Below are 54,553 nucleotides of genomic sequence, written 5' to 3' on the forward strand. Positions count from 1 at the left end.
CTGACCGGCCTCCATGAGGTAGTGGAAGCAGCACGCCTCGCGTCGCCGCGTCCATCCCGTCCTGCCCTGGTCGTCGACCACCGGCCGCAGCGTCGACGCGGACGTCAGCGGCGCGAACCGGTCCGGCAGCAGCAGGTTCGCGTCCAGCACGCCTGCGGTCTCGTCGCCAGCGTACCGGCCGACCAGCCACATCGAGTGATCGAGCGCGTCGGTGGCCGCCGCCCACAGCGTGTGCCTGCCGAAGCGCACGGTCCCCGCGAACGCCGACACGAACCGTGCCGCATGGGCGGTGAACCGGCCCCGCAGCACCGCCGCGAGCGCCTTCTCGGACGGCACGACGGTCGCGTTCGGCGTGCCCGCGGCGGGGTCGTCGGGCAGGCACACGAAGCTCTCGTCAAGAACCGCGATCGAATCCGGATGGGGTCTCGGTCGAGCCTTGTGGAACGCGAGGTGCTCGGGACGCAGCGACGGCACCCGCCGCTCGTGGTGGAAGAGCAGTGCCGCGAGGTACCCGGGGACGCCGAGGTACCACGACATCACGTAACCGGCCGTAGTCCGTTCGGGCGCCTCGTTGTAGCGGTCGTGCAGCCAACCTGCGAGTTCCTGACGCCAGAGCGTGAAACCGTCGGGTGCGGAGAGTAGTTCCGCACAGTTCACCCAGCCGGTTGAATCGTCCGGGAGCCCGACGCGGACCTCGGTCCTGACCTGGCGGGAAGCGGCCCGTGTGACCGATTCGACAAGTGAGGGCACGCGCACGCCGGTCACAAGCCGTAAGCTTGGACTGGTCCGCATGGGCGTCTCCTGAGGCCTTATTAGGTGAGGCTGACCTAACTTTAGCTCACCATAAAGATCATCGCGAGCCCGGCGTCCTGAGTGTTCGCGCTCAGCGGACATCACCAGCTGGCGGAATCCGCCCCGGTTGTCGCACGTTGTTCCTTGTGAAGCTCTCGGATAGCCGCAAGTGGTACTGAGAGCGACAGGCTGGACGACTACAGTGGTCTTCACGGTGCTGAGCCACCGCGAACCGGGTACTTAGCGGTGGAGTAAGGGCCGCCGGCGCAGCAGTCAGGAGTGCAGATGTTTGAGAGGTTCACCGACCGCGCGAGGCGGGTGGTTGTCCTGGCCCAGGAAGAGGCCAGGATGCTCAACCACAACTACATCGGCACCGAGCACATCCTCCTGGGCTTGATCCACGAGGGTGAGGGTGTCGCCGCCAAGGCGCTCGAGTCGCTGGGAATCGCCCTCGAGGGCGTGCGGCAGCAGGTCGAGGAGATCATCGGCCAGGGCCAGCACGCGCCGAGCGGGCACATCCCGTTCACCCCACGGGCCAAGAAGGTCCTCGAGCTCTCGCTGCGGGAAGCGTTGCAGCTCGGACACAACTACATCGGCACCGAGCACATCCTCCTGGGCCTGATCCGGGAGGGCGAGGGCGTCGCCGCCCAGGTGCTCGTCAAGCTCGGCGCCGACCTCAACCGCGTACGCCAGCAGGTGTTGCAGCTGCTGTCCGGTTACCAGGGCAAGGAGCCCGCGGAGACCGGCGGCCGCGGCGAGGGCACCCCGTCCTCCTCGCTGGTGCTCGACCAGTTCGGTCGCAACCTGACCGCGTCCGCGCGGGAGGGCAAGCTCGACCCGGTCATCGGGCGGGCCAAGGAGATCGAGCGGGTCATGCAGGTGCTGTCCCGCCGCACCAAGAACAACCCCGTGCTCATCGGCGAGCCCGGCGTCGGCAAGACGGCCGTCGTCGAGGGCCTCGCGCAGATGGTCGTCAAGGGCGAGGTGCCGGAGACGCTGAAGGACAAGCAGCTGTACACGCTTGACCTCGGCTCCCTGGTCGCCGGCTCGCGCTACCGCGGTGACTTCGAAGAGCGCCTGAAGAAGGTGCTCAAGGAGATCCGCACGCGCGGCGACATCATCCTGTTCATCGACGAGATCCACACGCTCGTCGGTGCGGGTGCCGCCGAGGGCGCGATCGACGCGGCCTCGATCCTGAAGCCGATGCTCGCCCGCGGTGAGCTGCAGACGATCGGTGCGACCACGCTCGACGAGTACCGCAAGTACGTCGAGAAGGACCCCGCGCTGGAGCGCCGCTTCCAGCCGATCCAGGTGGGCGAGCCGACGCTCGAGCACACGATCGAGATCCTCAAGGGCCTGCGCGACCGGTACGAGGCGCACCACCGCGTCACGATCACCGACCCGGCGCTGGTGGCCGCGGCGACGCTCGCCGACCGGTACATCAACGACCGGTACCTGCCGGACAAGGCGATCGACCTGATCGACGAGGCCGGTGCCCGCATGCGCATCCGCCGCATGACCGCGCCGCCGGACCTGCGCGAGTTCGACGAGAAGATCGCCGACGTGCGCCGCGAGAAGGAGAGCGCGATCGACGCGCAGGACTTCGAGCGTGCCGCGAAGCTCCGCGACAAGGAGAAGACGCTGCTCGGCCAGAAGGCGGAGCGGGAGAAGCAGTGGAAGGACGGTGACCTGGACGTCGTCGCCGAGGTGGACGACGAGCAGATCGCCGAGGTCCTCGCCAACTGGACCGGTATCCCGGTGTTCAAGCTCACCGAGGAGGAGACCACGCGTCTGCTCCGCATGGAGGAGGAGCTGCACAAGCGGATCATCGGCCAGGAGGACGCGGTCAAGGCCGTGTCCCAGGCGATCCGCCGCACCCGCGCCGGCCTGAAGGACCCGCGCCGTCCGTCCGGCTCGTTCATCTTCGCCGGCCCGTCCGGTGTCGGTAAGACCGAGCTGTCGAAGGCGCTGGCGAACTTCCTGTTCGGCGAGGACGACGCGCTCATCCAGATCGACATGGGTGAGTTCCACGACCGCTACACCGCCTCGCGGCTCTTCGGTGCCCCTCCCGGGTATGTGGGCTACGAGGAGGGTGGCCAGCTGACCGAGAAGGTGCGGCGCAAGCCGTTCTCGGTGGTCCTGTTCGACGAGATCGAGAAGGCGCACCAGGAGATCTACAACACGCTCCTGCAGGTGCTGGAAGACGGGCGGCTGACCGACGGTCAGGGCCGGACGGTGGACTTCAAGAACACCGTCATCATCTTCACGTCGAACCTCGGTACGCAGGACATCTCGAAGGCCGTGAACCTCGGCTTCTCGAGCGGCGGCGAAGGCCAGACCTACGACCGGATGAAGCAGCGCGTCGACGACGAGCTGAAGAAGCACTTCCGGCCGGAGTTCCTCAACCGCATCGACGACATCATCGTGTTCCACCAGCTCACCGAAGAGCAGATCGTCCAGATGGTGGACCTGATGATCACCCGCGTCGAGGCGCAGCTGAAGAACAAGGACATGGCCCTCGAACTCACGTCGAACGCCAAGAAGCTGCTCGCCACCCGCGGCTTCGACAAGGTGCTGGGCGCTCGGCCGCTGCGCCGGACCATCCAGCGCGAGATCGAGGACCAGCTGTCGGAGAAGATCCTGTTCGGCGAGATCCAGCCGGGCCAGATCATCATCGTCGACGTCGAAGGCTGGGACGGCGAGGAAGGCACGTCCACGGACAAGGCGGTCTTCACCTTCCGCGGTGAGACCAAGCCCGCCAACGTCCCGGACGCCCCGCCGGTCAACATGGCCGCGTCGAGCACGGAAGGCGACGACGCGGAGTCCGCCTGATCCAAGAACAACGGAAGGCCGCGCCCCCGGTTTCGGGAGCGCGGCCTTCCGCTTGTTCAACGTCCCGAAGGCGTCTTTCTGGGCATCCCGAACCGGGCGTCCGGCGAGGACATCCGGTTGCCACATCCCAACGGTGTTCGGCGTCGGCCGAGGCACGCCGCACACCACGTCAACGCAGCCGAGTTGTCCACAGATCACCGAGTTGTCCACAGCTCTGCCCACAGCACGCAGTCACTGTCGGTGCCCAGGCGTAGGCTGGCAACCGGGGGCCGGAGGCCACCCCTTCGCGAGGTCGCCGCGCACCCGAAATCCCAGTCAGTGCAAGCAAAAACGCGTCCGAGCGAGCGACGTCGCTGGCCTTCGGCCCCCTCGAACCACGCTACGGCATGCCACCGACATGTGCGGTCGCGCCGACGCTTCGTAACCGCGGTTGTCCACAGCCGACACGGTTGTCCACAGGCGCCCTGTGGACAACCCGGCGGTGTCGGCCCGCCCCGTTACGCTGGATTCCGGGGGCCGGAGGCCGCGACACGAACGAGAAACCACCGGCGCGACGCACCCCACCTCGGGCAAGCTGTGTTCATGGGGCTTGAGGACGACCCGTTCGACTGGCGGGTCACCAAGGACGGACAGGTGCTCGTCTCCCGAGGTGGTCGGGTCGTCACCACCATCCGCGGCGCCGCCGCGGCCAAGCTCCTGGGCCGCCTCGAACGCGCGTCCGACGACGAGGCCCAGCACCTCCTCGCCCGCGTCACCGGCAACTACAAGCGGGGCAACGAACGCCATGGCTAGATGGAGCGAGGCCACCGCCGAGGCCGCCTACGACCCCGCCGAGGACATCGACGAACCCGTCCGCTGCCGCCGCGGCTCGGTCACGTTCCTCCTGTTCGTGCTGGCGCTCGCCCTGCTCGGGTACGGGGTCATCCGGGTGCTCAGCCTCGAGAACACCACCGCGTTCCTCGTCGGCGCCATGACGCTCACGCCGTACGTCGTCGCGGGCGCGGGCGTGCTCACGCTGCTCACCCTGTTGCTGCGGCGATGGGTGCTGGGGCTGGCCGTCCTGGTGATCACGCTGTCGCTGGCGTCGCTGCTCGGACCGAGGTTCCTGGCCGAGGAGCAACCGGACGCGTCCGGGCCACACCTGCGGATCATGACCGCCAACCTCCACATCGGCCAGGCCGACCCTCGGGCGCTCGTCAACCTGGTGCGGCAACAGAAGGTCGACGTACTGACGATGCCGGAACTGACGCCCGACGCGGTGTCCGCACTGGACAGTGCCGGACTGTGGGAAGTGTTGCCGTACCGCGTGTTCGACGCGCGGCCGGATGGCAGTGGGTCCGGCATCGCGGCCAACCTGCCGTTGCGCCAGATCGTCCTGGTCGAGGAGAGCACGCTGTCGCAGCCGTCGGCGGTGGTCGACCTGCCGGGCAACGACGACCCGGAAGTGACGGCGGTGCACGTCCGGCCACCGCTGAACGACAGGAGCGCCCGCACGTGGCGTGCCGAGCTGGCCGACCTGCCGGAGGCCACGACGAACGAACGCCCGCGCATCCTCGCCGGCGACTTCAACGCGACGCTCGACCACGCCGCGTTCCGCGACCTGATCGACCACGGCTACGCCGACGCGGGTGAGGAAGCGGGCGAGGGCCTGACCGCGACGTGGTCGTCGTGGCCGACGGGGCCACCGCTGACGCTCGACCACATCGTCACGGACGTCCGCTGCGCGGTCAGCAGCTACGCGGTCTTCGACCTGCCGGACAGCGACCACAGCGCGGTGCTGGCCGAGGTGATCCTGCCGTAGTCCACAGCGGACATTGCGGAGCGCGGCCGCCGGCCCCCGGTTCCCAGCCTACGGGACGGGGGTGACGGTTCCGGTCGCGTCGGGGTCCGCTGTGGACAACGGGAGCGGTTGTGGACAACCGGCCGCTACGCGATCGTCGCGGGCGGAGAGTGTCGGTGGGGTCCGGTAGCGTGGTTCGAGGGGGCCGGAGGCCGCCTACTTGCGCAGCGGCCCCGGGTACAGGAACTCGTCCGCGGGCTGTGCGTCACCGCGGAACCAGGCGTCGAAGAAGGCGGTCAGGTCCTTGCCGGACGTCTCGGTGACGAGCTTCTCGAAGTCCGACCACGACGCGTTGTCGTCGCGGTACCTGGTCGGCCACTCCTTCAGCACCTTGTTGAACGCCTCGTCGCCGATCTCCCGGCGTAGCGCGTGGAGCGCCAGCGGGCCCTTCTCGTAGACGGCGGTGAACTCGTTGCCCGCGCCCATGTCGTACAGCTTGCCCGTCCACAGGTGACCGGTGCTCCGCGCCACCTCGGTCCGGTACTGCTCGTCCAGGTTCGCGCCGTACTTCGCCTCGTCCCACAGCCACTGGGCGTAGCTCGCGAAGCACTCGTTCAGGCAGATGTCCTTCCACTGGTCGACGGTCACCGAGTTGCCGTACCACTGGTGTGCGTTCTCGTGCACCACCACCGGCTCCTCCGCCCACGCCGCGTAGATGGGCCTGCCCTGGGTCTCCAGTGAGAAGCCGATGTTCTCGTTGATGTAGATCCCACCGGCCGCGGACTGGGGGTACGGGCCGAACTTCGACTCCAGGAACGCGATGATCTCCGGGAGCCTCGACTCCACCGACTTCTTGCCTTCCGCGCCCGGGGCGTACGCGCTGACCACCGGCACGCCGCTGGGCAGCGTGGACCGTTCGAAGGTCCACTTGTCGATCCCGACCGTCGTCAGGTACGTCGCGACCCGGTTGGGTTCGTTCCAGTGGAACGTGGTCCAGCCGTCGTTGCCGGGCGTCGCCGGGGACTCGAGGCCGTTGGAGACCACGCTCCAGCCGTTCGGGACCCGCGCGTCGAGCTTGAACGTCGCCTTGTCCCGCGGGGTGTCGTTCGCCGGGTACCAGGACGTCGCCGAGTGGGGCTCGCCCGCGGCGAACGCGCCGCCGGACGACGACCGCTGCCAGCCGTTCTCGCCCAGTGAGCCCGCCTCCGCGGACTCCGGGGTGCCGCTGTACTGCACGCGGGTTTCGAAGGTGTCACCCTGTGCGATGGGCTCCGCCGGGGTGATCACCAGTTCGTGGTCGCCTTCGCGGGTGAACTTGGCCTCTTCTCCGCCGACGGTCACCGCGCTGACCTCCAGACCCTGGAGGTCGAGGTTGAACTCCGGCAGCGAGGTGCTGGCCTTCGCGGTGACCAGGGTGTCGCCCCTCAGCGCCTGCTTCGGCGGGTCGTAGCTGATCTTGACGTGGTACGCGGTCACGTCGTAGCCCGGGTTGCCGTCCTCCGGGTAGTACGGGTCACCGGCGCTGTCGGACGTGGCCGCCGGCGGCGCCTCCTCGGCCGAGGAGCGGGCCGACGAGTCGTTGCTCCGCGAGACCGTGCAGGCCGCGAGACCCGCCGCGGCCAGTGTGAGGCAGACAACGCGCACGGCCGTGCGGTGGTGCATGGTGAACAGCTCCCGATCGTCGGTGGACCCGGACATCATGACCGACCGGATGTGATGCGTGGGTGGGTTCCGTGTATCCATCAGGGGTGCACATCGTCGAGTTCGGCGGCGAAGGCCCCGGCATCCTGCTGCTCCACGGCCTGATGGGCCGCGCGACCACCTGGTGGCCGGTCGCGAAGTGGCTGACCGCCTACGGCCGGGTCGTCGGGCTCGACGCGCGCGGGCACGGCCGCAGCCCGCACCGCGGCGGCGGCTGGCGCACCGAGGACTTCGTCGACGACGCCGCCGAGGTCCTGCGTGACCTCGGCCCGAGCACGGTCATCGGGCACTCCATGGGCGGCCTGCACGCCTGGTGCCTCGCCGCCGGCCACCCCGACCTGGTCCGCGCGGTCGTCGTCGAGGACATCGCCCCCGACCAGCGCGGCAAGACCGTCGACCCGTGGAAGTCGTACTTCGAGTCGTGGCCGGTGCCGTTCCGCTCCCTGGCGCACGTGCGGGAGTTCTTCGGCGACCTCGGCGACTGGTTCATCGAGTGCGTCGAGGAGCGGGAGGACGGCTACCACCTGATCGCCGACCTCGAAGACCTGTACGAGATCGCGAACGAATGGGGCCGCCGCGACTACTGGCCGTTCGTCGAGCGGGTGCGCTGCCCGATGCTCGCGGTCGAGGCCGAGCACAGCGCGATGCCGCCCGGACAGATGGCCGAGCTGCCGAAACGTGCCGGTGGCGTGGTGCACCACCTGGTCGTCGAAGGCGCGGGCCACGTCGTCCACCACGACCGTCCGGCCGTCTACAGGGGCGCGGTCGAGGCGTTCTTGTCAGGTGTACTGGGCCGCTAGCGGCGGCGGTCCCGCATCGAGCGCGGGAGGTCCGACTGTGCCGGTGCTTCCCGGTAGCCGGGGAAGTTCGAGTGTGACGTGGTGGGGCGGACCATGAACGAGCCGCCGAACTCCTCTTCCTCGTCCACCGGCTCCGGGCGCTGGGGACGAGGAGCAGGCTCGGGTGGTTCCGGTGTGGCGGCGGGCGCGGCGCCGCTCGCGGCCTCGCACATCGCGGCGTACCGGTTGAACAGGGCCCGGCCCGCGACGGTCAGTGTCTCCGACTTGCGCAGCTCCTCGATGAGGGTGTCCCGCACCCGTCGCAGTTCCTCACTCATGACTCGTCCTCCAGGACGCGCAGGACGTCGGTCTCGCCCGTGTGGGTGTCGACGACCACGATCTCGCTGATCCTCGCCTTGATCGACCCTACCGGGTACAGCGCGGTGAAGCCTGCCGTCATGAGGTCCGGTTCGAGGTCGCGGGCCAGCACGCAGTGCGGCATCCACGAACCGGGCAAATAGCGCGCGACCGGCTGTTTCACCCGTTTCGCCAGCACGTCGTGCACCGCGGAGTGGACGGCGAGCAGCTCGGTGTCGACGACCGCGGTCAGCGCCAGCTCACCGTCGGACGCGGTCAGGATCGACAGCCACAGCGACGGGATCGACAGGAGCCGCAGGTCGTCCCGCAGCGCGCCGCGGGTGGCGGCGGGGATCGTGCCGGCGGCCGCGAACGTCACGTGCGGGGTCGTGGCGGGGCTGGGGATGTCGCTGTCCGCCAGCCGCCGCCACAGTCCACGCACCGCGGCGTCCGCGTCGCCGTCGAAGTGGAACTCGAGCGCCTGCGCCATGGACGCAGGATCCCAGGCGTCAGGCGAGGAGCCGCTGCCAGGTGGGCGTGTCGACGGTGTCGAACCGCTGCCCGCGCGCGGTCATCAGCGCCTGCGCCGCCTTCGCGGCCTCGCCGGTGTCGCCCGCGTGCACGGTCCGGACCAGCAGCGGCCACGTGGTGACGCCGATGAAGCCGCTCTCGTCCGCGGTCCGGCTGGCGTAGCAGGGTTCGTACGCCACGCCGTTCTCCGCCGCGAGCCGCGACACCGCCGCGAACGTGACGTCGCCGAACACGCCGTCCGCCGTCACGTCCACCCCGCGCGCACGCAGGAGGTGTTGCGCGGCAAGGACTTTCTCGCTCTGCTCGCCCGGCTTGAGCAGCGGCCACGACCGCAGGTGAGCGGCGGGTGACGGTGCCGTGCCGAGTTCGGCACGCACGGCCGCGATCAGCTCCGGCAGCCGCCGGTACAGCACCTCGCCGGGGCACTCCGTGGCGTTGAAGTCGCGGTGCCCCCGGATCATGTCCGGCGAGATGCCGTACGACTGGGCGATGTACGCGACGAGCTGCACCAGCGAGTCCCACAGCTGCGGCGTGACGTCCACAGTGGAGTAGAGGCCCTCGTTCTCGATGCCGATGACCTCGCTGTTGTGGTTGGCGACGTTCGCGCCCTGCACGTGCTTGCGGCCGCCGTCGAGGACCTCGACGCTGCGGTGGCGGCCCTCGGTGACGTGCCCGCCGCGGCTGTTGGTGAGCTGCTGGCCGGAGTCCACCCAGCCGCGGCCGTCCATGTGGAAGTCCTGGATGCTTCGCGAGATCTGGAACGCGTGCTCCAGCGACAGGTCGGACGAGTTACCGCCCGCGGTGTGGTGGACGACGATGTAGGTCGGTTTGCGGTTCAGGACAGTGATGGTGCCGTTCGGCGGGCGCGCGCCCCACTCGTCACACGTGTAGATGCGCGGACGTTCGACGGTGGGTTTGACCGCGCCGAACGCGATCGGCGCGGTCGACGCGCCCAGTGCGCCCATGGCTGTGACGGTGAAGCCGCCCCGTAAAAGGGCACGGCGGGATACGGCCATCTCGATCTCCCTCGACGTGGAGTCATCAGACCCAGATCGGTGACTGGCATTTCCGAACGTAGTCGCGCCGTTACCCGAAGACAAGAGTTCCCCAATTGCCAAAGAATTTGGTTGCCAATTTGCAGAGGTAACTCAGAAGCGGTGTCCGCTCCGCGAGCTCCGCTCAGTGCTCTCCGGGTAACGCGAACAGGCCGTCGGCGGTCTGTTCGACCAGGCCGTCCACCAGCAGCGAGTCGAGACATCTGTCCCGCTGCCCGGCGTCGGACCAGACGACGTCCAGTCGTGTCTTGGGGACCGGGGTCGAGGTGTCCCGCAGGACGTCCAGCAGAAGACCGCGCACCTGGCGGTCCGTGCCCGCGAACTTCTGCACGGGCTTCGCGGGCCCGTTGTAGGCCGGTTTCCCGGCGAGCTGCCACGCGCACGTGTCGTAGACGGGGCAGTCGGCGCAGCGCGGGTTGCGTGCCGTGCACACGATCGCGCCCAGCTCCATCAGCGCAGCCGACATGCGTGCCGCGTGCTCGTCGTCCTCCGGCAGGAGCTTCTCCGCGTCGGCCATGTCGCGGGTGTTCGACGCGGGGCCCGCGTCACCCGCCCCGTGTACCGCGCGGGCGATGACCCGCCGCACGTTCGTGTCCACGACCGGGCAGCGCTTGCGGTAGGCGAACGCGGCGACCGCACGCGCGGTGTACGCGCCGATGCCCGGCAGTGCCAGCAGGGTGTCCACGTCGGACGGAACGACGTCGTCGTGCTGGTCCGCGATCACGGCGGCCGCGTCCCGCAGCCGCAGCGCGCGGCGCGGATAACCGAGCTTGCCCCACATGCGCAGCACGTCGGCCGGGGTGGCGGCGGCCAGGTCGGACGGCTTGGGCCAGCGGGCCACCCACTCGTGCCACGACGGCTCGACGCGGGCGACCGGGGTCTGCTGCAGCATGATCTCGCTGACCAGCACACCCCACGCCGAGCAGTCGGACCTGCGCCACGGCAGGTCCCGCGCCTTCTCGGCGAACCAGTCGGTCAGCACACATGCGTCGATGGCCATCGCGCCACGAGCCTAGCCGTCCTGTGATCGCCGCACCGGACGGCGTTCACCGCCGAGCTAGATGACCTCGGTCAGCTCCGCGTTCGCCACGTCGTAGACGAACCCGCGGACGTGGTCCCGGTATGGCACGAAGGGGCTGCGCCGCACCCGCTCGACCGACTGGCGGACACTGTCCTTGACCTCGCGGAACGCCTCGATCGCCCACGGCGGCCGCAGTTTGGTGTCCTTCTCCAGCTCGTCCTTGAACTCGTCCTCGGTGATCAACGACAGGCCGCACGAGGTGTGCTGCATGACGATCACCTCGCGGGTCTCGAGCTTGCGCTGGCTGATCGCGAGCGACCGGATGACGTCGTCGGTCACGACCCCGCCCGCGTTGCGCATGATGTGCGCCTCGCCGTGCCGGAGGCCGAACACGTCGAAGACCTTGATGCGTGCGTCCATGCAGGTCACGATCGCCAGGTGGAGTGAAGGCACCGGCGTCGGAACTCCCGGCGCGCCGTGGTCGACACCGATCGCGTGCCGGTGCAGGAGATCGTCGATTGCGGTCATATGTCAGCTCCCGTGTTTCGCCGTGCCCACATTGCGGTCAAGCACTGGAAACCAGCTCGACCACCAATTGGAACAAGGCCCGGCCATCAGGGCAACGTGGCGTCGACAACAACTCTCCGTGCTCACTACCAGCATAAATATCCCACTATCGGGGACATCGAAGATCCACGGGGATGAGGTATGGCGGGGCTACCGTCGGGCCATGCTCGAACCCAACGGCCCGCTGGCCCAGTCCGTGTACTGGCGCCGCCGCGGGCTCGCCGCGGTTGGTTCGGTGCTCGCGGTGGTGCTGCTGGCGTGGCTCATCGGCGGTCTCGTCGAGGCGGACGACCAGCACCCCGTGCAGGGCACGGCCGACACGGCGGACGTGGGCGGCGGCGATCGGCCGGGCGCGGTCCAGGTGACGTCCTCGCGGGTGTCCGCGCCGCCGTCCAGCCCCGGACCGGACGACCCGCGCGGCTCGGTGACGGCGAGTTCGCCCAGCCCGACGGTGTCACCGACGAGCACGACGTCCCCTCCGGTGGTGACGACGACCAGCCCGGCGCCGCCGCCCAAGCCGCCCGCAGCGTGCCCGGACAAGGTGGTGAAGGTCGTCGCGGCACCCGATGTGCCGTCGTACCCGGTCGGGGCCCGGCCGCTGCTGACGCTGCGGATCGTCAACGCCGGGCCGGTGGCGTGCACGCGGGACCTCGACCGCAAGCTGCGGGAGATCCTCGTCCTCGGCGCGGACGGCACACGGCTGTGGTCGAGCACCGACTGCTACGGGCCGCCGGAGCCGGACGTGCGTGTGCTGGCGCCGAACACGGCGGTGGAGTTCTCGGTCAACTGGGCGGGACGGACTTCCGCGCCGGGGTGCCCGGAGAACCGGAAGACGGTGCCGGCGGGGAAGTACCGGGTGGTGGGCAAGCTGGGCACGCTGACCGGCCCGCCCACCCCGCTGACGCTGACGTAGGGCACCAGGTCACGGGCCGAACCAGCGTTCCTCCGTCGTTCGGGGTGGGGCCGACGTGGTGCCGACGACCAGTTCCGTGTCCAGCGTGATGTGGCGCGGCTTGTTGTGTTCGGCCGAGCCGAGCAGCAGCTTCCCGGCCGCGCGCCCCTTCTCCAGCACCGGCTGGCGAATGGTCGTCAGGCCGACGCGCTCCGCCTCGACGATGCCGTCGAATCCCGTCACCGTCAGGTCCTGGGGCACCCGGAGGCCGCGGCGCTTCGCCTCGTTCAACGCGCCCAGCGCCAGGATGTCCGACGTGCAGATCAGGGCCGTGACCTCGGGGTTCGCGTCGAGCAACTGCGCGGCCGCCGACTCGCCGCTGGTGATCGAGTGGTCGAAGCGCTCCACGACCGGGACCCGCGCCCAGTCCACGCCCGCCGCCTCGAACGCCTCCGCCAGCCCGGTCAACCGGGCCCGCTGCACGTGGAAGTGCGCGGTCCGCTGCCGGGACACGGCCGCGAAGCCGTCGTTGCGGTCGCGGGCGAGTCGCATGCACAGCACACCGACGTTGCGGTGGCCGATGCTGATCAGCCTGCTCGCCAGCTGGGTGATGGCCGCGTGGTCGTCGATCCCGACGAGGTCGACGCCCTCGACGCGCGGCTGGTCGCACACCACGGTCGGCACGGGGCGGGACAGCACGGCGGCGAGGTGCGGGTCGTCGTCCGGGACGGAGTACACGACGAAACCGTCCACACCGGCGCTGTGGACGGCGGTGACGTCCTCGCGCTCGGGATTCACGGGTACCAGGTGCAGCCCCTGACCAGCGCCTTCACAGGCAAGCGCCAGTCCTTCCAGGAAACCCAGCGCGGCCGGGTCCCGGAACGCGTACGACAGGTTCTCGGTCAACAGGAGCCCGACCGCGCCCGCCTTGCGGGTGCGCAACGACCGCGCGACCGGGTCCGGGCCGGGGTAGCCCAACCGTCGCGCGGTCTCCAGTACCCGCCTGCGCAGCTCCGGCGAGAGCTGATCAGGCCGGTTGTAGGCGTTCGACACGGTGGTCCGCGAAACGCCGAGCTCCGCGGCCAGCGACGCCAGTGTCGCCGGTCGCCGAACATGCATAGGCCTCGCCATGTGCTGACCGTAACGGTTCAGAAGCGCATACAGAAGCCCAGCAGCGCACGTCACCGTCACCACATCTGGTGGCACTTCTCACCCGGTCTGATGACACGAGCGGAATAACGCGTCGTATAGTCGCCTTGCAGTAGTCGAAAACGGTTTCCATTACCTATAGCGTGACACGCATACGTGGTTTCGGAGGGAACGTCATGAGAAGCGCCTTGCCACTCGCGGTGGCCGCGGTCGCCGTGCTGGCCGCGGGATGCGGCGGCGACACGGGCGGCGACGCCGCGGCCGACGGCAAGATCGCGGTCGTCGCGTCCACCAACGTGTGGGGCAGCGTGGTCGAGGCGGTCGGTGGTGACAACGTGAGCGTTCGCTCCCTCATCAACGACTCGAAGGGCGATCCGCATTCCTATGCGGACAAGCCCGAGGACGCGACGCTCCTCACCGAGGCGAAGCTCGTCGTCTACAACGGCGGCGGCTACGACGACTTCTTCACCAAGCTCGTCGACGCGGCGGGCGCGGACGCCAAGCAGGTCGTCGCCTACGACGTGTCCGGGCTGCCCGACGGTGAGAACGAGCACGTCTGGTACGACTTCGGCACCGCCAAGAAGGTCGCCGACAAGGTCGCCGCCGAGCTCGGCGCGATCGACCCGGACAACAAGACAACCTACGAGGACAACGCGAAGGCGTTCGACGGCGAGCTCGACGAGCTGGCCGCCACGGCCGACGCGATCCCCGACGGCAAGGTCGTCGCGACCGAGCCCGTCGCCAAGTACCTGCTCGACGTCGCCGGCATGACCGACGCGACCCCGACGGACTTCTCCGAGGCCATCGAGGAGGAGACCGACCCGCCGGTGGCCGCCGTCGCCGACACCATGGACCTCGTGTCCGGCAAGCAGGTCGTCGCGCTGGTCAACAACGAGCAGACCGAGACGAACGTGACCGACCAGCTGAACGACGCGGCGAAGAGCGCCGGGGTGCCGATCGTCAACGTGAGTGAGACGCTGCCACCGGGCGTGACCGACTACGTTGAGTGGATGACGAAGCAGGTGGACGCGTTGGCGGGCGCGGTGGCTTGATGGAAGAACACGTGCCCGCGATCTCGCTCCGGGACGCGACGCTCGCCTACGGCGACCGCGTCCTGTGGTCCGGGCTGAACCTCGACATCGAGCCGGGGGAGTTCGTGGCGGTGCTGGGCCCGAACGGGTCCGGCAAGACGAGCCTCCTCCGCGTGCTGCTCGGGTTGCGGCCGCTGACGTCGGGCACCGCGCGGATCGCGGGTGAGCCGCCGGGCCGCGGCAACAGGCGGATCGGGTACATCCCGCAGCAGCGGGCCATCGACGCCCCCGTCCGCGGCCGCGACCTGGTCGGGCTCGGCCTCGACGGGCACCGCTGGGGCACCGGGATCTCGCGCATCCGCGAGCGGCGGCAGCGGGTCGACCAGGCCATCGCCGAGGTCGGCGCCGAGGCGTTCGCGAAGGCGCCGATCTCGTTGCTGTCCGGCGGTGAGCAGCAGCGGCTGCGGGTGGCGCAGGCGTTGGTGAGCGACCCCGACGTGCTGCTGTGCGACGAGCCGCTGTTGTCGCTCGACCTCGCGAACCAGCGCGTGGTCAGCTCGCTGATCGACCAGCGCCGCCGCGCCGCCGACACCGCCGTGCTGTTCGTCACGCACGAGATCAACCCGGTACTGCCACTGGTCGACCGCGTTCTGTACCTCGTGGACGGTCGCTTCCGGGTCGGTCGCCCGGACGAGGTGATGAACTCGGGGACACTGTCCGAGCTGTACCGGACGAAGATCGACGTCGTGCGGGTGCGTGGGCAGATCCACGTGGTCGGCGCCCAGAGCGGGCTGTGCGAGGACCAGCCCCACCACCTGCACGAGGAACCCGCCTGATGGACAAGTTCTTCGACTTCGAGCTGATGGGCAGGCTGCTCGGGCTGCCCTACGTACAGGCCGCGCTGGTGGCGGCGGGCATCCTCGGGTTGCTGGCCGGCGTGCTCGGCCCGTTGATCGTGAGCCGCAACATGGCGTTCGCGGTGCACGGGACCAGCGAACTGTCGTTCACGGGCGGCGCCGCGGCTCTGCTGCTGGGCATCAACGTCGGTCATGGCGCACTCGCGGGGGCCGTGATCGCCGCGCTGGTGCTCGGCCTGCTGTCGCGGCGCAGCTCCGAACACGACTCGGTGATCGGTGCCGTGCTGTCGTTCGGGCTCGGTGTCGGCGTCCTGCTGCTGTGGTTCTACCCGGGACGCGCGAACAGCAAGTTCGGGTTGCTCGTCGGGCAGATCGTCGGCGTGGACTTCGCGTCGATCGCGCTGCTGTCGGTGAGCGGGATCCTGGTCATGCTGGTGCTGCTGGTGATCTACCGGCCGCTGCTGTTCTCGTCGGTGGACCCGGACGTGGCGAAGGCGCGCGGGGTGCCGGTCGGCGGGTTGTCGGTGGTGTTCGCGGTACTGGTCGGCGTCGCGACGGCGCTGGGCGTGCAGACGGTGGGCGCACTGCTCGTGCTGGCGCTGATGATCACCCCGGCGGCCGCCGCGGCCCGGGTGACGGCGAGCCCGTTGCGGGCGACGGTGCTGGCGGTGGTGTTCGCGGAGGCGGCCGCGCTGGGCGGGTTCATCCTGTCGCTGGCGCCGGGGGCACCGGTGAGCGCGTTCGTCACGGCGATCTCGTTCCTGATCTACCTGGTGTGCTGGACGATCAGCCGGGTGCGGGGCCGGTCGGCGCGAGGGGCCGCGGTGGTCGCGGTGCCGGTACCTGCCCGGTGAACCCGGTGGCGCAGCCGGACGTGCTGAGCGAGATGACGGTGGCGTCGGTGGCCGCGCGGCCTGCCCGGCTTCCGCGCTGACGACTGACGCGGTTGTCGGGGGACGGTCTCAGGGCTTGGCTTGCTCGTTCTGGGTCGTTTCGTGGAGCGCCTGCTCTTGCCGGTTGGTCTGTTCGTGCAGCCAGTCCCGCCAGGACGGCCCGCGCTCCTGCCCTGTGACCAATATCGTGTACGGGGACATGTCGTTGTAGTCACGCAGCAACGTGTACCCCGCAGTCTCCAGGATGTCGGCGACCGCGTCGTGCATGATCTTCGAAACGGTACCTGAATAGCGGATGGCCGGATGGTCTCGGTGCCCCGCGCTCAGCGCGTCCGTGGCGGCGGAGCGCAGCATGAAGTGCGTCGTCCAGTCGACGATCACACCGCCGCTCTCATCGTCGAGCGGATCGACCTCCACCAGCACGCCGGTGCCGAGCGTTGCGCTCTCCGCCACAATTGGTAGCCCGGCGGCGCTCAGGTCGTCCCGGACGTTCGCCGCGAGAGTGTGGCGACGCCTCAGGACCTCGTCATCGGCGAGATCTGGTTGCCATGTCATGTGGGAATGATGGTGGAACCAGCGGGAGCGGGCTTCGTCAGGTCGCCGCGGATTCGCACGTCGGTGGCCGAGTCGGCGATACTTGCGCTCTTATGGTCGACGACTTCCTCGCGCACTGGCAGGTGTACCTGTCCATGCCCGTGATCGCGGCGGTCATCGGCTACCTCACCAAGCGCGCGGCCATCGAGATGATGTTCCGGCCGCTCGACTTCGTCGGCATCCCGCCTTACCTCGGCTGGCAGGGCGTCGTGCCGCGCAACTCCGAGCGCATGATCGCGGTCGCGGCCGAGTTGCTCACCGCCAAGCTCGTCGACCCCCAGGAGATCTTCCGGCGGCTCGACCCGGCGCGGCTGGCCAAGGAACTCGAACTGCCGCTCATGCTGGCCGCCGACGAGATCACCCGCGACGTCATGGCCAGGCACGGTCTGTGGCAGAAGCTGCCGCCCATCGCGCAGGAGATGGTGATCAAGCGCGTTCAGGCCGGGATCCCCGACCTCGTCGCGCGGATCATGACCGCGCTCAGCGACAACATCGGCGACGTCCTCGACATCAAGCAGGTCGCGGTGAACGCCTTGCACCGCGACAAACGCCTGCTGCTCAAGCTGATCCGTGACATCTCCCGCCCCGAGATGGCCTTCATCGCGCGCTGCGGTGTCTACTTCGGATTCGTCCTCGGGCTCGTGCAGACCGTCGTCTGGGCGTTGACCAAGGACCCCATCGTGATGCCGCTCTTCGGTGCCGTGATCGGCTGGTGCACCGACTGGCTCGCGATCAAGCTCGTGTTCTTCCCGCGCGAGCGCAGGAAGATCCTCGGTGTGTCACTGCAGGGCGTGTTCCAGCGCAGGCGCGACGAGGTGGCGAAGCAGTACGCGGCGGTCGTCGCCCGCGACGTGATGACCCTGCCGAACCTCGTCGACGGCGTGCTCAACGGGCCGCGTGCCGACCGGTTGCGCGCCATGGTGCGGGACGTCGTCGAGCACGCCATCGACGAGCAGGCCGGGCTCGCGCGACCACTCGTCGGCGCGAGCCGCTTCGCCGAGCTGAGGAAGGCGGCCGCCGACCGCGCCGTCCGATACCTGCCGACGACGATGCTGACCGCGGAGCGCTACGCGACCGAGGCCCTCGACATCCGCGACACCATCGCGACCAAGATGCGCAGACTGACACGGATCGAGTACGAGGCGCTCCTGCGGCCCGCCTTCCGGCAGGACGAGTGGAAGCTGATCGCGGTCGGCGCCGTGATCGGCGCGATCATCGGCGAACTGCAGGTTTTGCTTTTCCTGCACTAGCTTTCCGGTCGTACTCGGCGCGGGCCCGCTCGACCTGGTCGAGGTTCGACGACCACTCGGACAGCGCGGCGAACAACGGCCCGAGGCTGCGTCCGAGGTCGCTGATCTCGTACTCGACGCGGGGCGGCACCTCGGCGTGGTAGCTGCGGACGACCAGCCCGTCCCGCTCCAACTGCCGCAGCCGCTGCGTCAGCACCTTCGGCGTGATCGTCGTGATGCGGCGGGACAGCTCGACGAACCGCTGCCGTCCGTACTCGTTGAGCGCCCACAGGATCGGCGTGGTCCACCGGCTGAAGACGACGTCGACCACCGGCGCGATCGGGCAGGCCAGCTCGGGTGGGGTGTCCTCGGTCACGATCCCAGTACTTTCCTCTAGGTACCTACTATCTCCCGAATAGTAGCGTCGTTCGCATGATCGTTGTCACAGGAGCTACAGGCAATGTCGGACAGCCGCTGGTGCGGGCACTCGTGGCGGCGGGCGAGCAGGTGACGGCGGTGTCTCGCCGGGCGGTGGACGTGCCGGGCGCGACGGTTGTCGCCGCGGACCTCGCCGCACCTTCGTCTCTGCGCCCGGCACTGGCAGGCGCGGACGTCGTCTTCCTGCTCACCGCCGGAAACCTCCTCGGCACGGATCTCGCACCCGTGCTGACGGAGATCCGGTCGAACGGCGTGGACCGGGTGGTGCTGCTGTCGTCGCAGGGCGTCGGCACCGGGCACCACCCGCCCGCGATCGAGGACGCGGTACGCGCGTCGGGTCTGCGGTGGACGATCCTCGACCGGGCGGCTTCCACTCGAACGCGTTGCAGTGGGCGGAATCCGCGCGTGCCCGCCGGGAGATCGCGGCCCCGTTCGGTGACGTGGCGCTGCCGACCATCGACCCGGCCGACATCGCGGACGTGGCGGCGGTCGTGCTGCGCGACCCGGCACACGCGGGGAAGGTCTACGAACTCACCGGCCCCGAACCGATCTCACCCCGCGCCCAGGCCGCGGCGATCGCCGACGCGGTGGGCGAGCCGGTGCGCTTCGTGGAACTGACCCGCGCCGAGGCGAAGGCCGCGATGCTGGGTTTCATGCCGGAGCCGGTGGCCGACAGCACGCTGGACATCCTGTCGTCACCGGCGATGCGGCAGGTCAGCCCGGTGGTCGAGGAACTGCTCGGCCGCCGTGGCCGGTTGTTCGCGGAGTGGGCCGCGAACAACGCGGCGGCGTTCAAGTAGCTCAGCGGACGACGTCGTAGACCAGCTTCTGGGTGCCGTTGGAGTAGGTCTCGCTCTCGACGACCTTCAGCATGGTCTTGTCGACGTCGGAGCCGCTGAACAGGCGCTTGCCCGCGCCGAGCAGGACGGGGAAGACCAGCAGGTGGTAGCGGTCGATCAGGCCGGCGTCGGACAGGTTGCGGTTCAGGGTGGCACTGCCGTGCACGATGATCGGTCCGCCGTCGGTCTCCTTCAGCGCCGCGACGTCGTCCAGGGTGCGCAGGATCGTGATGTCACCCCAGTTGTCGACGAGGTCGGCGTCCTGGAGCGTCGTCGACACGACGTACTTGGGCATCGTCAGGTAGTGCGGGAACTCCTCGGTCATCGTCGGCCACACCGGGCTGAACGCCTCGTAGCTGACCCGCCCCATCATCATCGCGGCGGCCTGCTCCTGCTCACGGCCCTTCAGCTCGTAGGCGGCCGGGTCGAACTCGATGTCCTTGAACGTCCATCCCGAGCTGCGGTGCCCCGCCTCCCCGCCGGGAGCCTCGACAACGCCGTCCAGAGAGACGAAGGCGGTGGTGATCAGGGTGCGCATGGCTTCTCCTCGTGGTGGTCGATCTCCGTGTTCACCAGTGCGTCGGACGAGGCTAAGCCACTTCGACACGACGACCCAGAAATTTTGTGCGCGTCGCTCCGCCCAGATCGTTGACGGTCGAACCAACCACCCAAGCAGGTTAAGGCCGCACCAACTGAAGACCCGGGAGTGACTCGAAGTGTCTTGTGTTGTTGGTCATCAGGGGCGCGCCGTAGTGCACGGCCGTGGCGCAGATCCAGAGATCGTTGCTGTGAGCCGAGTGGCCAAGGGGTAGACCTCGCTTCTTGGCCTCGTGCTTGAGATCTCCCCACAGATTAGCCAGTTCGAGCGCGTACGGAGCGATGACGTATGGGCGCATCGCCGCGCTCAGCTGTTCCAGGCGTTTCTGGCCCCAGTTCGCGTTGCGCGCGCCGAATCGCACCTCTCCCACGGTCACGAACGAGAGAACGGGAGTCGTGTTCCGAAGAGCGTCGATGAAGCCGTCAGGAACGGAGCGGTTCTGCCACAGACAGGAGAAGATGTCCGTGTCGACGATGATGTAGCGGCTCATTCGTCACCGCGAGCTGTCCGGATTGCCTGCAGGAAGAGGTCGAAGTCCTCCACCGGTTCGCCTCGGAGTTGGCCGACGTCGGACAGTGGGCTCACGTTCTGCTCTTTCGCCAGGTCGTCAAGCGACTTGGCGTCGGCGGTTTCGACGGTGGAAATGCTCGTCAGGTGCAGAACGCGGACGCCGACGCCGTCCGCGTCGAGTTCTGCCGTTCCTCTTGCCTCGACGAGCTGATCCAGGCGCTCGAACACCGCATCCTTGAGATCGATGTCGAAATCGCACCACACGCTGTTGAGATTCGTGTCGATTCTGCATCGCAGCGACATGGGGTCGAAGTCACCCATGTGCAGGCGGCCGGTGATGATGGTGTCGGCGGCAACTGTGGAACGACGAATTCTCCGCAGACTGAACTGCGTCTCGGCGTCGAACGCGAAGTGGATGTGGTTGCCGCTGGAGAACTCGATCCGAGTCAGGTTTCCTCTTCCGATCCCCGCGCACAAGCTCACGAGGCCATTCAGAACAGTCCTGTTGAAATGCCTGCCGATGTCACCGCTGGGATGCGTACCGGTCTGCTGGATCTCGTTCATGCCGGCGGTAAGTACGTTGAAGGACTCCGACAGCAGGTCGTCAGACGGTCCATCGAACGGTTGTACGCGTTCGATGGGCCGCTGCAGTTCGAGAACGGCTGACCCGTGCTGAAAGCCGGTGAAGTCCAGGCGAACCGCGTCGGCGATCTCCTGGGGGCGTCGTCCGGACTTCTGGCGACCCCCCGCGATGGAGAACGCGAGGCGTTCGAGCGTTGCCTGAAGAGTCGACGTGATACGCGTCAGTTCGGAGAGGGATATCCGGCCTGCTTCGGTGGCCGGGCCTATGGCGCGAACCGTAAGCCCGTTTTCGATGGGACTCGCCATGGCACCTCCTCGTCCGTGCTCGACCCGGCATCTCAGGGTAACGACATCTATTCGTCCACGGCAGAGTTACCTGCCTCGTTACAGAAAGTAACAGGGCGCCTAGAACTGGTAGTACAGGAACGGGCTGAAGGTGCCGGTTGCGACCAGGATCGCGGCGTACAGCAGGCCTACCGTCATCACGGTGATTCGCATGACGGTGGCCGGTTTGCTGCGGGACGACTCCAGCAGCGGGCCGGTGACCGGGTGGGCGGGCAGGAAGACGATCGTCAGGGCGAACAGGAGGATCACCAGGCGTTGGTTGGTGAACGCGTCGCCCACCACGTCCGTCAGGCCGGTGAAGTCGGGCAGCAGCATGTGGCCGATCATCGTCAGGGCCTGGGACATCTCCGTGGCCCGGAAGAAGACCCAGCCCACGACGACCAGGGCGAGGGTCAGGGCTCGGCGGGCCACGCGGCGGCCGGGGGCGCTGGGGGCCTCGTCGGTGTGGAAGCCGCGTTCGATGATCAGTAGGGCGCCGTGGTAGAGGCCCCACACGAGGTAGGTCCAGTTCGCGCCGTGCCAGAAGCCGGTCAGGACGAAGACGACGAACAAGTTGCGGTAGGTCTTGGCCGCGCCGTGGCGGTTGCCGCCCAGCGGGATGTAGACGTAGTCGCGGAACCACCTTGACAGGGACATGTGCCAGCGGCGCCAGAACTCCGTGACCGTGACCGACGAGTACGGTCTCGCGAAGTTCTCCGGGAGGCGGAAGCCCAGCATGCGGCCGAGGCCGATCGCCATGTCCGAGTAGCCCGAGAAGTCGAAGTACAGCTGCAGCGTGTACGTGATCGCGCCCAGCCACGCGATCGCGAACGTCATCTCGTTGCCCGGCGTGCTGAAGCACGCCTCCACCAGCGGGCTCAGGGAGTCCGCGATGATGACCTTCTTGCACAGCCCCAGGGCGAACCTGGGGAAGCCCGCCGCCACGTCGTCGAGGCGGTGCGTGCGTTCCTGCGGCAGCTGGTCGGCGATCTCCCGGTACCGGACGATCGGGCCCGCCACCAGTTGCGGGAACATCGCGATGTAGGTCACGTACGCGACCGGCTTGCGCAGCGCCGGGCGTTCACCCCGGTAGATGTCCACGACGTACGAGATGTTGTGGAACGTGTAGAAGGAAATGCCGATCGGCAGCACCAGGTGCGTGATCGGGAAGTCGCCGCCGAAGAGCTGGGCGAAGCCGTTCAGTTGCATGGTGAGGAAGCCCATGTACTTCCACACCACCAGTGACGCCACGTTGAACGTGATCACCGAGATCAGGAGGACCCGCTTGCGCCGTGCCGCCAGCGCCCACTCGTCGGGTTCCAGGTTCTGGCCCGCGACGAAGTTCACGGCCATCGTGAGCAGCAGCAACAGCGTCGTCGGGCCGGCGCCCGCGGCGTAGAAGACCAGCGACGACACGGCGACGATGCCGTTGCGCCAGCTCCTCGGCGCGACCAGGACCGCGCCCAGCACCAGTGGCAGGAAGATCCACAGGAACAACGGGCTGGCGAACGACACGCCCCGACCTCCCCCCGTACCCCTGACGAACCGCCGCGTTCCCCCCGGCGAAAACTACGTGCGGCCCGCGACCCGTCGCCGCCGGGACACCTCCGCCAGCACCACGCCGGCCGCGACCGACGCGTTCAGCGACTCCACACCCGCCGACATCGGGATGGACACCGTCTCGTCGCACGCCTCGCGGACCAGCCTGGACAGCCCCCTGCCCTCCGAGCCGACCACCACGACCAGCGGGGACGTCGCCAGCGACAGGTCGTCGACCGTGATCGACCCGTCCGCGTCCAGGCCCACCACCATCAGGCCCTCCGCCGCGTACTGGCGCAACGTCCGCGTCAGGTTCGTCGCCACCGCCACCGGGATCTTCGCCGCCGTGCCCGCCGACGTCCGCCACGCCACCGCGGTGATGCCCGCGCTGCGCCGCTGCGGGAGCAGCACCCCGTCGGCGCCGAACGCGGCCGCCGAGCGGATCACCGCACCGAGGTTGCGCGGGTCGGTCACGCCGTCCAGCGCCACCAGCAGCGCGGGCTCCGACGAGTCCTGGGCCGCTGCCAGCAGCTCATCGGGGTGCGCGTACTCGAACGGCGGCATCTGCAGCGCCAGCCCCTGGTGCAGCGCGCCGCCCGTGAGCCGGTCCAGCTCCGGCTTCGCGACCTCCAGCACCGAGATGCCCCGGTCCGCGGCCAGCCGCACCGCCTCGGTCACCCGTTCGTCCGCGTCCACGCCCAGCTGCACGTACAGCGCCATGGTCGGCACCATCGCGCGCAGGCACTCGACCACCGGGTTGCGGCCGGCGACGAGCTCGGACGTCGGCTTGTCCTTCGCCGCGGCACGGCGTTGCTGCTGCTTCTGCTGGGCCGCGGCCCGCCGCTGCGCTGGGTGGCCGGGACGCATGGTCGCGCGCGGCGTGGGGCCCTTGCCTTCCAGGCCCTTCGACTTCTGGCCGCCGGAACCGGTGACCGCGCCCTTCTTGGTCCCAGGTTTGCGCATGGCGCCCTTGCGCCTCGAGTTGCCCGCCACCGGTTCAGCCGTCCTTCAAAGTCCATTGTGGACCGTCGGGGGTGTCCTCGACGGTGATGCCCGCGGCCAGCAGGCGGTCGCGCACCGAGTCGGCGGTCGCGAAGTCCTTGGCCTTGCGTGCCCGCTGTCGCTGCTCGAGCAGATCGCGCACCAGTGCGTCCAGCGCGGTCAGCGCCCCGGTGTCCACTGTGGACGACGTCCACGTGAGCGGGTCCAGGCCAAGCACGGCCATCTGCCCGCGCACCGCCGCGGCCGCGGCCAGCGCGCCCGCCTCGTCGCCGCCGTCGAGCGCCGTGAAGCCCTGCCGCACCGTGTTGTGCACGACGGCGAGCGCGGCGGGCGTGCCGAGGTCGTCGTCCATCGCGGCGGTGAACTCGGGGCCCGGCTCGCCGAGCGACACCGCGCCGAGCCGCGAGCCGACCCGCTGCACGAACGACTCGATCCGCTCGTGGGCACGCACCGACTCGTCCAGCGCGTCCGTCGAGAACTCGATGACCGAGCGGTAGTGCGGTGCCACGAGGTGGTACCGCAGCTCCTGCGGCCGGTACTTCTCCGTCAGCGCGGGGATCGACACGACGTTGCCGAGCGACTTCGACATCTTCTCGCCCGCCATGCCGACGAGGCCGTTGTGCATCCAGAACCGCGCGAACGGGTCGCCCGCCGCACGTGACTGGGCCAGTTCGTTCTCGTGGTGCGGGAACACGAGGTCGTGCCCGCCGCCGTGCACGTCGAACTCGCTGCCGAGGTACGTCAGCGCCATCGCCGAGCACTCGAGGTGCCAGCCGGGACGGCCCGCGCCCCACGGCGTCGGCCACGACGGCTCACCCGGCCGCCCGCCCTTCCACAGCGTGAAGTCACGCGAGTCCCGCTTGCCCTCGGCCGCGGACTCACCCTGCTGCACCTCGTCGACCTTCTGGCCGGACAGCGCGCCGTACCCGGGGTAGGAGCGCACGTCGAAGTACACGTCACCGGCCGCCGCGTATGCGTGCCCGGTGTCGATGAGCCGCTGCATCAGCTCGACCATCTGCGTCACGTGCCCGGTCGCGCGGGGCGCGATCGACGCCGGTAAGCAGCCGAGGACGTCGTAGGCAGCCTCGAACTCGCGCTCGTAGCGCGCCGACCACTCCCACCACGGACGCTGGTGCTCGCCTGCCTTGCGCAGGATCTTGTCGTCGATGTCCGTGACGTTGCGCACGAGCGTGACGTCCAGGCCCTTGCGCGCGAGCCAGCGGCGCAGCACGTCGTAGTTCAGCGCGCCACGCATGTGGCCGATGTGGGGCGGTCCCTGCGGCGTGGGCCCACACACGTAGATCGACGCCGTTCCGCTGCGCACGGGGTGGAACTCCCGCACACTCCGGCTCGCGGTGTCGAACAGGTGGAGGCTCACGGCATGGCTCGGCTTTCGTGGGGTGGGTCGACCAGAGGTACAGGTTAGTCGCCGGGAGCGAGAGCGAAGGAGCGGGCGCTGTCTGGACTGAGGAGCGCGCGCAGGCGCGAGGAACGAGCGCCGAGCACGCGACGAGGGAAGACAGCGTCTCAGCGGATGAGCGGAGCGACCCGTTCAACGCGGTAGGACACAGGCGGTGGCCACCGCCGCAATGCCCTCGCCGCGGCCGGTCAGGCCGAGTCCGTCGGTCGTGGTGCCGGACACCGCGACGTCCCCGCCCGCCGCCTTCGACAGCACCTCCTGCGCCTCCTCGCGGCGCTTGCTGATCTTGGGGGCGTTGCCGATGACCTGCACGACCGCGTTCCCGAGCACGTAGCCCGCCGCCTCGACGCGGGACCGGACCTCGGCCAGCAGCTCGACGCCGTGCGCGCCGGACCAGCGCGGGTCGCCGGTGCCGAACACGGCGCCGAGGTCGCCGAGGCCGACGGCGGACAGCATCGCGTCGCACAGGGCGTGCGCGGCCACGTCCCCGTCGGAGTGGCCCGCGCAGCCGTCGACACCGTCCCAGCGCAGGCCCGCGATCCAGCACTCGCGGCCGGCCTCGATCGGGTGCACGTCCGTGCCGATGCCGACCCTCGGTGTCATCGTCACCGTGCGAACACCGCCTCGGCCACCGCCAGGTCGAACGGAGTGGTGATCTTCATCGCGGCCACGTCGCCGGGCACGGTGTGGACCGGCACACCGATCCGCTCGACGAGGCCGGCGTCGTCGGTCGCGACGTCCGCCGCCTCGTAGGCGCGGCGGAGCACGTCGATCGCGAAGCCCTGCGGAGTCTGGACCGCGCGCAGGTCCGCGCGGCTGGGGGTGTCGACCACCACACCGTCGGCGTCGACGCGTTTGACGGTGTCGGCGACCGGCAGCACGGGCACCACCGCTGGCGCGCCCGCGGCCACCGCTTCGGTGACGGAACGCACAAGGGCGGGCGGGGTGAAGGCTCGGGCGGCGTCGTGCACGAGCACGATCTTCGCGTCCGGGACGTGGTCGAGCGCGGCCAGGAGCGCGAGCCGGACCGACGCGGTGCGGTCGGCACCGCCGGGCACGACGGTGACCGGTTCGAACGACGAGAGGGCGGCGGTCATCTCCGCCAGATGATCGGAAGGGGCCGCGACGACAACATGCCGCACGCAGCCCGCGTCGAGCAGGCCACGCACGGCATGTGCGACCAAAGGCAAGCCATGCAGGGAAACCATGGCTTTGGGTCCGGCTGAACCGAGGCGCTCACCCCGCCCCGCAGCGGGGACGAGTGCGACCGTCACAGTGGACTCGTTATCTCGTTGTGTGCTGCTGCGGCGGCGATCAGACCGACGCCGTGGCGAGGACCTCGTCGAGGATGACCTCGGCCTTGCCCTCGTCGGTGCCCTCGGCCAGCGCCAGCTCGCTGACCAGGATCTGCCGTGCCTTCGCGAGCATGCGCTTCTCACCGGCGGACAACCCGCGATCCTTCTCGCGCCGCCAGAGGTCGCGCACCACTTCGGCCACCTTGTTCACATCGCCGGAGGCGAGCTTCTCGAGGTTGGCCTTGTACCTCCTGGACCAGTTGGTCGGCTCCTCGGTGTGAGGAGCACGCAGGACATCGAAGACGCGGTTGAGACCCTCCTGGCCCACGACGTCCCGAACGCCCACGATCTCGGCGTTGTCCGCGGGGACGCGTACGGTGAGGTCACCCTGCGCGACCTTGAGCACGAGGTACTTCTTCTCCTCGCCCTTGATCACACGGGTCTCGATTGCTTCGATGAGTGCGGCACCGTGGTGCGGGTAGACGACGGTCTCTCCGACCTTGAAAACCATGTGTCCTCTGCCCCTTTCGCTGACTCCATCTTAACACGAGCCGCGCTGGACCCGTAACGGACCCGGAATCGGTTACCGCAGGTCAGCGGCCACGTGCGGCCAGGGCCCGGGGTTGACAAATCCGACAGGCCCGTGCTCGGTCCGGGATGGAGATCAATAGCCGGCCGGGAATTCCGGGCCGTCCGAATAGGACGGTGTGAACGGCGCGGGCGTGACCACTCGGACGTGGCCCGATGTGCTCCCGCTACCCTTCCGCGTGAGTAGGCATGCCCGAGGAAGGACCGCGATGGTGAGCCGTCAGACGACCCGACCGCTGCGCAAGCTCGTGCCCGCGGTGGCCATCGGTGCCAGCGCGCTGCTCGGCATCGTCGGCTGCAGCTCGGGGCAGGTCGCGCAGACGGCCGAGATGCCGCCCGCTGTGAACGGCAACAGCGGCCACGCGGGCGACATCGTGCTGCGCAACGTGCTCGTGGCGTTCCCCGAGAACGGCGAGTCGTACCAGCAGGGCGACGACGCGCCCCTGCTGCTCTCGATCGTCAACACCGGCACCGACGCCGACGAGCTCGTCGGCGTCACGAGCCCGGCCGGTGAGGTCGAGCTGATCGGCAACCCGGCCATCCCCGCCGGCACGATGCTGCAGATCGTGCTGCCGGACGAGAACACCTCGGCCACCACCACGACCACCTCGGAGTCGGCGCCGTCCTCGGAGACCTCCGGCACGGAGGCGCCCGGCACCGAGACGTCCGGCACCGAGAACTCCGAGACGTCCGGGTCGGAGTCGCCGTCCGCGACCGGCACGGAGGCACCCTCGGAGACCGCGGCCGTGTCGCCGCCGGTCGTCGGCTCGATGAGCCTGGTGATGAACCTGACCACGGCCCTGCCGTACGGCAAGAACGTGCCGGTGACGTTCGAGTTCGCCAACTCGGGCACGGTCACGATCGAGCTGCCGGTCGGCGCCCCGGCCACCCCGCGCCCCGAGCCCGAGGTCGTCGAAGAAGGCCACTGAGGCCGCCGCCGAGGGTCGCTGCGCGTTTTTGTCGGTGGCTGCCTCTAGGTTGGCCGCGTGGCGAAGAACGTGCGATCGAAACCCGCCTGGCGCTGCGCCGAGTGCGGCAACGAGTCGGCCAAGTGGTACGGCCGCTGTCCCGAGTGCCAGGCGTGGGGCACCCTGGAAGAGGTCGGGGTGCCCAAGGCCGCGCTGGCCAAGATCGTGGCGGGCGCGCCGAGCGCACCGGCCAGGCCCATCGGCGAGGTGGACGTCGAGGCGGCCAGGGCTCGGCGCACGGGTGTTTCCGAACTCGACCGCGTGCTCGGCGGGGGCCTCGTCCCGGGCGCGGTGGTGCTGCTCGCGGGCGAACCCGGTGTTGGCAAGTCCACGCTCCTGCTGGAGGTCGCGTTCCGGTGGGCCGCGCGGGACGGGGCGTCGTCACCCGCGCTGTACGTGACCGGTGAGGAGTCGGCCGGGCAGGTGCGGCTGCGGGCCGAGCGCACCGGCAACGTGCACGACGCCATGTACCTGGCCGCCGAGAGCGACATCTCGGCGATCCTCGCGCACGTCGACCAGGTCGACCCCGGGCTGCTCGTCGTCGACTCGGTGCAGACGCTGTCCACGACCGCCGTCGAGGGCACCGCGGGCGGGGTGACGCAGGTCCGCACGGTGACCGCGGCGCTCGTGGCGCTGGCGAAGGAACGCGGGCTGCCGGTGGTGCTCGTCGGTCACGTCACCAAGGACGGGTCGATCGCGGGCCCCCGCGTGCTGGAACACCTCGTGGACGTCGTGCTGCACTTCGAGGGCGACCGGCACTCGACGCTGCGGCTCGTGCGCGGCGTGAAGAACCGGTTCGGGCCCGCCGACGAGGTGGGCTGCTTCGAACTCGTCGACGACGGGATCCGCGGCGTGCCCGACCCGTCGGGGCTGTTCCTGAACAAGCGGGAGCTGGCCGTGCCGGGCACGGCGGTCACCGTGACGGTCGAGGGGAAGCGGCCGCTGGTGGGGGAGGTGCAGGCGCTCGTGTCGCGGTCGGCGCTGCCCACACCACGCCGGGCGGTGTCGGGGCTGGACTCGGCCCGGGTGGCGATGGCGCTCGCGGTGCTGGAGCGACGCGGCGGCATCCGGCTGTCGGACCAGGACGTGTTCGTGGCGACCGTCGGCGGGATGCGGATCACGGAGCCGGTCGCCGACCTCGCGTTGACGTTGGCGGTCGCGTCGGCGGCCAGCGGGCGGGCGTTGCCGCCGGACCTGGTGGTGCTGGGCGAGGTGGGGCTCGCCGGCGAGGTGCGGCGGGTGCACGGGGTCAAGTCACGCCTCGCCGAGGCGGCGCGGCTCGGGTTCGTGAAGGCGCTGATCCCGCCGGACTGCGAGGTGCCGGAAGGGGTGCGGGCCCGGGTTTGCCCGGACCTCGGGACGGCGCTCGACATCATGGAGGCGGTGGCGCAGGGCAGGTGAGGGTGCCCACGTTCGCGGGCACCCTCACGACCTCAGTTCGGGAGGACGCCGATCTTCGGCGCCACCCCGGTGGTGACCGATGTGTATGACGTGACCGTGTTCGGCGGGACGAGGGAGTTGCCGTCCTCGGTGACCTCGCGTTCGCCGATGAACTCGCCCGTCCTCGGGTCGATGATCACGTCGTGGCGTTGGCCATGCGCGCTGACGCCGTAGGCGGTGCCCTTCGCACCGTCGAGGTTCGCGACCTCCTCGGTGATCTCCAGGGTCGGTACCAGCGCCAGGGCGCGGTACAGCGCGGCGCGCAGGTCCGCCGGGACCATGCCGCTGCGCAGCACGTCCGCCACGTACACGACCATCTCCAGGTCTGGGTCGTTGCCTTTGCCCCTGGTGTCGGCGCGCAGGCGGTCGTACAAGGCGGTCGCGTCCCTCGGCAGTGACGCCAGGAACTCATGACTCGGGTTCTGCCAGCCGCACTCCCCGCCGTCGCACAGGGGGCGTGAGCCGCTCACTGGCTTGCCAGGCCTGGGCAGGAGGCCGGCTTCTTTCGCTGCCTCCTCGTCCCCGGACACCCACTTGTAGGCGCCGGTCTCGCGGCTGCGGTCCAGCCACTCCTGACTGTCGTCGGCGGGAACCCACACCTCCACCAGCTGCTCCGTGAGGAACGCGTACTGCTCGTCCTCCGCGACCACGGCCGACAGCCACCACGCGTGTGTCGCGACGTAGCGGTACTCGCCGGGAGCCAGCGGCTCGTCGACCGTGTCGAGCTTTTCGGCCGCCGCGTTGAGTTGCTCGGCCGCCGCGCTCGGGAGGTGACCGTTGGGCTGAGCGGTCTGTACCACCAGGATGCCGGTGACGACTGCCGCGACCGTGCCCACCGCGGCCGCCCACCCCCACCGCCTTCGTCGATGGGGCGCGGGCGCGGTTCTGGGAGTGGGTTCGGGGGTACCGGCCGCCGCCAGCAGGTCCGCCTTCGTACGCGCGAAGACGCGCTCGTCGCCGTCCTCGGCTGGGCGGAGCACGGCCAGCGCCCGTTCCAGTTCGTCCTCCGACCACACGTTCCGGATGTTGTCCTGCTCAGGCATTGCCGTCCTCCTCACTGATCACGGGGTTGGGGGCGCTGGTGCGCAGTCCTTTGCGCACCCGGTGCAGGCGGGACCGCACGGTGCCCACGGGGATGCCGAGTGCGTCGGCCACCTCGGTCGAGTCGAGCCCGGCCCACGAGGTGAGCAGCAGTACGTCGCGGTCGCCTTCGGACAGCGCGGCCAGCGCACCCGCCAGGCCGGCGGCCGTGTCGGCCGCGTCCAGGCGGTCGGCCACCCTGGACTCGTGGCTCGCCTCCTGACCGGGCGCATGGCCTGCTGAGCGCGCGATGGCCTGCAGTGCCCGCACTTCCTGGCGGACCTGCCTACGCAGGAGGTTCGTCGCGATGCCGTACAGCCAGGACCGCACCACGCCCCGTCTCGGGTCGTAGCTGTGCCGTTGGTTCAGCGCGACGAGGAACGTCTCGCTGACGAGGTCGTGCGCGGCGTCCTGGCCGATGCGGCGCGCAAGGTAGCGGTGCAGCGGGCGGGCGTAGGTGTCGAAGAGCCGACCGAACTCCACCGCCGGTTCCGGCCCGCCCAGGTATGGGCGGTCCTTGTCAGCCGGCGGTGGCTTGTCGGCCTGCTCGCGGGTCATCGTCGTCACACATGGTGTTGCCCGACGACCCGGACCGCGTTCATTCAGACAACAGCTGCGCGCACCTGATCAGGCCGAGGTGCGAGTACGCCTGCGGGTGGTTGCCCAGCGAGCGCTCCGCGATCGGGTCGTACTCCTCCGGCAGCAGGCCGGTCGGGCCCGCGGCGTCGACGATCTGCGCGAACAGATCCTCCGCCTCGGTGCGGCGGCCGGTCAGCAGGTACGCCTCGATCATCCACGCGGCGCACAGGTGGAAGCCGCCCTCGTCGCCCGGCAGGCCGTCGTCGCGGTGGTAGCGGTACACCGTCGACCCGCTGCGCAGCTCCGCCTCGGTGGCGGTGACCGTCGCGTGGAACCGCTCGTCGGTCGGGTCGAGCAGGCCGACCATGCCGATCAGCAGGGTCGCCGCGTCCAGGTCGGTGCCGTCGTAGGCGGTGGTGAACGAGCGGACCTCGTCGTTCCAGCCGTTGGTCAGCACGTCGTGCGCGATCTCGTCGCGCAGTCCCGGCCACGTCGGGTCGACCTCACGGCCGTAGGCCTCCGCGAGCTTCACGGCCCGGTCGATCGTCAGCCAGCACATGACCTTCGAGTACACGTGGTGGCGCGGTCGGTGCCGCTCCTCCCAGATGCCGTGGTCGGGCTCGTGCCAGCGCCGCGCGACGGCCTCGGCCATCGCGTTCACCATGCGCCAGTCGTCGTCGGTGAGCTTCCCGCGTGCCTCGGACAGCGCGGCCACCAGATCCACGACCGGGCCGAACACGTCCAGCTGCACCTGCTGGTTCGCCAGGTTGCCGACACGCACCGGGCGTGACCCCGCGTACCCGGGGAGCGTGTCGATCACGGCCTCGGCGGGCAGCGTGGTGCCCGCGATCGTGTACAGCGGGTGCAGCAGCTCCGGGCCGGGCAGCGTGGTGAGCACGCCGTGCAGCCAGCCGAGGAACCTCTCCGCCTCGGCCGTCGAACCCACCGAGACCAGCGCCTTCGCGGTCATGGCGCCGTCACGAAGCCAGCAGTAGCGGTAGTCCCAGTTGCGGATGCCGCCGATCTCCTCCGGCAGCGACGTGGTCGCCGCGGCCATGATCGCGCCGGTCTCGTTGTGGCACAGGCCGCGCAGCGTCAGCGCCGACCGGGCCACCAGGTCCTTCTCCACCGGCGGCAGCGTCAGGCCGTCGAGCCACTCGCTCCAGTACGCGGCGGCCCGGGCACGCCGCTCCTCCTCCGGCACCTCGTGCGGATCCAGGTCGTTCGTACCGCAACGCAGTTCGAGCACGATCGGCGCGTCGGCGGTCGGCGTGACCACCGCGCGGGCCGTGTCGTGCATGCCGTCGGAGGTGATCTCCCAGGCCACGCCGGGTGCGCGCAGCGAGACCGGGTCGGACGTGCCCAGCACGCGCAGGCCGTCGGCCGACGGGATCAGCCGCACCTGCACCTGCGCGAACTCCGGCCGCGGCGCGAACTCGACCACGGCGGGCGCGGTGCCGGAGACGACGCGCACCAGGTCGGTGCGGTGCGCGAACGCGTAGTGGTCCAGGTAGTCGGTGACCAGCAGACCAGACCAGCGGGTCTCGACGTTCATCGTGCCCGGCAGGTAGCGCTGGCCCAGCGGCAGGCCGCCGCGCTCCGGGGTGATCGAGAAGTGCCCGGCCGACGGACCGCCCAGCAGGTCGGCGAACACCGCCGCCGAGTCCGGCTCCGGGTGGCACAGCCACGTCAGGCGCGCGTCCGGGGTCAGCAGCGCGACCGAACGCTCGCTCGCGAGCATGGTCAGGCGCTCGATCGGCGGCGCCTGCTCGCCGTACAGCCAGTTGCGGCGCTCCTCCAGCAGGAACGCCAGCACCATGCCGACCTGCACCGGGTCGACGATGCGGAACCCGGCGAGCGTCTCGCCGTCGCCCACCTTCACGCCCAGGTCCGGACCGGACAGCCGGGCGAACGCCTTCTCGTCGGTCACGTCGTCGCCGACGAACACCGCGGCCGTCGCCCCGACCTGGTGGCGCAGCACGTCCAGCGCCCGGCCCTTGTCGGTCTGCACGACAGCCAGCTCGATGACCGCCTTGCCCTCGGTGACCTGCACCCCATCCCAGGTGCAGGGCCCCTGGCGGACCTGCTCGTTCACCCGCTCCGCCACGTCGGCCTCCGCGCGGCGGGTGTGCACGGCGATGCTGGCCGGCTTGATCTCCAGCTGGACCCCGGCGGTGTCGTCGGTGATCCGTTCCAGCTCCGTCTCGAGGCGCCGGTGCAGCGTCTTGGCCTCGTCGTCGAGCGCGTGCACGAAGCCGATGTCGAACTCCGACCCGTGGCTGCCGACCAGGTGCACCTCGGCGGGCAGGCGGGACAGCGTCGCGAGGTCGCGCAGCGCGCGCCCCGAGATCACGGCGGTGGTGGTCTCGTGCAGGCCCGCGAGCGAGCGCAGCGCCCCGACCGACTCGGTCATGGGACGCGCCTCGTCCGGGTTCTCGACGATGGGCGCGAGCGTGCCGTCGTAGTCGCAGGCCACCAGGAGACGTGGCGTGCGTGCGATCTGCACGATGGCCCTGCGGAGCTCGGCAGGCAGAGCTTCAGCGGTCATGGTCACGGTCGTCTTCGACTCTCTGGCGAAGGGGGTGTGTGCGACTTGCGGTGTCGCGTCAGGGTGGCACACAGCGGCAGAGCCGAACTGTATCGCCCGTCCATACGTACCGGACCCGCGTGTCCTGAGGTGGCCGTTTCCGCTAGATGAGCTGTTCCTGCTGCGGTTGGAGAGCGTCCAGGAAGGACCGTGCCCAGCGGTCCACGTCGTGGGTGAGCACCTGCCTGCGCAGTGCCCGCATCCGCCGCCTGCCCTCGGCGGGGTCGAGCTCCAGCGCCGCCACCATGGCGTTCTTCACACCGTCCAGGTCGTGCGGGTTCACCAGGAACGCGCTGGTCAGCTCGGACGCGGCACCCGCGAACTCGCTCAGCACCAGCGCGCCGCCCAGGTCGTGGCGGCAGGCCACGTACTCCTTGCAGACCAGGTTCATGCCGTCGCGGACCGGCGTGACGAGCATGACGTCGGCCGCCGAGAAGAAGGCGGACAGCTCCTTGCGGTCCACCGACTGGTGCAGGTAGTGCACGACCGGGTGGCCGACGCGGGCGAACTCGCCGTTGATGCGGCTGACCACCTGCTCGATCTCGCCACGCATCCGCTGGTAGTGCTCGACCCGCTCCCGGCTCGGGGTGGCGAGCTGCACCATCACGACCTCGGACGGGTCGATGCGGCCCTCGGCGAGCAGCTCTTGCAGCGCGTACAGGCGCACGTCGATGCCCTTGGTGTAGTCGAGCCGGTCCACACCCAGGATGATCTTGCGCGGGTTGCCGAGGTCGGCGCGGATCTGGCGCGCCCGCTGGATGACCTCGCGGCTGCGGGCCATCGCGTCCAGACCGGACGCGTCGATCGAGATCGGGAACGCGCCCACGCGCACCGACCGGTCACCGACCTGCACCACACCGGGCCTGGTCCGGACACCGACCGCGCCACGGCTGGGCTCGAGACCGATCAGCCGCCGGGCGAGCCACAGGTAGTTCTGCGCGCCGCCGGGCCGGTGGAAGCCGACGAGGTCCGCGCCGAGCAGGCCGCGGATGATCTCCGCGCGCCACGGCAGCTGCATGAACAGCTCCGTCGGCGGGAACGGGATGTGCAGGAAGAAGCCGATGCGCAGGTCGGGCCGCTGTTCCCGGAGCATCGCGGGAACGAGTTGCAGCTGGTAGTCCTGCACCCACACGATCGCGCCGTCGCCTGCGATCTTGGCGGTCTCGTCCGCGAATCTTCGGTTCACGCGCACGTAGGCGTCCCACCAGCCGCGGTCGAACACCGGGGTCGCGACCACGTCGTGGTACAGCGGCCACAGCGTGCCGTTGGAGAAACCCTCGTAGTAGTCGCGAACGTCGTCCGCGGAGAGCGTCACCGGGTGCAGCCAGATGCCGTCGTCGGAGAACTTGTCGACCACCGCGTCCGGCACACCCGGCCACCCGACCCAGGCGCCGCTGTTGCGCTGGAGGAAGGGGGCGAGCGCGCTCACCAACCCGCCAGGGCTGTGCTTCCACCGCTCCGTGCCGTCCGGCAGCCGCTCGAGGTCGACCGGCAACCGGTTCGCGACCACGATGAAATCGGCTCCGCCACTGTTGGTGATCTCAGTGCTGTCACTGCTCACGCCGAGCGTGCCTCCCTCGAAACGCGTCAACCTTCGAGATTAGTCGGCATCGCCCCGGCGTGGGTGCTGGGAAGTGCGCGGTCACACAGGGTTTTCCACCGATCAGACCAGCGTGGTCGACACCTCGGTGCCCAGTTCGACCGTGCGGCTGACCGTGCACAGCTTGTCGTGCGACAGCTTCACGGTGCGTGGCAGGAGCTTGCGCGCCTCGTCACCCTCCGGACCCTCCGGGAACGCGATGTCGAACGTGACGGACAGGTTGGTCATCCGGTTGCCCTGCTCGGGATCGGTGACCTTGTCGCCACTGACCGTGATCGTGAAGTGCTCCGGTTCCGCGCGCCTGCTCGTGACCGTGTCCGTGTCGATCGCCGTGCACGTGCCGATCGCCGCCAACAGCAACTCGACCGGGCTGAACGCGTCACCGCCGACGGGCAGCGTGCCGCCCCGCGCGTTGTGCACCACGTACTCACCGGTCGAGACGCGCTCGATCCGCACCGACCTGAAGGTGTCCGCCATGCCCGCAACGGTACGTGGTGCACGCCACGCGTACTTCGCCTAACGGCGATCCCGAGCAGTTCGATACGCCCCGGGATAGCGTGGAAAAGACCGTGGAGGTGAGTGGAGTCGTGTGGCGGAACAGGTCCGCGCGGGAACGGGATCTCGGCAGGTGGGAACGCCTCGAGCAACCCGTCGGCGGGGTCCAGGGCCCCGCGCTGCCCTCGGAGTCGACTGTCCACTTCGTACTGGATCTCGCGCTGCGGATCGGCGAGGTCCAGATGTCCTCCGGGGCGGGCGCGTCCGACGCGACGGCCACGATCATCGCCGTCACCGGCGCCTACGGCATGCCGCACTGCGAGGTGGACGTGATCTTCACCTCGATCACCGTCGCCTGCCACCGCGGCGTCGACCTGCCCCCCGTCACGTCGCTGCGTGTCGTCCGCTCCCGCAGCCTCGACTACACGCGGCTCGCGCTGGTCGAACGGCTGGTCAGGGACATCACCCGCGGCCACATCACCGCCCGCGACGCCCACACCGAACTGGACCGGATCACCAGCGCCCCCCACCCGTACCCGCGCTGGCTCGCCACCGCCGCCTACGCGGGCATGGCCGCCGCGATCGCCATCCTCATCGGCGGCGACGCCCTCGTTGCCCTGTTCGCGGCGATCATCACCGCGATCATCGACCGGCTCGGCAGGCTGCTGAACAAGCGGGCCCTGCCGTTCTTCTTCCAGCAGATGGTCGGCGGCGCGATGGCCACCGGCTTCGCGGTCGCCATCGTCGCCTCCGGCATGCTGCCCGAGTCCGTCCGGCCGACCCTCATGGTCGCCGCCGCCATCACCGTGCTGCTGTCGGGACTGTCGTTCGTGTCGACCGTGCAGGACGCCATCACCGGGTACAACGTCACCGCCGCGGGCCGCACCGTCGAGGTGTCGCTGATGACCGCGGGCCTCATCGCCGGCGTCGTCATCGCGCTGAACGTCGCCGTCCAGCTGGGCCTGCCGTCGGTGCCGCTCGCCGAACCGCTGCCCCCGTCCATCCTCCGCCTGCCCCTGCAGACCGCGGCGGGCGGCGCGGCCGCGGCGTTGTTCGCGCTGGCCAGCTACGCGACACCGCGTGCCGTCGTCGTGGCCGGGATCGCGGGCGCCGCCGGCGCGATCGGGTACAGCGCCCTGGTCCTCGCCGGGGTCGGCATCATCGTCGCGTCCGCCGTCGCCGCGACCGTGATCGGTTTCGCCGGTGGCGTGATCTCCCGGCGCCTGCGGATCCCACCGCTGGTGATCGCCGTCGCCGGGATGGTGCCGCTGCTGCCCGGCCTCACCATCTACCGCGCGCTGTTCGAGATGGCCGTCGAACGCAGCAACGCCGGGCTCTCGACACTGATGGTGGCCACCTCCATCGCGTTGGCGCTGGCCGCGGGCGTCGTGCTCGGCGAGTACCTCGCGCAGCCCGTCCGGTACGGGCTCGGACGGCTCGAACGCCGCATCTCCGGGCCCCGGCTCGCCGGACCACTCCGCCCCACGAAGCGCCGCCTCGAATGACCGTGTCCTAGGATTGTCCCTGGTCGCTCCGGCGGCCACGCCGGTGTAGCTCAATTGGCAGAGCACTCGCCTTGTAAGCGAAAGGTTCCGGGTTCGAGTCCCGCCACCGGCTCGACACCGCATATCCATGCTCGCGGGGGGCGCTCGCCTGGGTGTCTCGCGTCGTATTGGGGGGCCGAGCCCCCCAAACCCCCCAGGTGCGGGTGGCGCCTGACCCAGCGTGGTTCGGGGGCGTTTGGGAGCTTCGCTCCCTCCGCATGGGCCTCGGTCCGGGGTTCTCCTCGGTCGGGGGTCCCTCGTTCGGTGGTTGCTTGTGGGTTGTTATCTGGGTGTTACCAACCTTCTTTGTGCTTGGCCGTCTCTTCTTGTGTGGGATCCGGGGTGGGTCCTTTTTTCTGGGGAGACGAAATCTATGAAGAAGTTTGTGGTTGGTGCTGCGCTGGTCGCGGTTTTCACCGGGGGGATTACCGGGGTTGTCAACGTTGTTCAGCCCGGGGTGGCCATGGCCTGCCCGGCCGGGGAGGCTCGGTCGGACGCGCTCGCTGCCCGGATGCCCCAGGTGAACAGGGGCGACAGCGGGCGGCACGTGCTCGCGCTGCAGCTGCGGCTGCGCAACGCGGGTTACGAGTACCTGCGGGGTACGGGGTACTACGGCAGCAACACGCTGCGTGCCGTGCAGTCCTTCCAGCGCGGGCACGGCATCAGGGCCAGCGGCATCGTCGGCTCGAAGACCTGGCACGCGCTCGTCGGGAGCCTGCCCAAGATCGCCACCACCAATTTCATGGGCGAGCCCGCTTTCGGAATTCAGCCGGGAGAGCGCAACGAATACGAGGTGCGGGTGCTCGGCGGCATGCTCATGCGCGTTCACCCGTACTACGGGCAGGACATTTTCGGTGGCGCCGCCCGGGGTGTCTACGACGCCCCGCTGCAGAAAGCCGTGCGCGATTTCCAGCGGCGCGCGGGCATCAGGGCGAGCGGGATCGTCGGCCCGAAGACGTGGGCCGCGCTGGACGAGGTGATCTCCGTCAGCGGCAGCTGGGGGTGCTGACGGAGAACTTCGCCTAGATTCCTCGCCGGGGGATGTCGAGATCCCGGACGCGGCTCCGACTCCCTGTCGAACCGCGCCCGGGACGGGCGCCCGACACACGAGGAGTACACCGTGAAGTACTTGCTGATCATGCAGGTCAACCCCGCCGTCCTCGAGGCGCTGTCCGAGGAGGAGAAGACGGCGATCATGGACGGCCACGGCGAGTTCATGAAGACCACCCAGGAGTCCGGCGAGTTCATCCTCACCCAGGCGCTCGCCGACCCGGCCAACACGAAGGTCGTCCGCGGCGGGGACGTGCCCGCCGTCACCGACGGGCCGTTCCTGGAAGCCAAGGAGTTCATGGGCGGCTTCTACCTGATCGACTGCGAGAACGAGGAACGCGCGATCGAGCTCGCGAAGCTCATCCCCGACACCAAGTTCGGCGGCCTCGCGATCGAGATCCGGCCCGTCATGTTCTCGGCGGGTGCCGATCTGTGACACAGCGCGAGGTCGAGGAACTGCTGCGCGGCCTCGCGCCGCGGGTCCTCGGCACGCTCGTCCGCAGGCACGGGCAGTTCGACGCGTGCGAGGACGCCGTCCAGGAGGCGCTCCTCGCCGCGTCGGTCCAGTGGCCTGAGCAGGGCATACCCGCCGAACCAGCCGGGTGGCTCGTCACCGTCGCCGGCCGCCGCCTCACCGACCAGTGGCGCAGCGAGGCGGCGCGGCGGCAGCGGGAGCTGACCGTCTCGGCGCAGCCGGAGCCGGACGAGGACCTGAACCGGCACGTCGACGACACGCTGAAACTGCTGTTCCTGTGCTGCCACCCGGAGCTGTCCGCGCCCTCGCAGGTCGCGCTCACGCTCCGGGCGGTCGGCGGCCTCACCACCGCGGAGATCGCCAGCGCGTTCTTCGTGCCCGAGGCCACGATGGCGCAGCGCATCAGCCGCGCCAAGCAGAAGATCAAGGGCAAGGGGTTCCCGGACGGCCCCGAGCGGCTGCCCGCGGTGCTGCACGTGCTTTACCTGATCTTCAACGAGGGCTACAACGCCACCTCCGGGCCCGACCTGCAGCGGGTCGAGCTGACCGCCGAGGCGGTACGGCTGACCCGCGAGGTGCGGCGGCTCGTGCCCGACGACGGCGAGGTGACCGGGCTGCTCGCGTTGATGCTGCTCACCGACGCCCGCCGGGCCACCCGCACGTCGCCGGACGGCGCCCTGGTGCCGCTCGAGGAGCAGGACCGCGGCCGCTGGGACCAGGCGCGGATCGAGGAGGGGGTCGCGCTCGTCTCCGAGACCCTCGCCACGTCGGCGCCCGGCCCGTACCAGCTGCAGGCCGCGATCGCCGCCATCCACGACGAGGCGCCCAGCGCCGAGGAGACCGACTGGCCGCAGATCCTCGTGCTGTACAAGATCCTGGACCGGATGGCGCCGAACCCGATGGTGACGCTGAACCGCGCGATCGCCACGGCCATGGTCCACGGGGCGCGGGCCGGGCTCGAGCTGCTGGCCGCGCTGGACGACGACAAACGCATCGCCGGGCACTACCGGCTCGACGCCGTCCGCGCGCACCTGCTGGACCTCGCCGGCGAGCACGAGCAGGCCCGCGAGCACTACCGCATGGCGGCGAAACGCACGTTCAGCATCCCCGAGCGCGAGTACCTACTGCGGAGATCCACAGTCGGCGACTGCGGAAAATCTCAGGGTAAGTAGGGGGTCTTCCTCATTACGCGCCCCGCACGGTTTCCCTACCGTCGTTCTCATGAGCCGAACCGGTACCGCAGTGTCCGTCCCATGTCGCGCAACACCGGGATCCGCAGCATCGCGCGGTAGAGCACGCGCTGAACCGCGGGCAGGTACTGCCAGTCCTCCTCCGGCACGAACCCCGCGGCGTTCGTGGCGGCGGAGAGCGTCAGCCCGACCTCCTCCAGGTCCTCCGGGTCGATCCCCCACCGCAGTGTCGCCTTCGCGCGGCGCACCACGGAGTTCGTCTTCTGCAGGCGGATGCCGAGCTTGCTGTACGCGTCGATGAACACCTCCCCGGACGGGAAGCGCTCCACGACGCGACGGAACAGCTCGAACCCGCCCTCGGGGTCGAGGTACATGGTCAGGCCCTCGGCGACGACCAGCGTCGGCCGGTCGGCGGGCACCTGGTCGAGCCAGCCGGGTGCGGTCACCGAGGCGCGGAGCACCGTGGTGTTCGCACGCTCGGGGTAGACCTGGGCGCGCAGGTCGATCACGTCCGGGAAGTCCACGTCGTACCAGCGCACGGTCGGCGGCGGGTCGATCCGGAACACGCGGCTGTCCATGCCCGCACCGAGGTGCAGGACGGTGGACTCCTCGTGGGCGGCGACGAACTCGCGGACCGCCTGGTCGAACACCTTGCCCCGGCACGCGATGCCGAACGCCTCGGCCCGGCCGATCTTGAACTTGCCGAAGTCGTAGTCGATGCGGCGCACCGCGTCCTCGGCCGTCGGGTCGCCGAGCACGGGGTGCGCGGCCCGCGCGTCCAGCGCTCGCCCGTAGAGGGTGGCGAGGTTCGTTGACTGGTCCTCGGTGAAGCGCACCCCGGACATCGACATCTCCACACGTCAGAACTTTTACAACTTTGTGAAATCGTACGTCGGGTGACGGTTCGTTTACCAGTCGGGCCGTCGCGGCGAGACGCTCATCTGGGCGGCTACTCTCGCTGGCGTACGGGAGTAAGGGGGTTTCGCCGTGGTGAGCATGCGCTCGAAGATCATGGCCTGGGCAACGCGCTGGTACCTGGCGCGGCAATCCAAAAAGGGCTTCGACCTGTCGAAGATGGCGCTGTTGCCGGACAGTGCGCTGATGCCGCTGCGGCGCGACGGCCTGGACCCGGTGCCCGAGCTCGGGGAGGCACGCGCGACGGAACCGGTGAGCAAGCTGCCGATCCCGTTCGGTGTGAACGTGTGGTTGGTCACGGGCTACGAGGAGGCGAAGACCGTCCTCGGGAACGCGAAGGCGTACAGCAACGACTTCGCGAACCTCGTCGGCGAGCACGGGGCGTCGGCGAGTCACAGCCCCGGCGGTCTCGGGTTCGCCGACCCGCCGGAGCACACGCGGCTGCGCAAGCTGCTGACCCCGGAGTTCACCATGCGCCGCCTGTCGCGGCTGACCCCGGGCATCCAGGAGATCATCGACCAGCAGCTGGACGCGATGGCCGCCGTCGACGGGCCGGTCGACCTGGTCGAGTACTTCGCCCTGCCGATCCCGAGCCTGGTGATCTGCGAGCTGCTCGGCGTCCCGTACGACGACCGGGACGACTTCCAGCGCCTGTCGATGGCCCGCTTCGACCTGTTCGGCGGCGCGACCGCGTCGTTCTCCGCGATCTCCGAGTCCCTCGCCTACCTGACCGAGGTCGTGAAGAAGCAGCGCGCCGAACCCGGCGACGGCCTGCTGGGCCAGCTGATCAAGGAAAACGGCGACGAGATCAGCGACCAGGAGCTGGCCGGCCTGGCCGACGGCGTCCTGACCGGCGGCTTCGAGACGACGGCCAGCATGCTGGCGCTGGGCGCGCTGGTGCTGCTGCAGGACCCCGACACGTTCAAGCTGGTCCACGACGACGACACGGCCATCCACGGCTTCGTCGAGGAGGTGCTGCGCTACCTCACGGTCGTCCAGGTCGCCTTCCCCCGCTTCGCGCGTGAGGACATCACGGTGGGCGGCCGGGAGATCAAGAAGGGCGACGTGGTGATCGTCTCCCTCTCCGGCGCCGACCGGGACCCGGCGCTGGGTGAGGGCCTGGAGCGGGTGGACCCGCACCGCGCTCCGACGTCCCACCTGGCCTTCGGGCACGGCGTCCACCGGTGCATCGGTGCGGAGCTGGCCCGCATGGAACTCCGCGCCGCCTACCCGGCGTTACTCCGCCGCTTCCCGAACCTGCGCCTGGCCACCCCGTCCGACGAGCTGACCTTCCGCAAGGTCAGCATCGTCTACGGCGTGGACACCCTCCCGGTTCTGGTGCACTGAGGCGCGGCTTCCCGCTCGCGTGGTCAGTCCTCGGCGTCCTGCTCGGCAGCCATGCGGCGGGCTCGTTTGCCGCGGGCGAGCTCCGTGGCCAGGGCGCTGAGGTGCGGTGTCCAGAAGCGGCGGAAGTTGGACAGCCACTGGTCGGCCTCCCGCAGCGGCTCAGGGTCCACCGCGTAGAGGCGCCTGGTGCCCACGGCACGGACCGTGGCGAAGCCGTTCTCGCGGAGCACCTTGAGGTGTTGTGACACCGCGGGCTGGGTAATGCCGAACTCGTCCTGGACGACCGAGGACACCTCGCCCGCGGCGCGTTCGCCGTCGGCCAGGAGCTCCAGGATTCGGCGGCGGACCGGGTCGCCGAGGACGTCGAAGGCATGCACCCGGCCATCGTATATAAGGGAACAGTGAAATTGAGAGTCGTCGTGCTCGCCGACACGCACGCACCGCGCCGGTGGAAGGCCTGTCCGCCCGCCGTCGCGGAGCACCTCGCGGGCGCGGACGTCATCCTCCACGCCGGTGACGTGTGTGTGCCGAGCGTGCTCGACGAGCTGGCCGCCTTCGCGCCCGTGCACGTCGTGGCCGGTAACAACGACGGGCCCGACGTCGTCGCATGGGGCGCGCCCGAGACGCTCGAGCTGGACCTCGCCGGGCTCAGGGTCGCGATGATCCACGACAGTGGGCAGGCGGACGGGCGTCCCGCCCGCATGCGGCGCCGGTTCCCGGACGCCGACCTCGTGGTCTTCGGGCACTCGCACATCCCGATGGACGTGACCGGCGCCGGGGTGCGGATCTTCAACCCCGGATCGCCGACCGACCGGCGCCGTCAGCCGCACGGCACGGTCGGGCTCCTCGACATCGAGGACGGGGTCCTGCTCGACGCACGCATCGTTCCCGTCACCTGACAACACCTCTTGACCGCCTCTTGAGGTCGGTTCGAGTAGCCCGCGATGTCATGTTCGAGCGGAACTCGACCGAGGAGAGGTGTGACATGACGTTGGTCGACCTGCTCACCGGGGCACCTGCCGGGCTCGGCACGCGTGCCAGGGCGATCGGCGCGACACTCGTCCGGCGCGGGCTCACCGGGCACCGCGTGCTCGTCGCGCTGCCGCCCGGTGGCGACTACGTCGCCCACCTGCTCGGCTGCCTCCACGCGGGCGTGGTCGCCGTCCCCGTGTCGCCGGAGCCCTCGGCGCGGCTCGACGAGATCGTCGACGACGCCCAGCCCGCCGCCGCGATCGGCCGTGTCGCCGGTGTCGAGCAGCTCACCGGGCTCGACGGCGACCCGCGGGACCAGTGTCGGCCCGACCTCGACAGCGACCCCCTCGCGCTGCTGCAGTACGCGGACACCGGGCCGGTCCGCGGCGTGATGCTCACCCACGGCAACCTCGTCGCCGGCGCGACGCAACTCGTCCGGCACCTCGGTATGCGGCCCGACACCGGGGTCGTCAGCTACCTGTCGCCCTACCGCGACCTCGGGCTCGTCGGTGGGGTGCTCGCGCCCCTGCTCGTCGGCGCGCCGGTCACGCTCGTGCCCGCGGACGCGTCACCCGCCGCCTGGTTGCACACGATCTCGGCGCGGCGAGCACGGATCGGGTTCGCGCCGGACCTCGCCCACGCCTGGCACGACGACCGCGAGTACCCCGCGCTCGACCTGTCCACCTGGGACGTCGCCGTGACCGGGGCCGGGCCCGCGACGCTCGACCGGTTCGCGAACCGCCTGGCACGACACGGTTTCCGCCGGTCGGCGTTGTTCCCGGCCTACTGGTCACCCGAGGCCACGGCACTCGTCGCGGGCAGACCCGGGCTCGCCGTGAACGGCTTCGACGAGGACACGCTCGAACCCGGCAGGCTCGTGAAGCCGGGCGCCACCGCACTCGTCGACCGCGGCCGCGCGGTGTCCGAACTGGACGTCGCGATCGTCGACCCGCTCACCGCGACCCGCTGCTCCGAGGGCACGACCGGCGAGGTGTGGGTGGCGGGGCCGAACGTCGCGGTCGGGTACCTGGGGCGGCCGGCGACCAGCGAGCAGACCTTCTGCGCGCGGCTGCGCGGATCGACCCAGAACTACCTGCGGACCGGCGAACTCGGGTTCCTGCACAACGGCGGGCTGCACCTGGTGGAGCCGCGGCCCGTGCTCGTCACCCGTTAGAAGCGGAAGACCGACCCGGTCGCGGTCTCCAGCGTGCAGTCGTTGCCGAACTCGCGGGTCCACTCGACCGGCTTGCCGCGCCACGTGCCGTGCGCCTGTGCGACGACCGGCCGGTACTCCATGGTGCAGCTCGCCGGCTCCTGCTGGTCGGCCAGCGCGTCGAAGTCCCCGTGTGCGCGGTGCAGCGCCACGCACGCGGACCAGGCGTTCGGGTGCGAGCCGCCGGGCGGGTGGCACTCCAGCTCGACCGTCGCGCCGCCCCTCTCCGGCGCCCCGACGGTGAGGGTGATGGACGTGGGGGCGCTCGCGCCGGCGACGCCCGTGAACGCGAACGGCAGGGCAACGGCCAGCAGCGCGCCGCCGATACGGGTGCGGTTCATGGCTCCACAGTGGACGCCCTGGTCGGGCGGGGGAACGCTGACTCGTCGGTAACGCCCAATCGTGTGGACCGCGGCCACCGAATCTCTCTAGCCTGGCCGCCATGGAGATGAGGGACGCGGTTGCCGAGGACTGGCCGAAGATCTGGCCGTTCCTGCGGGACATCGTGCGCGCGGGGGAGACCTACACCTGGCCGACCGACGTGACCGAGGACGTCGCGCGCGGCATGTGGATGGCACAGGCGCGGCCGTACCGGACGGTCGTCGCGGTCGAGAACAACGGGGACGGTGACGAGGTCCTCGGCACCGCGAAGTTCGGCCCGAACCACCTCGGACCCGGATCGCACATCGCGAACGCGAGCTTCATGGTGTCCCCGGCGCACGGCGGCAAGGGCGTCGGCCGGGCGCTCGGCAGGCACGTGCTGGACCAGGCCCGCGCGGACGGCTTCCGTTCCATGCAGTTCAACGCGGTCGTGTCGACCAACACGGCGGCGGTGAACCTGTGGCGGTCGCTGGGTTTCGAGATCATCGCGACACTGCCGGAGGGCTTCCGGCACGCGACGAAGGGCTATGTGGACCTGCACATCATGTTCCGTAGCCTCGAGGCATGAGAATCGCTGTCGCCGCCGACGAGCTGGTCGGGGTCGCCGAGGCCCTCGTCGAGGAACTGCGCACCCGCGGCCGCGAGCCGGTGCTGCACGGCGCGCTCAACCCGGACGAGCGCGCCGACTGGGCGTGGGCGAGCGAGGCCGCCGCCCGCGCGGTCGCCGACGGCAGCGCCGACCAGGCCGTGGTGTGCTGCTGGACCGGCACGGGCGCGTCGATCGCCGCGAACAAGGTGCCCGGCGTGCGTGCCGCCCTGTGCGCGGACGCGGAGACCGCGCGCGGCGCCAGGAAGTGGAACGACGCGAACGTGCTGGCCCTCTCGCTGCGACTGACCAGCGCACCGCTGCTGACGGAGATCCTCGACGGCTGGTTCGCGGGCGAACCGAGCGAGGACTCCGACGACCGCGCGAACATCGCCCATGTCGACGAGATCGCCTAGCCGCGGCTCACACCGGGGGCCGCGGGTCGTACTGGATGCCGCGCCGCACCTCGCGGGCCCGCTCGGTGCCCGCGAACCGGGCGACCAGGTGCAGTGCCATGTCGATGCCTGCCGAGATGCCCGCCGAGGTGACCACGTCGCCGTCGTCGACGAAGCGGTCGTCGTGGCGGACGTCGATCGTCGGGTCGAGTGACGCGAGCCGGTCGAGCGACGCCCAGTGCGTGGTCGCGGGCCTGCCCGCGAGCAGCCCGGCCCGCGCGAAGACGAGCGAGCCCGTGCACACGCTGGCCAGCAGCGGCACACGTGGGCGCTGGTCACGGATCCACGCGACCTCGGCCTCGTCGTCGACCCTGGCCCGCGCGCCGCGGCCACCCGGGTAGAGCAGCACGTCCAGCGCAGGCACGTCGTCGAAGGAGTGGCCGGGGAGGACCCGCAGACCCTTGGCGCAGCGGACGGTCCCGCCGTCGCGGGAGAACGTGGTCACCGTCCAGCCGTCGTCCGGGAACCGTGCGCACCACCAGGAGAACACCTCCCACGGGCCGATCGCGTCCAGCTCTTCCACGTCGTCGAACAGGAGGATGCCGATGGTCTGCACCCGTTCATCCTGCTGCGGCGAGCAACTCCCCGGCCGCTGATCTCGCGTTGGCGACCGCGTCCTCCTGGCCGCCCGCCGTCAGCGCCACGATCGCGCCCTCGTGCAGCAGGTGCAGGTGCGTGCCCAGTGCCGTCGGCAGCCCGGCCTCGCGGGCCAGCTCCTCGTAGCGCGCCCGCATCCACTGCTTCTCCGCGTGGATCACGGCGACCCCGGGGTGGTCGGTGCGGCCGATCTCCGCGTTGGCGTTGACGAACGCGCAACCGCACCGGTTGGCCGCGAGCCATTCCTCGAGCACGTCGAACGCGGCCAGCACCCGGCCAGGGCCCGGTTCGACGGCCGCCAGCCGCTCGTCCACGAACGCCCGCCACCGCTCGAACCGCGTCCGCAGGTACAGCGCGACCAGGTTGTCCTTGGAGCCGAACCGGTCGTACAGCGTCTTCTTGGTGGTGCCCGCGCGTTCCGCGATGAGGTCGACGCCGACGGCGTGGATGCCGCGGTGGTAGAACAGCTCGCTCGCGGTGGCGAGCAGGCGCTCGCCCGCGGGGGTCATCGGTCGGGACAGCACACTGACAGTATACCGACCTGTATGTTTACCTGTCCGCATGAGACACACCGCGGTCGCCGCCTCCGGGCTTGTCGTGATGTGGAGCAGCGGGTTCGTCGGGGCGCGGCTCGGCACCGCGCACGCCGCCGCCGACACGCTCCTGGCCTGGCGTTACGTCGTGGTCGCGGTCCTGGTCGGGCTGATCGCGGTCGTGCGGCGGCCGCGGCTCACGGCGTTCGAGGCGCGGCGGCAGGCGCTGCTGGGCCTGCTGTGCCAGGCCCTGTACCTCGCCGGTGTGGTGACCGGCGTCGGGCTCGGCGTGCCCGCCGGGATCGCGGCGCTGATCGCGGTGATGCAGCCGCTCGTCGTCGGCGCGCTGTCCGGGCCGGTGCTGGGGGTGGCGGTGCGGCCGCGGCAGTGGGCCGGGCTCGTCACCGGGCTGGCGGCCGTCGCGGTCGTGGTCGCCGGTGACCTGGACGGCGGCGGCCACGTGCTCGGCTACCTGCTGGTCGTCGGCGGCATGCTCGCGCTGTCGGCGGGCACGCTGCTCGAGCGGCGGTGGGCGCTGCCGACCTCGCCGTGGGACCAGCTCACGGTCCACTGCCTGACCTCGTGCGGGGTGTTCGTGGCGGCCGCCGCCGTCACCGGCAGGCTCGCGCCGCCGATGACGCCGGGGTTCTGGTGGGCCGTCGTGTGGGTGGTCGTGCTGTCCACGTTCGGCGGCTACGGCTGCTACCTGCTCACACTGCGCGCGCTCGGCGCGACCGGCGTCAGCACGTTGCTCTTCCTGACGCCGCCCACCACGATGGTGTGGGCGCTGCTGATGTTCGGCGAGCCGGTCGCGTGGACCACCGTGGCCGGGCTGGCCGGCTGCGCGGCGGCCGTGTGGCTGGTACTCGCCCGACCGGGGAAGGTGAGATGGATCCGCTCGTCACGGCACGACAGCTCTACGAGGCACGGCGAAGCCGGGTCCCCATCCCGCCCTTCGGCGAAGGTCTGACCGCGGCCGACGGGTACGCGGTCCAGCAGGAGCTGGTGAAACTCCTGCTCGCGGACGGCGACCGGATCGTCGGGCACAAGGTCGGGCTCACGTCGAAGCCCATGCAGCGGCTGATCGGCATGGACTCGCCGGACTACGGCCCTGTCCTGGCGTCCACCGTGTACGCGTCGGGCGCCGCGGTGCCGATGAGCCGGTACATCCAGCCCAAGATCGAGGCCGAGATCGTGTTCGTGCTCGGCGAGCCGCTGCGCGGGCCCGGGGTGGGCGTCCTCGACGCGGCGCGGGCCGTCGCCGGGGTGGCCGCCGCGGTGGAGATCGTGGACTCGCGCATCGAGGACTGGCGGATCGGGCTCGCCGACACCATCGGCGACCTCGCGTCGAACGGCGCGGTCGCGACGTCCGGCCGGTTGGTTCCGTTGTCCGATGTGGACGCTCGGGTGGTGGGGATGGTGTTGTCCCGCAATGGGTCCGTCATCGACACCGGTGCCGGTGCGGCCGCGCTCGGCGACCCGCTGCTGGTGGTGGCGTGGCTCGCGAACACGCTCGGCGAGGTCGGCGTCGGGCTGGAGCCGGGGCACCTGGTCATGACCGGCGCGCTGCACGCGGCGGTGCCCATGGAGGTGGGGGACGTGTTCCGGGCGGAGTTCGACGTGCTGGGTGCGGTCACGGTGCGGGTGGTGTCATGAACGCGACGCGGTTTTCCCCTGGTGTGCTTGAACAAGGTCCCGCGGCCGCCGCCATCGCGTTCGTGCTCGGGTCCGATGTGGACGACGGCACGGTGTGGGACGTCCTCGCCGCGACGCGGGCGTTGTGCCCGGCCCTCGTGACGGGGGACCGGCACGTGCTCGGCGGTCCGGTGCCGGTCCCGGCCGCCGACCTGCGGTTGCTCGGGGTGGTGCTCGAACGCGGCGGCGAGGTGGTCGCGACCGCCGCGGGCGGCGCGCACGGACACCCGGCGGCGGCGGTCGCCGCGCTCGGGTCGTTGCGGGCGGGCGACATCGTGGTGACGCCGCCGCTCGCGTCGGTCGGCGAGGTGCGGCCGGGCGACGTGCTCGTCGCGAGCGTCGGCAGGCTCGGCAGCGTGGAGGCCACCGTCGGTTGACCGTCGGTCAGCCGTCCGAGACGAGCCGGTAGCCGGTGACGATCTCCGGGAAGATGCGGATGACCTCGACGTTCCCCATCTCCACGAGCGGCGTGAGCACCGACTCGTAGTGCTGGATCTCGTCGGCGTCGACGATCCGCCTGGCCACGCCGGTGACCGTGACGCTCCAGCCGAGCAGGTGCTCCGGGACGGTCCCGTCCGCCTGGAACGCGACGACCGAGCCCGCGCAGTCACCGCTGACGTGGCTGCGCACGACGACCATCCCGTTCTCGACCAGGTGCCGGACCGGCACGATCGCGGGCAGGGCGCGGACGGTGTAGACGATCCGGCCGAACGGCGCGGCGCCGAGCAGGCGCAAGGACTCCGCGCGTGTCATCTCGGCAAGCCGCGGCTGCTGGTCAGCCACGCGTACACCTCCTACGGCCCCTCAGGGCGGAAGCATCAGGCCGCCGGGCGCGCGGCGCAAGAGCCCAAGCACCTGAAAGCCGTAGGGACTTTCGCCTCTGTCCGTCTGCCGCCGTTTGCGAGTGGCTCCTGGTGGTAGCCGTTCCGGTACCGTCCCGGGTGGACACGCTGAGTGTTCGCGCGGTGGCCGGAACCGGGGTAACAGGAGGTCGCGGGCCAAGATCGCCCAGGTGGCCTACCCCGCGCGGAGGAGACGGGAAATACAGTGAGTAACACACCGTCGCATCCGACCGATAGCCCGTTTGCCGATCCAACGGACCTGCCGGGGTTGCCATGTCAGCTGAGTCCGCCCGGGCGCACCAGCCCGCCGACGCGACGACGCCTCCCGAGGCACGCCCGCTCGACGGTCTGTTCGACGTGCAGGCACGCCTAACCGAGAGCGCGAAGTCGCGGTACCGGCTCCAGGGCCTGCTCGACGCGGTCGTCGCGGTCGGGGCCGGACTGGAGCTGGAGGGCACGCTGAACCGTATCGTGCGGACGGCCGTCGAGCTGGTCGACGCTCGGTACGGCGCGCTCGGCGTCGTGGGCACGGACCAGCAGGAGCTGCTGTCGGAGTTCGTCTACGTGGGCACGGACGACGACGCGCGGCGGGGCGTCGTGCTGGAAAACCCGCACCCGATCGGGGAACTGTCCGCCCAGTCGCGGCGCCGGGTGCTCGGCGAGCCGATCCGCGTCCGCGGCGAGGTGTTCGGCAACCTGTACCTGACCGAGAAGCGCGCCGACGACGGCGAGTTCACCGAGGACGACGAGATCGTGCTCAAGGGGCTCGCCGCGGCGGCGGGTGTCGCGGTGGAGAACGCGCGGCTGTTCGAGGAGTCGCGGCTGCGCGAGCGGTTCATGGCGGCGTCGCGGGAGGTCAGCTCGCACCTGCTGGGCGGCGGTTCCAGCCAGGACGCGCTGTCGTTGATCGCGCTGCGGGCGTGCGAGCTGTCGGGCGCGGACTGCGCACTGCTGCTGTTGTCCGACGGCGGCCGCGTGGTCGTCCGCGCGGCCGCGGGCGACGGTGGCGCGGAGATGGTCGGGACGGCGTTGCCGGTGAACGAGCCGCTGGTCGCCGACATGTTCCAGATGCAGGGCCCGGAGATGATCGCCGACCTGTCCACGATCGTGCCTGCCACGTGGCGGCTCTCGTTCGGCCCGGCCGTCGCCGTCCCGTTGCGCGCGGGGAACGTGGTGACGGGCGCGCTGCTGGCCATGCGCGTGCGCGGCGGGCAGCGGTTCCCGCGTGAACACGTGCCGCTGCTGGCGTCGTTCGCGGACCAGGCCGGGTTCGCGCTGGAGCTGGCGGAGAAGCACCGTGCGCAACGGCAGCTGGATGTGCTCGCCGACCGCGACCGCATCGCCGGTGACCTGCACGACCACGTGATCCAGCGGCTGTTCGCGACCGGGATGAGTCTGCAGGGGACGGTGCGGCGGATCACCGACCCGACGGTGCGGCGCCGCGTCAGCCGGGCGGTCGAGCAGCTCGACGAGACCGTCCGCGAGATCCGGACGTCCATCTTCGACCTGCACACCACGGGGACGGACGCCTCGTCCAGCCTGCGGCGGCGGATGCTGGACATCGTGGAGGAGCTGTCGGCGGACTCGGACGTCACACCGTCGGTCCGCATCTCGGGCGCGGTCGACACCCTGGTCCCGGAGGCCCTGGCCGCCCACGCGACGGCCGTTCTCGGGGAGGCCGTCAGCAACGCGGTGCGCCACTCCCACGCGGCGTCGATCGTGGTGACGGTCGAGGCGGGCGCCGACCTGATCATCGACGTCGTCGACGACGGGGTGGGGATGCCGCCGGGTGTCGCGCGCAGCGGGCTGCTGGGGGTGGAGCGGCGGGCGGGCAAGTGCGGCGGGATGGCCGTGGTCGTGCCCGGCCCGGAGGGCGGGACGCGGTTGACGTGGCGCGTACCGCTGACGGGCGCCTGAGGGCGGCCGCCGGCCCCCTCGAACCACGCTACCGGACGCCACCGACAGTGACGGGCCGCTCGCGGGCGTTCCGGCGGGGTTGTCCACAGGGGCCCCGGTTGTCCACAGGGCCTGGCTGAGCTGGTCTTCTGTGTCGGTGCCCGGCCGTACGCTGGTGACCGGGGGCCGGAGGCCGGGCCCCGACCGTCACAGGTCCGGTTTGCGGGACTTCAGCTCCGCGGCCAGCACGGCCGCCTGCGTGCGTCGCTGCATGCCGAGCTTCGCCAGTATGTGCGACACGTAGTTCTTGACCGTCTTCTCCGCCAGAAACAGCCGCGACGCGATCTGGCGGTTGGTCAGACCCTCGCCGACCAGTTCGAACACCGCCCGTTCCTGGTCGGTCAGCCCCGCCAGCGGCCCGTCCGACTCGCCCTGGCGGATGCGCTTCATCAGCGCCTCGGTGGTCTTCGCGTCCAGGAGGGACTCACCGGCGCCCACCTTGCGGACCGCGGTGATCAGGTCGTTGCCCAGCACCTGCTTGAGCACGAAGCCCGAGGCGCCCGCCATGATCGCGTTCAACAGCGCCTCGTCGTCGGAGTACGAGGTCAGGATCAGGCACCGCAGGTCCGGTAACTGGGAGCGCAGGTCCCGGCACAGTTCGACACCGTTGCCGTCCGGCATGCGGACGTCCAGTACCGCCACGTCGACGTCGTGGGAGGGAATGCGGCGCAGGGCCTCGGCCACCGTCGCCGCCTCGCCGACGATCTCCAGGTCGGGCTCGTCCTCGAAGAGGTCCGCCACGCCGCGGCGGACGATCTCGTGGTCGTCGACCAGGAAGATCCTGATGCTGCTCACCAGCCGCTATATATCAGATATATCATCTTGATCGCAACATTGTCGTGGATCTCATCACACTAAAAATCATGATTCCCCAGGTGAGGTACGAGTATTGCATTCGTGCATCTGAGCCCGTGAAAATTCTCTGTTACGTTCCTTGAGTATGTCGGAACGAGTCATCGACAGTCCGTCCAAAAAGGACGGAGCGGCAATCTGGAGAATCGCACGTGATTCCGGAAAGCTCGATCTGAACTCATCCTACGCGTATCTGTTGTGGTGCCACGATTTCGCGGACACCTCCGCGGTCGCGCGGGTCGACGACGAAGTGGTGGGCTTCGTCATCGGGTACCGTCGGCCCAAGGCGCCCGACACCGTTGTCGTGTGGCAGATCGCGGTCGACGCCGGTCAACGAGGCAGAGGTACGGCCGCCGCGCTGCTCGACGCCCTCGTACGCAGAACCGGCGCCCGGCGCGTGGAGACCACCATCACGCCGGACAACGAGCCGTCCAACGCGCTGTTCCGCTCGCTCGCCGACCGGTGGGGTGCCGAGATGAGCGTCGCCGGTGAGTTCGCGGAGAGCGAGTTCCCGGACGACCATGAAACCGAAGTCCTGTACCGGATCGGGCCGTTCCAGGACGCTCGCGCGGCATAACGCGCGGAGAACACGAATTTCGGGGAAACAGGAGAACAGTGAACGTATTCGAGACCGTCGAATCCGAGGTGCGCAGCTACTGCCGCGGCTGGCCGGTCGTGTTCGATCGGGCCACCGGATCGTGGCTGCACGACGAGGACGGCAACGCATACCTGGACTTCTTCGCCGGCGCGGGGGCGCTGAACTACGGGCACAACAACCCGGTGCTCAAGAAGGCCGTCATCGACTACCTCCAGCGCGACGGCGTCGTGCACGCGCTGGACATGCAGACCGTCGCCAAGCGCGAGTTCCTCGAGACCTTCACCGACGTGGTGATGAAGCCGAGGAACCTCGACTACAAGATCATGTTCCCCGGCCCCGCCGGTGCGAACGCCGTCGAGGCCGCGCTCAAGCTGGCCCGCAAGGTCACCGGCCGTGAGTCGATCATCAACTTCACCAACGCCTTCCACGGCATGACGCTCGGTGCCCTCTCGGTCACCGGCAACTCGATGAAACGCGGCGGGGCCGGCATCCCGCTGGTCCACGCCACGCCGATGCCGTACGACAACTACCTCGACGGTCAGGTCGAGGACTTCCTCTGGTTCGAGCGGCTGCTCGACGACCCCGGCTCGGGCCTCAACGAGCCCGCCGCCGTGATCGTCGAGACCGTGCAGGGCGAGGGCGGCATCAACGCGGCCCGCGACGAGTGGCTGCGTGGCCTCGCTGACCTGTGCAAACGCCACGACATGCTGCTGATCGTCGATGACGTGCAGATGGGCTGCGGCCGCACCGGCCCGTTCTTCAGCTTCGAGTCCGCGGGCATCGTCCCGGACATCGTGTGCCTGTCGAAGTCGATCGGCGCGTTCGGGCTGCCGCTCGCCATGACGTTGCTCAAGCCGGAGCTGGACGTGTGGGAGCCGGGCGAGCACAACGGCACGTTCCGCGGCATCAGCCCCGCGTTCGTCGCCGCCAGCGAGGCGATCCGCACGTACTGGGCCGACGACAAGCTGGAGAAGAGCACGCTCGCGAAGGGCGAGCAGATCGGCCGCGTCATGACCGAGCTGGCCGAGCAGCACCCCGGCACGCCGATGCACGCCAAGGGCCGCGGCCTGGCACGCGGGCTCGCGTTCGAGTCCGGCGACGTCGCGGGCAAGGTCTGCCGTGCCGCGTTCGAGCGCGGTCTGCTGATGGAGACCTCCGGCCCCGACGGCGAGGTCGCGAAGGCCATGCCGCCGCTCACGATCACCGACGACGAGTTGGCCAAGGGACTGGACCTGCTGTCCGACGCGGTCCACGCGGTGTGCGAATAGGGGAGGCACGAATCACATGATCGTCAGGAACGTCGGGGACCTGGACGACACCGACCGGGACATCAAGACACCGAACTGGAGAAGCAAACGGATCGTGCTCGCCAAGGAGGGCGTCGGTTTCTCGGTGCACGAGACCACGC

At 70.0% G+C, this 54,553-nt stretch carries 58 protein-coding genes, 1 tRNA gene and 1 pseudogene (2 of these 60 running past the window's edge); 29 read left to right on the top strand and 31 right to left on the bottom strand.

Features of this window, described 5'->3' with window-relative positions; translation table 11 throughout:
• A protein-coding gene (locus ACIBVP_RS16035; RefSeq protein WP_396106866.1) for a (2Fe-2S)-binding protein crosses the window boundary here: on the bottom strand, positions 1-792 show its 5' portion. Its footprint begins 42 nt before the window's first position; the window shows 792 of its 834 coding nt (coding positions 1-792); the start codon lies at positions 790-792; its stop codon lies beyond the left edge, outside the window.
• 285 nt (positions 793-1,077) lie between these two features.
• Between ACIBVP_RS16035 and ACIBVP_RS16040 the strand changes: the two genes are divergently transcribed.
• The 3 genes from ACIBVP_RS16040 to ACIBVP_RS16050 all read left to right on the top strand — a co-directional run bounded on the left by ACIBVP_RS16040 (position 1,078) and on the right by ACIBVP_RS16050 (position 5,425).
• On the top strand, positions 1,078-3,624 hold the full coding sequence (locus ACIBVP_RS16040; RefSeq protein ID WP_396106867.1) for an ATP-dependent Clp protease ATP-binding subunit: 2,547 nt from the start codon (positions 1,078-1,080) through the stop codon (positions 3,622-3,624).
• 582 nt (positions 3,625-4,206) lie between these two features.
• Entirely contained in the window at positions 4,207-4,416 is a 210-nt protein-coding gene (locus tag ACIBVP_RS16045) for a hypothetical protein (RefSeq protein ID WP_396106868.1), read from the top strand.
• Positions 4,409-5,425 (top strand): endonuclease/exonuclease/phosphatase family protein, encoded by a 1,017-nt coding sequence (locus ACIBVP_RS16050; protein WP_396106869.1) that lies wholly within the window; start codon positions 4,409-4,411, stop codon positions 5,423-5,425. The genes ACIBVP_RS16045 and ACIBVP_RS16050 overlap by 8 nt, the downstream gene beginning before the upstream one ends.
• Positions 5,426-5,620: 195 nt before the next feature.
• On the opposite strand, the gene ACIBVP_RS16055 is transcribed toward ACIBVP_RS16050, so the two are convergent.
• Positions 5,621-7,066 (bottom strand): M1 family metallopeptidase, encoded by a 1,446-nt coding sequence (locus ACIBVP_RS16055; protein WP_396106940.1) that lies wholly within the window; start codon positions 7,064-7,066, stop codon positions 5,621-5,623.
• Between the two features lie 86 nt (positions 7,067-7,152).
• Between ACIBVP_RS16055 and ACIBVP_RS16060 the strand changes: the two genes are divergently transcribed.
• Positions 7,153-7,905, top strand: coding sequence for an alpha/beta fold hydrolase (locus ACIBVP_RS16060; protein WP_396106870.1), 753 nt, complete (start codon positions 7,153-7,155; stop codon positions 7,903-7,905).
• Here ACIBVP_RS16060 and ACIBVP_RS16065 read toward each other — a convergent pair.
• The 5 genes from ACIBVP_RS16065 to ACIBVP_RS16085 form a co-directional block, all read right to left on the bottom strand.
• Entirely contained in the window at positions 7,902-8,222 is a 321-nt protein-coding gene (locus ACIBVP_RS16065; RefSeq protein WP_396106871.1) for a hypothetical protein, read from the bottom strand. The genes ACIBVP_RS16060 and ACIBVP_RS16065 overlap by 4 nt on opposite strands.
• Positions 8,219-8,731, bottom strand: a complete 513-nt coding sequence (locus tag ACIBVP_RS16070) for a 2'-5' RNA ligase family protein (protein WP_396106872.1) — start codon at positions 8,729-8,731, stop codon at positions 8,219-8,221. The genes ACIBVP_RS16065 and ACIBVP_RS16070 overlap by 4 nt, the downstream gene beginning before the upstream one ends.
• Before the next feature lie 19 nt (positions 8,732-8,750).
• Positions 8,751-9,737 carry an N-acetylmuramoyl-L-alanine amidase gene (locus ACIBVP_RS16075; RefSeq protein ID WP_396106873.1) on the bottom strand — a complete coding sequence of 329 codons (987 nt, stop codon included), beginning with the start codon at positions 9,735-9,737 and terminating at the stop codon, positions 8,751-8,753.
• A gap of 214 nt (positions 9,738-9,951) precedes the next feature.
• Positions 9,952-10,827 carry an A/G-specific adenine glycosylase gene (locus ACIBVP_RS16080; RefSeq protein WP_396106874.1) on the bottom strand — a complete coding sequence of 292 codons (876 nt, stop codon included), beginning with the start codon at positions 10,825-10,827 and terminating at the stop codon, positions 9,952-9,954.
• 57 nt (positions 10,828-10,884) lie between these two features.
• Entirely contained in the window at positions 10,885-11,376 is a 492-nt protein-coding gene (locus tag ACIBVP_RS16085) for a beta-class carbonic anhydrase (protein WP_396106875.1), read from the bottom strand.
• 202 nt (positions 11,377-11,578) lie between these two features.
• Here ACIBVP_RS16085 and ACIBVP_RS16090 point away from each other — a divergent pair, with 202 nt between their 5' ends.
• Complete coding sequence (locus ACIBVP_RS16090) at positions 11,579-12,328, top strand: hypothetical protein (protein ID WP_396106876.1); 750 nt, start codon at positions 11,579-11,581, stop codon at positions 12,326-12,328.
• Between the two features lie 9 nt (positions 12,329-12,337).
• Here the strand turns inward: ACIBVP_RS16090 and ACIBVP_RS16095 are convergent, their stop codons facing one another.
• Positions 12,338-13,438 (bottom strand): LacI family DNA-binding transcriptional regulator, encoded by a 1,101-nt coding sequence (locus tag ACIBVP_RS16095; protein ID WP_396106877.1) that lies wholly within the window; start codon positions 13,436-13,438, stop codon positions 12,338-12,340.
• 194 nt (positions 13,439-13,632) lie between these two features.
• On the opposite strand from ACIBVP_RS16095, the gene ACIBVP_RS16100 reads away from it, so the two are divergent.
• Genes ACIBVP_RS16100 through ACIBVP_RS16110 form a run of 3 tightly spaced genes read left to right on the top strand, consistent with a single transcriptional unit; the run spans position 13,633 to position 16,198 of the window.
• Positions 13,633-14,508, top strand: a complete 876-nt coding sequence (locus tag ACIBVP_RS16100) for a metal ABC transporter solute-binding protein, Zn/Mn family (RefSeq protein ID WP_396106878.1) — start codon at positions 13,633-13,635, stop codon at positions 14,506-14,508.
• Complete coding sequence (locus ACIBVP_RS16105) at positions 14,508-15,323, top strand: metal ABC transporter ATP-binding protein (protein ID WP_396106879.1); 816 nt, start codon at positions 14,508-14,510, stop codon at positions 15,321-15,323. The genes ACIBVP_RS16100 and ACIBVP_RS16105 overlap by 1 nt, the downstream gene beginning before the upstream one ends.
• The gene (locus tag ACIBVP_RS16110; RefSeq protein ID WP_396106880.1) at positions 15,323-16,198 is read left to right on the top strand and encodes a metal ABC transporter permease; all 876 of its coding nucleotides are present in this window, start codon (positions 15,323-15,325) and stop codon (positions 16,196-16,198) included. Before ACIBVP_RS16105 ends, ACIBVP_RS16110 begins: the two co-directional genes overlap by 1 nt.
• 108 nt (positions 16,199-16,306) lie before the next feature.
• On the opposite strand, the gene ACIBVP_RS16115 is transcribed toward ACIBVP_RS16110, so the two are convergent.
• A complete protein-coding gene (locus ACIBVP_RS16115; protein WP_396106881.1) occupies positions 16,307-16,792 on the bottom strand; it encodes a hypothetical protein in 486 nt (161 codons plus the stop codon).
• 92 nt (positions 16,793-16,884) lie between these two features.
• Between ACIBVP_RS16115 and ACIBVP_RS16120 the strand changes: the two genes are divergently transcribed.
• Positions 16,885-18,081: a DUF445 domain-containing protein gene (locus tag ACIBVP_RS16120; protein ID WP_396106882.1), complete on the top strand. Its 1,197-nt coding sequence runs from the start codon at positions 16,885-16,887 to the stop codon at positions 18,079-18,081.
• Here the strand turns inward: ACIBVP_RS16120 and ACIBVP_RS16125 are convergent.
• On the bottom strand, positions 18,044-18,436 hold the full coding sequence (locus ACIBVP_RS16125; RefSeq protein WP_396106883.1) for a winged helix-turn-helix transcriptional regulator: 393 nt from the start codon (positions 18,434-18,436) through the stop codon (positions 18,044-18,046). The genes ACIBVP_RS16120 and ACIBVP_RS16125 overlap by 38 nt on opposite strands.
• Before the next feature lie 56 nt (positions 18,437-18,492).
• Between ACIBVP_RS16125 and ACIBVP_RS16130 the strand changes: the two are divergent.
• Positions 18,493-19,298, top strand: a pseudogene (locus tag ACIBVP_RS16130) (SDR family oxidoreductase).
• A 1-nt stretch (position 19,299) separates the two neighbouring features.
• Here the strand turns inward: ACIBVP_RS16130 and ACIBVP_RS16135 are convergent.
• From ACIBVP_RS16135 to ACIBVP_RS16175, 9 genes are all read right to left on the bottom strand, one after another.
• Positions 19,300-19,875 carry a dihydrofolate reductase family protein gene (locus tag ACIBVP_RS16135; protein ID WP_396106884.1) on the bottom strand — a complete coding sequence of 192 codons (576 nt, stop codon included), beginning with the start codon at positions 19,873-19,875 and terminating at the stop codon, positions 19,300-19,302.
• A 139-nt stretch (positions 19,876-20,014) separates the two neighbouring features.
• A complete protein-coding gene (locus tag ACIBVP_RS16140; protein ID WP_396106885.1) occupies positions 20,015-20,425 on the bottom strand; it encodes a type II toxin-antitoxin system VapC family toxin in 411 nt (136 codons plus the stop codon).
• Complete coding sequence (locus ACIBVP_RS16145) at positions 20,422-21,333, bottom strand: hypothetical protein (RefSeq protein ID WP_396106886.1); 912 nt, start codon at positions 21,331-21,333, stop codon at positions 20,422-20,424. Before ACIBVP_RS16145 ends, ACIBVP_RS16140 begins: the two co-directional genes overlap by 4 nt.
• A 99-nt stretch (positions 21,334-21,432) precedes the next feature.
• Positions 21,433-22,866: an MBOAT family O-acyltransferase gene (locus ACIBVP_RS16150; protein ID WP_396106887.1), complete on the bottom strand. Its 1,434-nt coding sequence runs from the start codon at positions 22,864-22,866 to the stop codon at positions 21,433-21,435.
• Between the two features lie 54 nt (positions 22,867-22,920).
• Complete coding sequence (gene rlmB, locus ACIBVP_RS16155; RefSeq protein ID WP_396106888.1) at positions 22,921-23,883, bottom strand: 23S rRNA (guanosine(2251)-2'-O)-methyltransferase RlmB; 963 nt, start codon at positions 23,881-23,883, stop codon at positions 22,921-22,923.
• A 4-nt stretch (positions 23,884-23,887) separates the two neighbouring features.
• Positions 23,888-25,270, bottom strand: a complete 1,383-nt coding sequence (gene cysS, locus ACIBVP_RS16160; RefSeq protein ID WP_396106889.1) for a cysteine--tRNA ligase — start codon at positions 25,268-25,270, stop codon at positions 23,888-23,890.
• A gap of 174 nt (positions 25,271-25,444) precedes the next feature.
• The gene (ispF, locus tag ACIBVP_RS16165) at positions 25,445-25,915 is read right to left on the bottom strand and encodes a 2-C-methyl-D-erythritol 2,4-cyclodiphosphate synthase (protein WP_396106890.1); all 471 of its coding nucleotides are present in this window, start codon (positions 25,913-25,915) and stop codon (positions 25,445-25,447) included.
• Between the two features lie 2 nt (positions 25,916-25,917).
• Positions 25,918-26,586 (bottom strand): 2-C-methyl-D-erythritol 4-phosphate cytidylyltransferase, encoded by a 669-nt coding sequence (ispD, locus tag ACIBVP_RS16170; RefSeq protein ID WP_396106891.1) that lies wholly within the window; start codon positions 26,584-26,586, stop codon positions 25,918-25,920.
• A 40-nt stretch (positions 26,587-26,626) separates the two neighbouring features.
• A complete protein-coding gene (locus ACIBVP_RS16175) occupies positions 26,627-27,118 on the bottom strand; it encodes a CarD family transcriptional regulator (protein WP_075129788.1) in 492 nt (163 codons plus the stop codon).
• Positions 27,119-27,404: 286 nt separating this feature from the next.
• Between ACIBVP_RS16175 and ACIBVP_RS16180 the strand changes: the two genes are divergently transcribed.
• Positions 27,405-28,124 carry a hypothetical protein gene (locus tag ACIBVP_RS16180; RefSeq protein ID WP_396106892.1) on the top strand — a complete coding sequence of 240 codons (720 nt, stop codon included), beginning with the start codon at positions 27,405-27,407 and terminating at the stop codon, positions 28,122-28,124.
• Positions 28,125-28,181: 57 nt separating this feature from the next.
• Positions 28,182-29,564, top strand: a complete 1,383-nt coding sequence (gene radA / locus ACIBVP_RS16185) for a DNA repair protein RadA (RefSeq protein WP_396106893.1) — start codon at positions 28,182-28,184, stop codon at positions 29,562-29,564.
• A 32-nt stretch (positions 29,565-29,596) separates the two neighbouring features.
• Here the strand turns inward: radA and ACIBVP_RS16190 are convergent, their stop codons facing one another.
• The 5 genes from ACIBVP_RS16190 to ACIBVP_RS16210 form a co-directional block, all read right to left on the bottom strand.
• Positions 29,597-30,646, bottom strand: a complete 1,050-nt coding sequence (locus ACIBVP_RS16190) for a CU044_5270 family protein (protein WP_396106894.1) — start codon at positions 30,644-30,646, stop codon at positions 29,597-29,599.
• The gene (locus tag ACIBVP_RS16195) at positions 30,639-31,241 is read right to left on the bottom strand and encodes an RNA polymerase sigma factor (RefSeq protein WP_396106895.1); all 603 of its coding nucleotides are present in this window, start codon (positions 31,239-31,241) and stop codon (positions 30,639-30,641) included. The genes ACIBVP_RS16190 and ACIBVP_RS16195 overlap by 8 nt, the downstream gene beginning before the upstream one ends.
• Before the next feature lie 40 nt (positions 31,242-31,281).
• Positions 31,282-33,810 carry a trehalose-phosphatase gene (gene otsB, locus ACIBVP_RS16200; RefSeq protein WP_396106896.1) on the bottom strand — a complete coding sequence of 843 codons (2,529 nt, stop codon included), beginning with the start codon at positions 33,808-33,810 and terminating at the stop codon, positions 31,282-31,284.
• Between the two features lie 142 nt (positions 33,811-33,952).
• A complete protein-coding gene (locus ACIBVP_RS16205) occupies positions 33,953-35,410 on the bottom strand; it encodes a trehalose-6-phosphate synthase (RefSeq protein WP_396106897.1) in 1,458 nt (485 codons plus the stop codon).
• Between the two features lie 102 nt (positions 35,411-35,512).
• Positions 35,513-35,926, bottom strand: a complete 414-nt coding sequence (locus tag ACIBVP_RS16210) for an OsmC family protein (RefSeq protein ID WP_396106898.1) — start codon at positions 35,924-35,926, stop codon at positions 35,513-35,515.
• Between the two features lie 110 nt (positions 35,927-36,036).
• Here ACIBVP_RS16210 and ACIBVP_RS16215 point away from each other — a divergent pair, with 110 nt between their 5' ends.
• The 5 genes from ACIBVP_RS16215 (at position 36,037) to ACIBVP_RS16235 (ending at position 40,185) form a co-directional block, all read left to right on the top strand.
• Complete coding sequence (locus ACIBVP_RS16215; RefSeq protein ID WP_396106899.1) at positions 36,037-37,449, top strand: threonine/serine exporter ThrE family protein; 1,413 nt, start codon at positions 36,037-36,039, stop codon at positions 37,447-37,449.
• 39 nt (positions 37,450-37,488) lie between these two features.
• A tRNA-Thr gene (locus ACIBVP_RS16220) sits at positions 37,489-37,561 on the top strand.
• A gap of 438 nt (positions 37,562-37,999) precedes the next feature.
• Entirely contained in the window at positions 38,000-38,497 is a 498-nt protein-coding gene (locus tag ACIBVP_RS16225) for a peptidoglycan-binding protein (RefSeq protein ID WP_396106900.1), read from the top strand.
• A 111-nt stretch (positions 38,498-38,608) separates the two neighbouring features.
• Positions 38,609-38,974 carry a YciI family protein gene (locus tag ACIBVP_RS16230; RefSeq protein WP_396106901.1) on the top strand — a complete coding sequence of 122 codons (366 nt, stop codon included), beginning with the start codon at positions 38,609-38,611 and terminating at the stop codon, positions 38,972-38,974.
• Entirely contained in the window at positions 38,971-40,185 is a 1,215-nt protein-coding gene (locus tag ACIBVP_RS16235; RefSeq protein WP_396106902.1) for an RNA polymerase sigma factor, read from the top strand. Before ACIBVP_RS16230 ends, ACIBVP_RS16235 begins: the two co-directional genes overlap by 4 nt.
• A gap of 47 nt (positions 40,186-40,232) precedes the next feature.
• Here the strand turns inward: ACIBVP_RS16235 and ACIBVP_RS16240 are convergent, their stop codons facing one another.
• Positions 40,233-41,048 carry a class I SAM-dependent methyltransferase gene (locus ACIBVP_RS16240; RefSeq protein WP_396106903.1) on the bottom strand — a complete coding sequence of 272 codons (816 nt, stop codon included), beginning with the start codon at positions 41,046-41,048 and terminating at the stop codon, positions 40,233-40,235.
• A gap of 151 nt (positions 41,049-41,199) precedes the next feature.
• Between ACIBVP_RS16240 and ACIBVP_RS16245 the strand changes: the two genes are divergently transcribed.
• The gene (locus ACIBVP_RS16245) at positions 41,200-42,465 is read left to right on the top strand and encodes a cytochrome P450 (RefSeq protein ID WP_396106941.1); all 1,266 of its coding nucleotides are present in this window, start codon (positions 41,200-41,202) and stop codon (positions 42,463-42,465) included.
• Between the two features lie 23 nt (positions 42,466-42,488).
• Here ACIBVP_RS16245 and ACIBVP_RS16250 read toward each other — a convergent pair whose 3' ends face one another.
• Positions 42,489-42,842, bottom strand: a complete 354-nt coding sequence (locus ACIBVP_RS16250; protein WP_396106904.1) for an ArsR/SmtB family transcription factor — start codon at positions 42,840-42,842, stop codon at positions 42,489-42,491.
• Between the two features lie 24 nt (positions 42,843-42,866).
• On the opposite strand from ACIBVP_RS16250, the gene ACIBVP_RS16255 reads away from it, so the two are divergent.
• Positions 42,867-43,364 carry a metallophosphoesterase family protein gene (locus ACIBVP_RS16255; RefSeq protein WP_396106905.1) on the top strand — a complete coding sequence of 166 codons (498 nt, stop codon included), beginning with the start codon at positions 42,867-42,869 and terminating at the stop codon, positions 43,362-43,364.
• Positions 43,365-43,450: 86 nt separating this feature from the next.
• Positions 43,451-44,611: an AMP-binding protein gene (locus tag ACIBVP_RS16260; protein ID WP_396106906.1), complete on the top strand. Its 1,161-nt coding sequence runs from the start codon at positions 43,451-43,453 to the stop codon at positions 44,609-44,611.
• On the opposite strand, the gene ACIBVP_RS16265 is transcribed toward ACIBVP_RS16260, so the two are convergent.
• Complete coding sequence (locus tag ACIBVP_RS16265) at positions 44,608-44,991, bottom strand: SSI family serine proteinase inhibitor (RefSeq protein WP_396106907.1); 384 nt, start codon at positions 44,989-44,991, stop codon at positions 44,608-44,610. The two genes, ACIBVP_RS16260 and ACIBVP_RS16265, sit on opposite strands and share 4 nt — an antisense overlap.
• 101 nt (positions 44,992-45,092) lie before the next feature.
• Here ACIBVP_RS16265 and ACIBVP_RS16270 point away from each other — a divergent pair, with 101 nt between their 5' ends.
• Positions 45,093-45,599, top strand: a complete 507-nt coding sequence (locus ACIBVP_RS16270; protein WP_396106908.1) for a GNAT family N-acetyltransferase — start codon at positions 45,093-45,095, stop codon at positions 45,597-45,599.
• Positions 45,596-46,033 (top strand): RpiB/LacA/LacB family sugar-phosphate isomerase, encoded by a 438-nt coding sequence (locus tag ACIBVP_RS16275; protein ID WP_396106909.1) that lies wholly within the window; start codon positions 45,596-45,598, stop codon positions 46,031-46,033. The genes ACIBVP_RS16270 and ACIBVP_RS16275 overlap by 4 nt, the downstream gene beginning before the upstream one ends.
• 7 nt (positions 46,034-46,040) lie before the next feature.
• On the opposite strand, the gene ACIBVP_RS16280 is transcribed toward ACIBVP_RS16275, so the two are convergent.
• Complete coding sequence (locus tag ACIBVP_RS16280) at positions 46,041-46,628, bottom strand: DJ-1/PfpI family protein (RefSeq protein ID WP_396106910.1); 588 nt, start codon at positions 46,626-46,628, stop codon at positions 46,041-46,043.
• 4 nt (positions 46,629-46,632) lie between these two features.
• The gene (locus tag ACIBVP_RS16285; protein ID WP_396106911.1) at positions 46,633-47,193 is read right to left on the bottom strand and encodes a TetR/AcrR family transcriptional regulator; all 561 of its coding nucleotides are present in this window, start codon (positions 47,191-47,193) and stop codon (positions 46,633-46,635) included.
• A 37-nt stretch (positions 47,194-47,230) separates the two neighbouring features.
• Here ACIBVP_RS16285 and ACIBVP_RS16290 point away from each other — a divergent pair, with 37 nt between their 5' ends.
• The 3 genes from ACIBVP_RS16290 to ACIBVP_RS16300 are packed head-to-tail and all read left to right on the top strand — an operon-like array spanning position 47,231 to position 49,274.
• The gene (locus ACIBVP_RS16290; RefSeq protein WP_396106912.1) at positions 47,231-48,172 is read left to right on the top strand and encodes a DMT family transporter; all 942 of its coding nucleotides are present in this window, start codon (positions 47,231-47,233) and stop codon (positions 48,170-48,172) included.
• Complete coding sequence (locus ACIBVP_RS16295) at positions 48,091-48,858, top strand: 2-keto-4-pentenoate hydratase (RefSeq protein ID WP_396106913.1); 768 nt, start codon at positions 48,091-48,093, stop codon at positions 48,856-48,858. The genes ACIBVP_RS16290 and ACIBVP_RS16295 overlap by 82 nt, the downstream gene beginning before the upstream one ends.
• Positions 48,859-48,881: 23 nt before the next feature.
• Positions 48,882-49,274, top strand: a complete 393-nt coding sequence (locus ACIBVP_RS16300; RefSeq protein ID WP_396106914.1) for a hypothetical protein — start codon at positions 48,882-48,884, stop codon at positions 49,272-49,274.
• 7 nt (positions 49,275-49,281) lie between these two features.
• Here ACIBVP_RS16300 and ACIBVP_RS16305 read toward each other — a convergent pair whose 3' ends face one another.
• Positions 49,282-49,680, bottom strand: coding sequence for a pyridoxamine 5'-phosphate oxidase family protein (locus ACIBVP_RS16305; protein ID WP_396106915.1), 399 nt, complete (start codon positions 49,678-49,680; stop codon positions 49,282-49,284).
• 332 nt (positions 49,681-50,012) lie between these two features.
• Here ACIBVP_RS16305 and ACIBVP_RS16310 point away from each other — a divergent pair, with 332 nt between their 5' ends.
• Positions 50,013-51,656: a GAF domain-containing sensor histidine kinase gene (locus tag ACIBVP_RS16310; RefSeq protein WP_396106916.1), complete on the top strand. Its 1,644-nt coding sequence runs from the start codon at positions 50,013-50,015 to the stop codon at positions 51,654-51,656.
• A gap of 186 nt (positions 51,657-51,842) precedes the next feature.
• On the opposite strand, the gene ACIBVP_RS16315 is transcribed toward ACIBVP_RS16310, so the two are convergent.
• Positions 51,843-52,490, bottom strand: a complete 648-nt coding sequence (locus ACIBVP_RS16315; RefSeq protein WP_396106917.1) for a response regulator — start codon at positions 52,488-52,490, stop codon at positions 51,843-51,845.
• 145 nt (positions 52,491-52,635) lie between these two features.
• On the opposite strand from ACIBVP_RS16315, the gene ectA reads away from it, so the two are divergent.
• The 3 genes in view from ectA to ACIBVP_RS16330 are tightly spaced (at most 38 nt apart) and all read left to right on the top strand, a layout consistent with a single transcriptional unit that may run on beyond the window.
• Positions 52,636-53,124 carry a diaminobutyrate acetyltransferase gene (gene ectA, locus ACIBVP_RS16320; RefSeq protein ID WP_396106918.1) on the top strand — a complete coding sequence of 163 codons (489 nt, stop codon included), beginning with the start codon at positions 52,636-52,638 and terminating at the stop codon, positions 53,122-53,124.
• Between the two features lie 38 nt (positions 53,125-53,162).
• Complete coding sequence (ectB, locus tag ACIBVP_RS16325) at positions 53,163-54,413, top strand: diaminobutyrate--2-oxoglutarate transaminase (RefSeq protein WP_396106919.1); 1,251 nt, start codon at positions 53,163-53,165, stop codon at positions 54,411-54,413.
• A 16-nt stretch (positions 54,414-54,429) separates the two neighbouring features.
• On the top strand, positions 54,430-54,553 hold the beginning of the coding sequence (locus tag ACIBVP_RS16330) for an ectoine synthase (protein ID WP_396106920.1). Its footprint extends 275 nt past the window's final position; 124 of the gene's 399 nt are visible here — the first part of the coding sequence; it begins with the start codon at positions 54,430-54,432; the stop codon falls past the right edge of the window.

Source organism: Actinophytocola sp. NPDC049390, from assembly GCF_044466355.1.
In the GTDB taxonomy this organism is placed as follows: domain Bacteria; phylum Actinomycetota; class Actinomycetes; order Mycobacteriales; family Pseudonocardiaceae; genus Actinophytocola.

What these genes read in the sequence shown, in the direction of transcription:
- ACIBVP_RS16295 (WP_396106913.1), top strand. Translation starts at nt 48,091, where the DNA reads ATGGATCCGCTCGTCACGGCACGACAGCTCTACGAGGCACGGCGAAGC.
- ACIBVP_RS16265 (WP_396106907.1), bottom strand. Translation starts at nt 44,991, where the DNA reads ATGAACCGCACCCGTATCGGCGGCGCGCTGCTGGCCGTTGCCCTGCCG.
- ACIBVP_RS16245 (WP_396106941.1), top strand. Translation starts at nt 41,200, where the DNA reads ATGCGCTCGAAGATCATGGCCTGGGCAACGCGCTGGTACCTGGCGCGG.
- ACIBVP_RS16195 (WP_396106895.1), bottom strand. Translation starts at nt 31,241, where the DNA reads ATGACCCGCGAGCAGGCCGACAAGCCACCGCCGGCTGACAAGGACCGC.
- ACIBVP_RS16100 (WP_396106878.1), top strand. Translation starts at nt 13,633, where the DNA reads ATGAGAAGCGCCTTGCCACTCGCGGTGGCCGCGGTCGCCGTGCTGGCC.
- ACIBVP_RS16145 (WP_396106886.1), bottom strand. Translation starts at nt 21,333, where the DNA reads ATGGCGAGTCCCATCGAAAACGGGCTTACGGTTCGCGCCATAGGCCCG.
- ACIBVP_RS16310 (WP_396106916.1), top strand. Translation starts at nt 50,013, where the DNA reads ATGTCAGCTGAGTCCGCCCGGGCGCACCAGCCCGCCGACGCGACGACG.
- ACIBVP_RS16050 (WP_396106869.1), top strand. Translation starts at nt 4,409, where the DNA reads ATGGCTAGATGGAGCGAGGCCACCGCCGAGGCCGCCTACGACCCCGCC.
- ACIBVP_RS16085 (WP_396106875.1), bottom strand. Translation starts at nt 11,376, where the DNA reads ATGACCGCAATCGACGATCTCCTGCACCGGCACGCGATCGGTGTCGAC.
- ACIBVP_RS16070 (WP_396106872.1), bottom strand. Translation starts at nt 8,731, where the DNA reads ATGGCGCAGGCGCTCGAGTTCCACTTCGACGGCGACGCGGACGCCGCG.
- ACIBVP_RS16260 (WP_396106906.1), top strand. Translation starts at nt 43,451, where the DNA reads ATGACGTTGGTCGACCTGCTCACCGGGGCACCTGCCGGGCTCGGCACG.
- ACIBVP_RS16095 (WP_396106877.1), bottom strand. Translation starts at nt 13,438, where the DNA reads ATGGCGAGGCCTATGCATGTTCGGCGACCGGCGACACTGGCGTCGCTG.
- ACIBVP_RS16040 (WP_396106867.1), top strand. Translation starts at nt 1,078, where the DNA reads ATGTTTGAGAGGTTCACCGACCGCGCGAGGCGGGTGGTTGTCCTGGCC.
- ACIBVP_RS16175 (WP_075129788.1), bottom strand. Translation starts at nt 27,118, where the DNA reads ATGGTTTTCAAGGTCGGAGAGACCGTCGTCTACCCGCACCACGGTGCC.
- ACIBVP_RS16045 (WP_396106868.1), top strand. Translation starts at nt 4,207, where the DNA reads ATGGGGCTTGAGGACGACCCGTTCGACTGGCGGGTCACCAAGGACGGA.
- ACIBVP_RS16180 (WP_396106892.1), top strand. Translation starts at nt 27,405, where the DNA reads ATGGTGAGCCGTCAGACGACCCGACCGCTGCGCAAGCTCGTGCCCGCG.
- ACIBVP_RS16055 (WP_396106940.1), bottom strand. Translation starts at nt 7,066, where the DNA reads ATGCACCACCGCACGGCCGTGCGCGTTGTCTGCCTCACACTGGCCGCG.
- ACIBVP_RS16190 (WP_396106894.1), bottom strand. Translation starts at nt 30,646, where the DNA reads ATGCCTGAGCAGGACAACATCCGGAACGTGTGGTCGGAGGACGAACTG.
- ACIBVP_RS16135 (WP_396106884.1), bottom strand. Translation starts at nt 19,875, where the DNA reads ATGCGCACCCTGATCACCACCGCCTTCGTCTCTCTGGACGGCGTTGTC.
- ectA (WP_396106918.1), top strand. Translation starts at nt 52,636, where the DNA reads ATGTCGGAACGAGTCATCGACAGTCCGTCCAAAAAGGACGGAGCGGCA.
- ACIBVP_RS16120 (WP_396106882.1), top strand. Translation starts at nt 16,885, where the DNA reads ATGGTCGACGACTTCCTCGCGCACTGGCAGGTGTACCTGTCCATGCCC.
- ACIBVP_RS16110 (WP_396106880.1), top strand. Translation starts at nt 15,323, where the DNA reads ATGGACAAGTTCTTCGACTTCGAGCTGATGGGCAGGCTGCTCGGGCTG.
- ACIBVP_RS16275 (WP_396106909.1), top strand. Translation starts at nt 45,596, where the DNA reads ATGAGAATCGCTGTCGCCGCCGACGAGCTGGTCGGGGTCGCCGAGGCC.
- ACIBVP_RS16105 (WP_396106879.1), top strand. Translation starts at nt 14,508, where the DNA reads ATGGAAGAACACGTGCCCGCGATCTCGCTCCGGGACGCGACGCTCGCC.
- ACIBVP_RS16240 (WP_396106903.1), bottom strand. Translation starts at nt 41,048, where the DNA reads ATGTCCGGGGTGCGCTTCACCGAGGACCAGTCAACGAACCTCGCCACC.
- ispF (WP_396106890.1), bottom strand. Translation starts at nt 25,915, where the DNA reads ATGACACCGAGGGTCGGCATCGGCACGGACGTGCACCCGATCGAGGCC.
- ACIBVP_RS16115 (WP_396106881.1), bottom strand. Translation starts at nt 16,792, where the DNA reads ATGACATGGCAACCAGATCTCGCCGATGACGAGGTCCTGAGGCGTCGC.
- ACIBVP_RS16140 (WP_396106885.1), bottom strand. Translation starts at nt 20,425, where the DNA reads ATGAGCCGCTACATCATCGTCGACACGGACATCTTCTCCTGTCTGTGG.
- ACIBVP_RS16075 (WP_396106873.1), bottom strand. Translation starts at nt 9,737, where the DNA reads ATGGGCGCACTGGGCGCGTCGACCGCGCCGATCGCGTTCGGCGCGGTC.
- ACIBVP_RS16090 (WP_396106876.1), top strand. Translation starts at nt 11,579, where the DNA reads ATGCTCGAACCCAACGGCCCGCTGGCCCAGTCCGTGTACTGGCGCCGC.
- otsB (WP_396106896.1), bottom strand. Translation starts at nt 33,810, where the DNA reads ATGACCGCTGAAGCTCTGCCTGCCGAGCTCCGCAGGGCCATCGTGCAG.
- ACIBVP_RS16270 (WP_396106908.1), top strand. Translation starts at nt 45,093, where the DNA reads ATGGAGATGAGGGACGCGGTTGCCGAGGACTGGCCGAAGATCTGGCCG.
- ACIBVP_RS16290 (WP_396106912.1), top strand. Translation starts at nt 47,231, where the DNA reads ATGAGACACACCGCGGTCGCCGCCTCCGGGCTTGTCGTGATGTGGAGC.
- ACIBVP_RS16065 (WP_396106871.1), bottom strand. Translation starts at nt 8,222, where the DNA reads ATGAGTGAGGAACTGCGACGGGTGCGGGACACCCTCATCGAGGAGCTG.
- ACIBVP_RS16080 (WP_396106874.1), bottom strand. Translation starts at nt 10,827, where the DNA reads ATGGCCATCGACGCATGTGTGCTGACCGACTGGTTCGCCGAGAAGGCG.
- ACIBVP_RS16225 (WP_396106900.1), top strand. Translation starts at nt 38,000, where the DNA reads ATGCCCCAGGTGAACAGGGGCGACAGCGGGCGGCACGTGCTCGCGCTG.
- ACIBVP_RS16210 (WP_396106898.1), bottom strand. Translation starts at nt 35,926, where the DNA reads ATGGCGGACACCTTCAGGTCGGTGCGGATCGAGCGCGTCTCGACCGGT.